General features: G+C 38.7%; 51 protein-coding genes and 1 tRNA gene (1 of these 52 running past the window's edge). 35 read left to right on the forward strand and 17 right to left on the reverse strand.

What is annotated here, in order from left to right:
• From AC1M9F_RS12445 to AC1M9F_RS12475, 7 genes are all read left to right on the forward strand, one after another.
• Positions 1–515, forward strand: a 515-nt coding sequence (locus AC1M9F_RS12445) for a DUF2345 domain-containing protein (RefSeq protein WP_481597918.1), incomplete at its 5' end; no start/stop codon positions are given.
• Positions 512–1468 carry a hypothetical protein gene (locus AC1M9F_RS12450; protein WP_481597919.1) on the forward strand — a complete coding sequence of 319 codons (957 nt, stop codon included), beginning with the start codon at positions 512–514 and terminating at the stop codon, positions 1466–1468. The genes AC1M9F_RS12445 and AC1M9F_RS12450, both read left to right, overlap by 4 nt.
• Entirely contained in the window at positions 1461–4217 is a 2757-nt protein-coding gene (locus AC1M9F_RS12455; protein WP_481597920.1) for a T6SS effector BTH_I2691 family protein, read from the forward strand. Before AC1M9F_RS12450 ends, AC1M9F_RS12455 begins: the two co-directional genes overlap by 8 nt.
• Before the next feature lie 6 nt (positions 4218–4223).
• On the forward strand, positions 4224–4919 hold the full coding sequence (locus AC1M9F_RS12460; RefSeq protein WP_481597921.1) for a hypothetical protein: 696 nt from the start codon (positions 4224–4226) through the stop codon (positions 4917–4919).
• A 312-nt stretch (positions 4920–5231) separates the two neighbouring features.
• Positions 5232–5798, forward strand: a complete 567-nt coding sequence (locus AC1M9F_RS12465; RefSeq protein ID WP_481597922.1) for a tetratricopeptide repeat protein — start codon at positions 5232–5234, stop codon at positions 5796–5798.
• A gap of 119 nt (positions 5799–5917) precedes the next feature.
• On the forward strand, positions 5918–6265 hold the full coding sequence (locus AC1M9F_RS12470) for a tetratricopeptide repeat protein (protein ID WP_481597923.1): 348 nt from the start codon (positions 5918–5920) through the stop codon (positions 6263–6265).
• Between the two features lie 3 nt (positions 6266–6268).
• Positions 6269–6691, forward strand: coding sequence for a tetratricopeptide repeat protein (locus AC1M9F_RS12475; protein ID WP_481597951.1), 423 nt, complete (start codon positions 6269–6271; stop codon positions 6689–6691).
• A gap of 89 nt (positions 6692–6780) precedes the next feature.
• Here the strand turns inward: AC1M9F_RS12475 and AC1M9F_RS12480 are convergent, their stop codons facing one another.
• The 7 genes from AC1M9F_RS12480 to AC1M9F_RS12510 form a co-directional block, all read right to left on the reverse strand.
• Complete coding sequence (locus AC1M9F_RS12480) at positions 6781–8196, reverse strand: efflux transporter outer membrane subunit (RefSeq protein WP_481597924.1); 1416 nt, start codon at positions 8194–8196, stop codon at positions 6781–6783.
• Between the two features lie 12 nt (positions 8197–8208).
• The gene (locus tag AC1M9F_RS12485) at positions 8209–10185 is read right to left on the reverse strand and encodes a MacB family efflux pump subunit (RefSeq protein WP_481597925.1); all 1977 of its coding nucleotides are present in this window, start codon (positions 10183–10185) and stop codon (positions 8209–8211) included.
• A gap of 2 nt (positions 10186–10187) precedes the next feature.
• Positions 10188–11540 carry a MacA family efflux pump subunit gene (locus tag AC1M9F_RS12490; RefSeq protein WP_481597926.1) on the reverse strand — a complete coding sequence of 451 codons (1353 nt, stop codon included), beginning with the start codon at positions 11538–11540 and terminating at the stop codon, positions 10188–10190.
• Between the two features lie 123 nt (positions 11541–11663).
• Entirely contained in the window at positions 11664–12650 is a 987-nt protein-coding gene (gene holA, locus AC1M9F_RS12495) for a DNA polymerase III subunit delta (protein WP_481597927.1), read from the reverse strand.
• 6 nt (positions 12651–12656) lie between these two features.
• Complete coding sequence (locus AC1M9F_RS12500) at positions 12657–13220, reverse strand: LPS-assembly lipoprotein LptE (RefSeq protein ID WP_035270158.1); 564 nt, start codon at positions 13218–13220, stop codon at positions 12657–12659.
• A 243-nt stretch (positions 13221–13463) separates the two neighbouring features.
• Complete coding sequence (gene leuS / locus AC1M9F_RS12505; protein ID WP_481597928.1) at positions 13464–16085, reverse strand: leucine--tRNA ligase; 2622 nt, start codon at positions 16083–16085, stop codon at positions 13464–13466.
• 122 nt (positions 16086–16207) lie between these two features.
• Entirely contained in the window at positions 16208–16567 is a 360-nt protein-coding gene (locus AC1M9F_RS12510; protein ID WP_481597929.1) for a DUF4124 domain-containing protein, read from the reverse strand.
• Positions 16568–17121: 554 nt separating this feature from the next.
• Here AC1M9F_RS12510 and AC1M9F_RS12515 point away from each other — a divergent pair.
• The 19 genes from AC1M9F_RS12515 to AC1M9F_RS12605 all read left to right on the forward strand — a co-directional run bounded on the left by AC1M9F_RS12515 (position 17122) and on the right by AC1M9F_RS12605 (position 36631).
• On the forward strand, positions 17122–18849 hold the full coding sequence (locus tag AC1M9F_RS12515; RefSeq protein ID WP_035265632.1) for an acetolactate synthase 3 large subunit: 1728 nt from the start codon (positions 17122–17124) through the stop codon (positions 18847–18849).
• Positions 18846–19337 carry an acetolactate synthase small subunit gene (gene ilvN / locus AC1M9F_RS12520; RefSeq protein WP_035265631.1) on the forward strand — a complete coding sequence of 164 codons (492 nt, stop codon included), beginning with the start codon at positions 18846–18848 and terminating at the stop codon, positions 19335–19337. Before AC1M9F_RS12515 ends, ilvN begins: the two co-directional genes overlap by 4 nt.
• Before the next feature lie 104 nt (positions 19338–19441).
• On the forward strand, positions 19442–20458 hold the full coding sequence (gene ilvC / locus AC1M9F_RS12525; RefSeq protein WP_035265630.1) for a ketol-acid reductoisomerase: 1017 nt from the start codon (positions 19442–19444) through the stop codon (positions 20456–20458).
• Between the two features lie 254 nt (positions 20459–20712).
• Positions 20713–21567: a DUF2971 domain-containing protein gene (locus AC1M9F_RS12530; RefSeq protein ID WP_481597930.1), complete on the forward strand. Its 855-nt coding sequence runs from the start codon at positions 20713–20715 to the stop codon at positions 21565–21567.
• A gap of 177 nt (positions 21568–21744) precedes the next feature.
• The gene (locus AC1M9F_RS12535) at positions 21745–22743 is read left to right on the forward strand and encodes an XAC2610-related protein (protein ID WP_481597931.1); all 999 of its coding nucleotides are present in this window, start codon (positions 21745–21747) and stop codon (positions 22741–22743) included.
• A 106-nt stretch (positions 22744–22849) separates the two neighbouring features.
• Positions 22850–24130, forward strand: a complete 1281-nt coding sequence (locus AC1M9F_RS12540) for a glycosyltransferase family 4 protein (RefSeq protein WP_481597932.1) — start codon at positions 22850–22852, stop codon at positions 24128–24130.
• A 155-nt stretch (positions 24131–24285) separates the two neighbouring features.
• A complete protein-coding gene (locus AC1M9F_RS12545) occupies positions 24286–25557 on the forward strand; it encodes a glycosyltransferase family 4 protein (protein WP_481597933.1) in 1272 nt (423 codons plus the stop codon).
• A 19-nt stretch (positions 25558–25576) separates the two neighbouring features.
• On the forward strand, positions 25577–26128 hold the full coding sequence (locus AC1M9F_RS12550; RefSeq protein ID WP_481589259.1) for a phosphatase PAP2 family protein: 552 nt from the start codon (positions 25577–25579) through the stop codon (positions 26126–26128).
• Positions 26129–26239: 111 nt separating this feature from the next.
• Complete coding sequence (gene iscX / locus AC1M9F_RS12555) at positions 26240–26440, forward strand: Fe-S cluster assembly protein IscX (protein ID WP_035265625.1); 201 nt, start codon at positions 26240–26242, stop codon at positions 26438–26440.
• Positions 26441–26549: 109 nt separating this feature from the next.
• Entirely contained in the window at positions 26550–26981 is a 432-nt protein-coding gene (gene ndk / locus AC1M9F_RS12560) for a nucleoside-diphosphate kinase (protein ID WP_035265623.1), read from the forward strand.
• A 122-nt stretch (positions 26982–27103) separates the two neighbouring features.
• Positions 27104–28339 (forward strand): dual-specificity RNA methyltransferase RlmN, encoded by a 1236-nt coding sequence (rlmN, locus tag AC1M9F_RS12565; RefSeq protein WP_481597934.1) that lies wholly within the window; start codon positions 27104–27106, stop codon positions 28337–28339.
• A gap of 56 nt (positions 28340–28395) precedes the next feature.
• Positions 28396–29196 carry a type IV pilus biogenesis/stability protein PilW gene (pilW, locus tag AC1M9F_RS12570; protein WP_179998933.1) on the forward strand — a complete coding sequence of 267 codons (801 nt, stop codon included), beginning with the start codon at positions 28396–28398 and terminating at the stop codon, positions 29194–29196.
• Positions 29187–29987, forward strand: a complete 801-nt coding sequence (locus tag AC1M9F_RS12575; RefSeq protein WP_481589257.1) for a RodZ domain-containing protein — start codon at positions 29187–29189, stop codon at positions 29985–29987. Before pilW ends, AC1M9F_RS12575 begins: the two co-directional genes overlap by 10 nt.
• 18 nt (positions 29988–30005) lie before the next feature.
• Positions 30006–31127, forward strand: coding sequence for a flavodoxin-dependent (E)-4-hydroxy-3-methylbut-2-enyl-diphosphate synthase (ispG, locus tag AC1M9F_RS12580; RefSeq protein WP_092767631.1), 1122 nt, complete (start codon positions 30006–30008; stop codon positions 31125–31127).
• 3 nt (positions 31128–31130) lie between these two features.
• Positions 31131–32426 carry a histidine--tRNA ligase gene (gene hisS / locus AC1M9F_RS12585; RefSeq protein ID WP_481597935.1) on the forward strand — a complete coding sequence of 432 codons (1296 nt, stop codon included), beginning with the start codon at positions 31131–31133 and terminating at the stop codon, positions 32424–32426.
• A gap of 29 nt (positions 32427–32455) precedes the next feature.
• On the forward strand, positions 32456–33157 hold the full coding sequence (locus AC1M9F_RS12590) for a YfgM family protein (protein ID WP_481597936.1): 702 nt from the start codon (positions 32456–32458) through the stop codon (positions 33155–33157).
• A complete protein-coding gene (gene bamB / locus AC1M9F_RS12595; RefSeq protein ID WP_481597937.1) occupies positions 33157–34305 on the forward strand; it encodes an outer membrane protein assembly factor BamB in 1149 nt (382 codons plus the stop codon). Before AC1M9F_RS12590 ends, bamB begins: the two co-directional genes overlap by 1 nt.
• Before the next feature lie 170 nt (positions 34306–34475).
• Positions 34476–35888, forward strand: a complete 1413-nt coding sequence (der, locus tag AC1M9F_RS12600) for a ribosome biogenesis GTPase Der (RefSeq protein WP_035265604.1) — start codon at positions 34476–34478, stop codon at positions 35886–35888.
• Positions 35889–35986: 98 nt separating this feature from the next.
• Positions 35987–36631: a 4'-phosphopantetheinyl transferase family protein gene (locus tag AC1M9F_RS12605; RefSeq protein WP_481597938.1), complete on the forward strand. Its 645-nt coding sequence runs from the start codon at positions 35987–35989 to the stop codon at positions 36629–36631.
• 38 nt (positions 36632–36669) lie between these two features.
• On the opposite strand, the gene secF is transcribed toward AC1M9F_RS12605, so the two are convergent.
• The 7 genes from secF to queA all read right to left on the reverse strand — a co-directional run bounded on the left by secF (position 36670) and on the right by queA (position 44135).
• Complete coding sequence (gene secF, locus AC1M9F_RS12610) at positions 36670–37644, reverse strand: protein translocase subunit SecF (protein WP_481597939.1); 975 nt, start codon at positions 37642–37644, stop codon at positions 36670–36672.
• A 10-nt stretch (positions 37645–37654) separates the two neighbouring features.
• The gene (gene secD / locus AC1M9F_RS12615) at positions 37655–39556 is read right to left on the reverse strand and encodes a protein translocase subunit SecD (RefSeq protein WP_035265600.1); all 1902 of its coding nucleotides are present in this window, start codon (positions 39554–39556) and stop codon (positions 37655–37657) included.
• 53 nt (positions 39557–39609) lie between these two features.
• Entirely contained in the window at positions 39610–39939 is a 330-nt protein-coding gene (yajC, locus tag AC1M9F_RS12620) for a preprotein translocase subunit YajC (protein WP_035265599.1), read from the reverse strand.
• 97 nt (positions 39940–40036) lie between these two features.
• Entirely contained in the window at positions 40037–41167 is a 1131-nt protein-coding gene (gene tgt, locus AC1M9F_RS12625; RefSeq protein WP_035265598.1) for a tRNA guanosine(34) transglycosylase Tgt, read from the reverse strand.
• 291 nt (positions 41168–41458) lie between these two features.
• Positions 41459–42028 carry a LemA family protein gene (locus tag AC1M9F_RS12630; RefSeq protein ID WP_481597940.1) on the reverse strand — a complete coding sequence of 190 codons (570 nt, stop codon included), beginning with the start codon at positions 42026–42028 and terminating at the stop codon, positions 41459–41461.
• 24 nt (positions 42029–42052) lie between these two features.
• Entirely contained in the window at positions 42053–43087 is a 1035-nt protein-coding gene (locus AC1M9F_RS12635; protein WP_481597941.1) for a hypothetical protein, read from the reverse strand.
• 10 nt (positions 43088–43097) lie between these two features.
• Positions 43098–44135 carry a tRNA preQ1(34) S-adenosylmethionine ribosyltransferase-isomerase QueA gene (gene queA / locus AC1M9F_RS12640; protein WP_481597942.1) on the reverse strand — a complete coding sequence of 346 codons (1038 nt, stop codon included), beginning with the start codon at positions 44133–44135 and terminating at the stop codon, positions 43098–43100.
• A 182-nt stretch (positions 44136–44317) separates the two neighbouring features.
• On the opposite strand from queA, the gene AC1M9F_RS12645 reads away from it, so the two are divergent.
• From AC1M9F_RS12645 to AC1M9F_RS12660, 4 genes are all read left to right on the forward strand, one after another.
• Positions 44318–44404: transfer RNA gene (locus tag AC1M9F_RS12645), tRNA-Leu, on the forward strand.
• 358 nt (positions 44405–44762) lie between these two features.
• The gene (locus AC1M9F_RS12650) at positions 44763–46043 is read left to right on the forward strand and encodes a sensor histidine kinase (RefSeq protein WP_180028869.1); all 1281 of its coding nucleotides are present in this window, start codon (positions 44763–44765) and stop codon (positions 46041–46043) included.
• A gap of 65 nt (positions 46044–46108) precedes the next feature.
• Positions 46109–48850 carry a bifunctional [glutamate--ammonia ligase]-adenylyl-L-tyrosine phosphorylase/[glutamate--ammonia-ligase] adenylyltransferase gene (glnE, locus tag AC1M9F_RS12655; protein WP_180028868.1) on the forward strand — a complete coding sequence of 914 codons (2742 nt, stop codon included), beginning with the start codon at positions 46109–46111 and terminating at the stop codon, positions 48848–48850.
• Between the two features lie 34 nt (positions 48851–48884).
• Positions 48885–49811, forward strand: a complete 927-nt coding sequence (locus AC1M9F_RS12660) for a branched-chain amino acid transaminase (protein ID WP_035265589.1) — start codon at positions 48885–48887, stop codon at positions 49809–49811.
• 37 nt (positions 49812–49848) lie between these two features.
• On the opposite strand, the gene AC1M9F_RS12665 is transcribed toward AC1M9F_RS12660, so the two are convergent.
• Positions 49849–51018 carry a nucleotide sugar dehydrogenase gene (locus AC1M9F_RS12665; protein WP_481597943.1) on the reverse strand — a complete coding sequence of 390 codons (1170 nt, stop codon included), beginning with the start codon at positions 51016–51018 and terminating at the stop codon, positions 49849–49851.
• A 168-nt stretch (positions 51019–51186) separates the two neighbouring features.
• On the opposite strand from AC1M9F_RS12665, the gene AC1M9F_RS12670 reads away from it, so the two are divergent.
• The 5 genes from AC1M9F_RS12670 to AC1M9F_RS12690 are packed head-to-tail and all read left to right on the forward strand — an operon-like array spanning position 51187 to position 55585.
• Complete coding sequence (locus AC1M9F_RS12670) at positions 51187–51957, forward strand: hypothetical protein (RefSeq protein WP_035265587.1); 771 nt, start codon at positions 51187–51189, stop codon at positions 51955–51957.
• Between the two features lie 26 nt (positions 51958–51983).
• Complete coding sequence (locus AC1M9F_RS12675) at positions 51984–52727, forward strand: hypothetical protein (protein WP_481597944.1); 744 nt, start codon at positions 51984–51986, stop codon at positions 52725–52727.
• A 3-nt stretch (positions 52728–52730) separates the two neighbouring features.
• Positions 52731–53534 (forward strand): glycosyltransferase family 25 protein, encoded by an 804-nt coding sequence (locus AC1M9F_RS12680; RefSeq protein ID WP_481597945.1) that lies wholly within the window; start codon positions 52731–52733, stop codon positions 53532–53534.
• A gap of 19 nt (positions 53535–53553) precedes the next feature.
• On the forward strand, positions 53554–54627 hold the full coding sequence (locus AC1M9F_RS12685; protein WP_481597946.1) for a glycosyltransferase: 1074 nt from the start codon (positions 53554–53556) through the stop codon (positions 54625–54627).
• On the forward strand, positions 54614–55585 hold the full coding sequence (locus AC1M9F_RS12690; protein ID WP_481597947.1) for a glycosyltransferase family 2 protein: 972 nt from the start codon (positions 54614–54616) through the stop codon (positions 55583–55585). The genes AC1M9F_RS12685 and AC1M9F_RS12690 overlap by 14 nt, the downstream gene beginning before the upstream one ends.
• Positions 55586–55612: 27 nt before the next feature.
• Here AC1M9F_RS12690 and AC1M9F_RS12695 read toward each other — a convergent pair whose 3' ends face one another.
• Positions 55613–55831, reverse strand: a complete 219-nt coding sequence (locus tag AC1M9F_RS12695; RefSeq protein WP_481593534.1) for a hypothetical protein — start codon at positions 55829–55831, stop codon at positions 55613–55615.
• Between the two features lie 106 nt (positions 55832–55937).
• On the reverse strand, positions 55938–57671 hold the 3' portion of the coding sequence (gene aspS, locus AC1M9F_RS12700; protein ID WP_035265578.1) for an aspartate--tRNA ligase. 51 nt of this gene lie beyond the right edge of the window; only the last 1734 of its 1785 coding nucleotides appear in the window; the start codon falls outside the window, past its right edge — the gene reads right to left on this strand; it ends in the stop codon at positions 55938–55940.

Raw genomic sequence — 57671 nt, forward strand, 5'->3', positions numbered from 1 at the left:
AACAAGCGATCATGCTCTTGGCTTCACCAAGTTCAATTGCCGTAGAAAGTAACGAAGACATCCACCTCAGTGCAGATGGGCAGATCAACCAAATTGCACAAGGAAGCATTAACACCAGTACGCAAGACAGCATCATCGGACATGCCAGCAAAAAGATCAGTTTATTTGCAGCGCAAGAAGGGGCACGACTGTATGCAGGCAAAGGCAAGATCGAGATTCAAGCCCAAGGGGATGGTGCTGACCTGATTGCAAGAAAGGGTGTGCAGATTATTTCCACGGAAGATACGATTTATATCACCAGTCCGAAAGAAATTAACTTAACTGCAGGTGGTTCGCAGATTAAGTTAAATGGTTCAGGGATATTCCCAACTACAGGTGGGAAGTTTGAAGCTAAGGCTGGACAGCATAAGTTTACTTCACCCGCATCAGTAAATCCTCCAGCTTTAAATTTACCTGATTGCTCAGCAAAGCAAGGACAAGCTGCAGAGTCAGGTTCAGCTAAGGTGATTTTATGAGTGGTTTTTATTTAGCAAATAAGAATAAAAAATGTTCTACAGTTAAAGTCTTTGAAGGTATGAGCGCTCTTTTTGATAGAACTGGTCGATTATTGATTTTAGTTGATGAAACTTTAGAAGCTGATAGTTTTAGTGAGATAAAAAGCTGCTTAAAAGAAGAGAATATTATTTATTTACCTTTAGCTCAGGGGAATAATCCAAAAAATACTAATTTATTTTTTTTGGAAATAAACAAGAAAGATGTACTAGAAAAAGTTGGGAAAGAAATCGCTGAAAAAATTTCCAATAATTTTGAAGTTCAAAATGATAAATATTTAGTACATGGATTTGGGACAAGTATACTTGATAATAATAAAATAAATGAAAAATTCAAAAGTAGTGTGGTCGTTCAAGATCTAAATTCAAAAATTTTATTCCGTTGGTATGATCCTAGAGTTTTGATTTATTTAGATCAAATATTCAAGGAAAATGAGTTTAATAGTTTATTAGATATATTTGAGAGTTGGAATTTTGTACATCCAATGGGGTATTTTAGTTGGTCTAAAAATCATAATAATGGATTGATCTCAAAAAAAATTCATAAGCTATCTCGAGAGCAATCTATAGCATTGGATCTTATTGAAATTAGTAATCTAGTGTACGTTGAAGCGCACAAGAACCATTCTATAGATAGGAAGAATATAAACTCTAAAAATATATTTTTGAATTTATTCACAGCACATGAAGAGCATGAAATTCATAAATATGCTGATTTGTATAGTTATGGTTTGTATGCAGAAATTTTAGGAAGATATTTTTTTCACCATCCATTAGTTAAAAAAGTTTTAGATCAATATTGGATGAAAGATTCAAATGACTATGATTTTAATGAAGCGATGAGTTTAATTGATCAAGATGACTGGATTTCAATAAGAGAAGATGTAAATAATTTAGAGAGAAGCATCCATGGGTAATGAAAAAAGAATTAATACAGTTAGTTTAGAAAATCCTTTAGAACGTGCTAAGGGCGTTAAAGTAGATGCAACAGCTTTAGAAAAATGGATAAAAACAACACAGACAAATCAAAAAGTCATATTAGATCCAAAGCAAACGAAGACTAATTTAGAAAAGGCTGCGCAGAAGAATAAACCATCGCTTGGACCTATACCCAATAATAAAGCAACAGCTGTAGCGAAGGAGAATGCGAAGGAGTGTTCTAACTTTTGTAGGAGTAGTGGATTTAATATCTTGCCCTTACGTTATGCAGTAACAATAGATAAAAAGAAACCATTACCAACTAACCTTGGTCAAAATGTTAAAGATATTAAGATTGGTAAGTTTGGCTATACCACCAAAATTTTAAGCGAAGGATATATTTATTGTTTAACTAAAAGAGCAAAATCTGGATTTAAAGGAAATTGGGCTGGGTATAAAATTACACCACAAGGTTATTTATCGTATTTTGTTGTTGAAAATGGTAAAAACGCACCAGTTAATGTTCCTGAGTTTGCCTGTAACAATCCAAAACACAAGTTTGCTGCATCCCTTATAACAATTGAGTCTAGACCGAGTGATCCTGCAACTAAAGCCTATATTATTTATTCGCATGCTCCTATTAGTGATGCTAAACGAGCCGAATACGAAAAAAATGCGGATACTTTTGTTTCTCAGGGAAAATGGCAAAGCGTCAAGATTGGTGGAAGTGATCAACCACATTGTTTTGGTCTTGCTAATATAGATAAATCAATTTATAACCTTTCTAGTTTAGGCGAAGCTCGAATTAAAAAAATGAAAGAGTTATTTAATACTTATAAAAATGCTTTTACATGTATAGGTTTATACGATGCTATAGGTATTACAAGAGATTTAAATAATTCTAGAAATGAGTTATCTTTTAAAAGTATTAAAACATTTTTGGATTATAAAGATCCTAAAACTAAAATAACTAATGAACATAAGCTTTATACCATGACAACAATCGATGGTTTAGAGCAAGCCCTTCAAAGAAACTTTGTCAGTGTAAAGTTAAAAGCATCAGAATCAATGGATAAAATAAATGATTCAGGTGTAGCTTTGCTCGAACAAGAGTTAGCTCAAGCACAAAAAAATGGAAATTATGTAAAAGTTGAGTATTTAAAAAATAAGATTAAAGAAAAAGAAAAGATTTGGGCGCAAAACAAAGAGAAGTTTGACAATTATTATACTGGCTTAGGTATTCAGAAAGGGACAGATCAGTGGAATAACAAATACAGTAAATTGCTAGATCTTCCAGCTTATAATAACTTTAAAGAAGAATTCACTAATAAATCTGAAAGTTATGAAGCTATAGCATCTAGTTATGCAAATGATCATATTGCATGGTTAGGTTCAAAGTCACTTAGGGATGCTCTCTATGTATTTGATACGAAAATATTGGTGCCGTTTGGATTTTACTATCATGTTCTTGTTAGTGACTTGATGAAAGGAATGAGTGGAAATAGAGTTAGCTATGATTTTTTAACTAAGTGGTTAGTCAAAGATAAAATTGATCAAGAAAATTTATATCTAAAAGCATATTGTTTCAATATAAAAGATATCGAAAATAAATTTGATACGGCAATGAATGAAGGAAAATTGTCTGACTGGGAAAACTCACTTTCTATAGGTAAAGGGTTGGTGGGGGCGTTTACTGCAGCTGATGCCGCATGGGATAATTGGGTCAATAATAAACAGTTACAAGATTCAATGCCGTCACTGCAAAAAACTACGACGGGTTTTGCTTTTCATTGGTTATCTGAGTCAATGAAATATGTCATCGATCGAACTCCGAAAGTTGGGATTAGTGGAAAATATCCAACAGAGTTTGCACGTTGGTTATTTATTTTAAGAGCGAAGACAGGCGCTCTAGCAGATAAATTTGGTATGAATTCTTATTTTTATGGAATTGATTATAAAATTTGGAAAGCTAGTCGCGATGCTAATATAAGTTCTAAAGGTCAAACGACAGCAAAAAAATGGTTTGATTACAGGTTACAAGAAGCAATTGATGATGTCACATCTAGAGCAAATTCAAGTTCAAATCGTGTGGCAGCAATTGTTACGTTTTTTGAGTTCCTTAACTTTATGTTGCAAAGAGAAAAAGCAAATGAGGAAGGTAAAAAAGATTTTGAATTTGTTTCTCAATATAATGCAGCAACGATGAGCTTGTTAGGAGCCTCCTTAGATATGACAGGTTCTTGGTTTCAAGACAGTCGGTGGAATGTCACAGGTGGTCTAAAAGCAGCAGGTGCAATTTTTGCCACAATAGGTGGAGCAATGGGAGCTTGGTTAGATGCAAAATCTTACTCTAAAGAAAATATTTTAGTGTTTAGAGTTATTTTAGCAATTAAAGTTTTATCAGGGTTAGCTACAACATTGGCTGGTACATATATTGCTTTTAGTTATTCTCTAAAAGTAATAAGTAAATATGTAGTATCGAACTCATTAAAAAATTTCTCAGAAAAAATAGCTCGTGGTAGATTATTTCAATTCGCATTATCAGCTGTTGGAAAGTTTAACCTATTAGGTTTAGGGGTTACTGTTGCTGAAATTTTTATTAGAAGATTCTTTTTTGATAATTCTTTGGAGAAGTGGTGTAAGCAGTGCGCTTTTCGTGAAACAGAAAATAACTCAGAAACTTTATTTAAAGATGTTATAGCGGAAAGTAAGGCATTTGAAGAAGCTATACATTCTAATTTAGGATAATTTTAAATGAGAATTATTGAAGGTCAAATTAATAAACTTTTTGTTAGTAAAACAAAATATGATTTTATAAAAAATAGTGGTAAACAAGCAACTATTTCTGCTGCCCTTGGAGCGGCTGTTGGAAGTGCTACATTAGCCTCACAAGCTGTTTTAGTTGCAAATAGTCAATGGGATGTTAAAGAGTGTAGTTTTGAGTTGAATGGAGAAAAATATCAAGGTGTTTTTGAAGATATTTACTTCAATGAAGGGGCTAAATTGATATGTTTAGTACAGGATAATGTCGCTTTAGTTTTAATTGACCCAAAAGATAATAAAATGTATATCCCTGTTGGCACGGGTGAAACTATTAAACAATTGAAAAAAAAATATAGTTTAATAAATCTTTGCTTTTTTATTGTTACTTTTTTTGTAGTATTTTTTTTAAGTGAAGGGTTTATTTATAATATAATTACTATAGTTATATGTATTGCTCTTATATATTTTTTTGTGAGTTTACCAATGTACAAAGCCGAAGAAGGAAAAGGGTATCTTACTGAAAAAATATTAGAATTATTGGGTGTAAATAATATAGATGAGATTAATTTAACTAAAAATTCTTTTGTTGATAAAAATGAACATATGACAAAGTCTTGGGTCATTGAGTATCAAGATGCATTTAAGGAAAATAATCCATATCCAAACGACTATTTTGAGAAAAAATGAAAAATCTTTTTTATTTTTAATTTTAAGCACTCTAATAATTGGTTGTAATAATGACTCTAATGCAAAGAAAACTGCAGAAAATGAGAGTCAGGATATCAATACGCTTATAAAATTAGAAAATTCTTCTGAGATTTTAAATTAGCAACGACCTACGCATCTAATGGTGGCAAGGAAAATTTAAAGAAAGCTTATGAACTTTATAACATGGCAGCAGAACTAGGATCCACAGATGCTATGTTGCAATTGGGTTTATTGCTTAGAGAGGGAAATGAAGTTGTATGAAGAAATGATAAAGCTTCTACGCAATGGTTTATGAAACTAGCTGATAAAGGTGAGGCAGCTGGATTACACAACGTTGGAGTAGCTTACTATAAGGGGCTCGGGGTTGAGCTGGATAAAAAGAAAGCATATCATTATTTTCTACAATCTGCGGAAAAAGGCTTGTTACAGTCTCAAGTGTTAGTTTCAGGTCTATTATATAATGTTGATGGTGTTAACAAGGATTTAGCTGCTTCATTTGAATGGGCGTTAAAAGCTGCAGAGCAAGGTGATTTAGACTCTCAGAATAATGTTGGGTTAGCCTACGAAAGCGGTGACGGGGTGGATAAAGACCCTAAAAAATCTTTTTTATGGTTTAAAAAGGCTGCAGATAATGGACAGGTATTTGCGAATTATAATGTTGCACTAAAATATTATACTGGTAATGGTGTAAATCAAAATCTAGATGAAGCAATAAAATATGCAAAAGTTGCTTTTAAACAAGGTGATGAAGGCGCTTATGAATTACTTTCTGAAATTTATGGTGATGAAGCAAGCTTGAAATATAATCCAGCTAAAGCAGCGCACTTAAAAAAACAATACGAAGAATTAAAGCGTTAAGTTGTATGAGTATTTAGTGGGTTTATAAGTATTTTATAGATTACTTAGAACACTTATTTAATCTCTATTAAATTCTATAAATTCATTGATTTTAAGATCTCATAAGTAGAAGTGGAAATATGAAATCCTATTTTTTCCTCATTTTAAGTATAGTTATTTGGGGGTTATTAGCTTGTGAAAATAGTTCAAAGTCTACAACTCAAAGTACTATTGAATCAATGAAAACTGAAGATTTATATTTAGAGGGCGAGAATTATTATTTAGGTATTAATGGTAAGAATAAAGACTATAAGAAAGCATTTGAAATTTTAAAAAAAGCTGCTCAGAGAGGACATACTAAAGCTCAAATTGATTTGGCACAAATGTACTATGATGGTGTTGGTACAACTGTAGACTATGAACAAGCTTTTTTTTGGCTGCAAAAAGCAGCAAAATCTGGGGAGCCAGCAGCATTGTATAATTTATGAGTAATTTATAAGGAAGGAAAATATGTAAAGCAAGACAATACCCAAGCTTTAAAATATTTTGAGGAATCAACGCAAAAAGGATTCTCGGAGGCTCAATTTGCTCTAGGAACGATGTATTATCAGGGTGATGGGGTGGAAGAGGATGAAGAAAAAGGTATTGGTTTGTATATGGAAGCAGCTAGACAAGGTCATCAACGTGCCAAATTTAATTTAGGTAATTATTATTTGAAGCATCAAGATATTTCCCAAGCACAAAAAATATATGAAGAGTTGGCTAATGAGAATTATGGTATGGCTCAATATAATCTAGGATACATTTATTTAAGTCATTTCAATGATGAAGAAAAAGCGAAACATTGGTTTAAACTTGCAAATTTCAATGGCGTAAAAGAAGCTAAATTAGCGCTGGAAGAGTTAGAAAAATAATTAGACCATATCAATCATCTTTTATTTTCTCATATGGATAGTTTGAAAATAATGAAATTGTAAAAAAAGCCCGAAAGGGCTTTTTTTATTTAAGGTAACTGTTTAATCGGACTTCCACCCAAAGCCTGTAATAATGTCACATAAGCATTGTACTGAGTCTGTTTGGCTTGAACCAAACTCAAACGTGCTTCACGAGTAGTACGCTGGGCATCTATCAAATTCTTCAGCGCAATCGCACCATTCTTATAACGCACTTGCGTGAGTTGTTCCGTTTTCTCAGCAAGCTGAACATTACGTTCTTGTAAAGCGACTTGTTTGTCTATTTCATTGCGTGCAGATAACGCATTTTCAACATCGGCAAAAGCTTTGTATAAGGTCTGACGGTATTGAATAATTGACTTTTCATAATCCAATTCGTTAACACGCAAATCACGTTTCATATCATTCCATTGCAAGAAAGGTAGTGTAAGACCCGCACCCAATATTGCAGCAGGATTAGACAGCACATTACTCAGCGAAGTGCTTGAGCCTCCAGTAGTTATACTACCTGTTAAATTAATCGAAGGGTAATAACTTGCTTTATTGGCATCTTTATTGGCAAGTGCTTTGCGTAAACGTAACTCGGCTGCTTGCAAATCAGGACGGCGCGATAAAAGCTCAGCTGGTAAGCCTGATTGAATTTGCGGTAGGGCAGAAAGTGGTAAGCGCTGTGGCTCCGAGATATTCAACTGTTGCACAGGTTGATTGAGCAATACCGCAAGAGCAGTTCGAGTTTCAACTTTTTGCTGTTCGATCTGGCTTAACGTAGCTTTTTGACTTTGAACAGCTTGTTCAGCTGACGTTAAATCAAGACCTGATACCGCCCCAGCTCGATACTGTGTTTGCACTAATTCATAAGTTTTCTGCGTACTCGCCAAATTTTGTTGAGCCACAGATAGGCGTTCATTAAGATATCCCAATTGCCAATACAATTGTGCAGTTGTTGCAATCAGGCTTTGTGCAGTGGCTTGTAAATCTTGCTCAGTCGCAAGCGCTTCCCATCGAGATGCTTCAGTTTGATTGGCCAATTTACCGAATAAATCCAGCTCATAGCTTAAGCCAGGATAGTTCAGTGAAATACCATTTGAAGAATCACCATCACCATCTAAACTAAAACGATGACCGACCGATGCACCTGCATTGCCAATACGCACACCTTGCTGACTTTCAGATTGCTTGGCTTGAAGGCGTGCTTGTTGCAAATTAATCCCAGCAACAGCTAAATCAGTATTACGGGCAATCACTTGTTCAACCAATTGGTTGAGCTGTGCATCACCAAATAATGTCCACCATTGATCATGAAAAGCCTGTTGGTGGATATTTTGGCTGTGTTGTTGGCTGTTTTGAAAGCCCTGTGGAATATCGACTGCAGGAGCTTGATAAGGCGTTTTCACTACAGCCGCACAACCGACTAAAGAGCCTGTCAATGCTAAGGTCATGAACAGTTTATGAAGTTGATTACGCATAGTTGTACCCTATTATTCTCTTGACAGTGCATCGACAGGATTTAAACGAGCAGCATTTCGTGCTGGGATAAAACCGAATACGATCCCGATTAAACTTGAACAAACGAATGCGGCTATTATTGATGTGGTTGAATACGCCATTTGGAACGTGCCACCAGCAAAGTGTGTAATCAGCTGACCAATTCCCAGTGACAACAACACCCCAAGGATACCGCCTAAAATACAGACCAATACGGCTTCAATCAGGAATTGTTGCAAAATATCGCTTTGTCGAGCACCCACGGCCATTCGTACACCAATTTCTTGCGTTCGTTCAGTGACAGACACCAACATAATGTTCATGACACCGATACCACCAACGACCAAAGAAATCACAGCAATCGCAGAAATGAGTAAAGTCATTGTAGCGGTAGTTTGCTGGATGGTTTCACGAATACTGTCCGCATTTTGTGTGAAGACATCTTGAGTACCATGACGTTGAACTAATAAATTCAAGATTGCATTTTCAGCAGCTGTGCTTGAATATTCATCTTTTACACGAACGATGATGCTTCTCACATTCGACTGTCCAAGCATTCGACTCATGACGGTTGAGTAAGGGAGATAGACATTAAGACTATCTGAATTACCCATTGCACCTTGTTGAGCATCTACGATACCAATAATACGACTAGGTACACTGCCCAATAGAATTACTTGACCAATAGGATCCGTACCATCGCTAAAGAATGTCTTTTGGGTATTGGTATCAATCACAACATCTTGGGCTTGTTCAGTAACACTATGTTTGTCAAATGGTTGACCTGATTTAAACGTTAAACCACGCACATAGAAAAAGTCTTCACTCACGCCATTGACTGTCGTGGATGCCTCTACATCTTTATATCTTCCCGTGACAGAACTATTGACTGAAGGACTTACACCATCTACGTAAGGCTGTTCCGCTAATGCATCAGCATCAGCAGGGATTAAGGTCTTGGCCTGAGAAGATCGGGAGTTATCACCAAAACCACGTCCTTGGTAGACCGTAATGGTATTGGTCCCCAAACTACTAATATTTTCTAAAATTTGTTTTTGTGATCCATTACCAAGTGCGACAACCGAAACGACAGATGCGATCCCGATAATGATTCCGAGCATAGTCAAAAAAGTACGCATTCGATGAGCATTCATGGCCAGAAGCGCCATGCGGAAAGCTTCACCTAAACGGTCTAAAGCTGAACGCCAAGACGATGTTTTCTTTTGCTCAGCACGAATCAATCCTTCACGTTCAAAGCCATCATCAATCTCAGGAACATTGGGTTCATCTGAAATAATATTACCGTCTGAAATCTCAATAATACGAGTCGCATTTTTGGCAACATTGTGATCATGAGTAACGAGAATGATGGTATGACCTTTGGCATTCAGTTCGCGTAAAATACGCATCACTTCAATACCGCTTTTTTTATCTAATGCACCTGTAGGCTCATCGGCGAGAATAACATCACCGCCATTCATCAACGCGCGAGCAATCGAAACACGCTGTTGCTGACCACCTGAAAGTTGACTTGGGCGGTTTTGGGTTTTTTCACCTAGACCTAAATCGGACAAAAGTTGAACCGCACGATCATGGCGTTCAGAAGCATCAGCGCCGGCATAGATCGCAGGGACTTCGACATTACCAGCTGCATTTAAGTCACCAAGTAAATGGTAGCGCTGGAAGATGAATCCGAAATATTCACGGCGTAATTGAGCAAGTTCATCAGGTTCTAGCTCACGTGTTTCGCGGCCCTTAACCTTGTAGCTACCATTGGTCGGTTTATCTAAACATCCTAAGATGTTCATCAGTGTTGATTTTCCTGAGCCTGACTGACCTACAATGGCAACCAATTCTCCAGGATAAATCTCAAGATTTACCCCTTTTAGAATTTGCACAGTAGATTCACCAGCAGGGAATTCACGGGTCAGGTTTTTGACCTCGAGTAGAGGTGTTCTGGTCTGACTCATAATTACATTCTCATTGGACCAGCGCCACCACGTGCGCCACGTTTAGCTGAGTCATTTGATGAGTCAGAGCCATCAGCGATCACCACCTTATCGCCTAATTTTAAACCGCGTAAAACTTGCGCTGTTGCACGGTTATTTAGACCGATAAGAACAGGGGTCGGTTTGGCTGTGCCATCTGATTGAAGTACGCGTACCATAGCCATGGAAGCTTTACCTTGATCGACTAATGCCTTTTCCTCAGCGGTTAATTCTAAACGCTTAGGACGATCAGCTGATGAACGTTCGGCACGCCCTTCACCACGAGCTTGTTCATTACGTTCTTGGGCATTTGAACCCGCATTTGCACCACGCTGGCGAGCAGGACGATTAGAGCTTTGAACAGCAGAAGATGGAATAGTCAGTGCATTCTTTACTTCATCTAACACGATATAAACTTGTGCAGTCATATCAATACGCAATTTTCCATCTTCATTAGGAACATCGAATAGAGCGTTGTAATACACAGCTGTACTTGATGAAGATGAATTTGAGTTGTTGGTTTCTGTATTGATTGAGTTAGGTGCAGGTTCAACTTGACGCAGTGTTGCGTAATGCTTTTTCTCGCTATTACCTAAAGTAGTGAAATAAACAGTTTGACCTTCCTCAACACGCATAACATCTGCTTCAGAAATTTCAGCCTTAACCGTCATGGTGTCAAGTTTTGCTAATTTCACGATGGTTGGCGCGCTTTGATTCGCGTTCACTGTTTGACCTTCTTCAGTCACAATTGCCACAATTGTGCCATCCATCGGAGCAACGATACGGGTATAGCCTAAATCTTCTTTAGTCGTAGCCAGTGATAAACGAGATTGCTCGATTTGAGCATTCATCGCGACGATATCGGCTTGAGCAGTTTTATAACTTGCTAATGCGGACTCATATTCGGCACGAGAAGTTGCATCTTGGGCATACATGGCTTTTTGGCGATTATATTCCGCCTCAACTTTAGTCAGATTTGCTTGTTTGACTGCCAATTGAGCCAACTGATTTTTAATGCTGGCTTCAGCTGTTTTTAGATCATTTTCCTGACGAACGGAATCGATTTGAGCAATCAGTTGACCTTGTTTGACTTGATCACCCAGTTGTACATACATTTTTTTCACCTGACCTGAAACCTGTGCACCAACGCTAACCATTTTGGTCGCTTCTAATACACCTGTTGCAAGGACAGAGTTTTCAATATCACCACGTGTCACTTCAGCGGTAATCAACTGAGGTTGCTCATCTTTAGGTTTAAAGAAATACCAAGCTAGAGCGATAGCTGCAATCGTAATGATCGCGATGATAATCAATTTCGTTGGTTTTATTTTTTGCATGGCGATATTGAAAAATGACGGAAATTAAAAGAATTATAATGATGAAATAAGGATAAAAAGTGTATTTTTCTTAAATAAAATCAATAATCATTTTTATAGTTATAAATAGACCTTGCTCGTTAACTAAGCAAACAAGGTTTTTCCACATAATTCAGCAATGGCTTGTTGCATGAGGTGTTCTGGATTTTCATTATTTTTGCCTTTGATGGCAGCATCGATTCTTAATAGCAATTGTGGCCATGTGAGAAATTGCTTGGGATTAAGACGTCTCAAGGCTTGTTGATAAAGACTGACTTTGGTTTTCCAGATGCCGAGTTGTAATGCATTTTGTGGTTGCTCAAAAAGTTGCATCAGTAAGCGCATTTCTTTGCTTACCGTCCATAATACTAAACTGTGTGGTTCGCCAGCTTCGACTAAATATTGGTATATTTTGATCGCTTGACTTAGGTTGCCTGAAATTAATGCATCGCTTAAGTCAAAAGTGGTATAGCGTGATTGATCTTGTAAGCATTCGAGCAAATGTTGCATTTCAAGATGCTGTACATCGGGGAACGTGTCTGCCAGACGCATTAAGCTGTTTTTAGCAGCCAATAAATTATGTTCGTGGTGGACTTCGAGCCATTGCCATGCATCTTGGCTCAGTTGAATCCCAATTTTATCAGCTTCTATGCTGAGTATACGCTGACGATCTTGCACATAAGTTGCTGTAAGAGGAACCAAGACGCCATTGGCTTCAATCGTTTGAAAAAACGCCGACTTTAAGCTACTGCTATCTTGCTTAGGCATAATGATCAACAACAAGTTGTGTTCATTATGCTGGATATAATGCTTGAGTAACTTTAACGCATTGGCATCTGGCTTAATGTTACCATGGACCTCTACTGCGAGATTTTGTGAAAAAAGAGAAAGGCTGTTGAGTGCATTAAATACATTTTTCCAATCAGCAACGCTTTGGATGTCATAGCGTTCTCTTTCCACGTGATTGATGATCCAACTTTGACGGAAAGCATCTAAAAGATTTTGCTCAAGTAAAGGTTCTTGACCATGTAATACCCATGCACCACGTGCTTCATTTACACGTTTTAATGCTTGTAGATAATCTAACTTCATTCTGAGTTACGGATTTTCAGAGGCAGTAGGTTCAAAAGTTTGTTGCACAGGTAACAGTACATTTGCTTCTGCTTTTGGCAGACGGTTTGCAGCAATTTGACGAGAGATCTGTTGAGCGACATCGTCAATTAAGATTTCACTGAGATATTTATTTTGTTGATCATCTGTGTTCACGGTTGCAACATTATATTGATATGTACGTGTCGCAGTTAAAGTTCGAGGTTTTGTCACCAAGTTACCTTGACGATCTTCGATTTGGAAAGTCACAGAAAGTCTGAGTAGAACTTCAATGAGTTTGCCGTTGAGCTCATGGCGAATTGGCTTATAGTCAATGATACGCAATACATATGCATCGTTAGAGTTACTTAGTTGCACACCTGCAGCAGTGAGATAAACACTGAGTTTACGCTCTAAATCAGAAGTATTGGCAGGGAGTGCTAATTCAAGCTTTGTATAAGCCAGTGGCGTTGAAGTTGGATTGGTCCCTTTTAGATGAAATCCACAGCCGACCATAGTTGCGCTTAAGCCTAAAGTTAGAACAGCAATAGCTAAACGTTTGCTCAAATGCATTGTAGATCCTCTGTGTATTTCCTGAGACGCAGGATAAATTTTGAATATTCTGATTGTATGTGCAAAGCCCGTTGACTGGCAACGGGCTTTGTTTGGGAATTGTGAAATCCTTATATTCCCCTCCTTTTAAAAGAGGTGAGAAGCAATGCTTCGCAAGGGAGATTAAATCCCTCCAAACCTCCCTTTCTTGCGCTTTGATCTAAAGCTGTGCTTTATATCTTACTCAGGGAGGCTTTAAGGTTCTTAAACCACCAAATTCACTAATTTATTCGGAACAACGATTTCTTTCTTGGTTGGACCTGTTAAGAATTGTTGTACTTCAGGCAATGCTTTTGCTTGCGCCAGAATGTCATCTTTCGATGCATCGACAGGCACTTCAAGTTTGCCACGAAGCTTACCGTTCACTTGAACCACAATGGTTTGTGTATTACGTGTTAATGCAGATTCATCCACTTGAGGGAATAATGTTGCATTTAACTCGATACCAAACTGCGCCAATAACGTTTCACTTAAATGCGGTGCAAATGGAGCAAGTAAAGTTAGAAGCGTTGTAATAGACTCACGTGCTACAGCAACATCGTTATCATCTTTCGCTTCAAACTTATTGTTTGCATTCAGAAGTTCCATCATCGCTGCAATCGCAGTATTAAATGCATGACGACGTTCAATGTCATCACCCACTTTTTGGATGGTTTCGTGAGTCTTACGACGTAAGTCTTGCGCAGCAGTTGAAAGCGCAGCTTTATCAATCTCTGATGCAGTATTACCTTGTTCAAGGAAACCAGTTGCCAAGCGCCATACACGTTTTAAGAAACGGTTAGCACCTTCCACACCTGCATCAGACCATTCAAGTGATTGATCAGGTGGTGCAGCAAACATCATGAATACACGTGCAGTATCTGCGCCGTATTGGTCAATAATCGCTTGTGGGTCGATACCGTTATTTTTCGATTTCGACATTTTTTCTTGACCGCCAACGATAACGTCTTGACCATCTTCTTTATATTTCGCAGAAGTGATACGACCTTTTTCGTCTTTCTCTAACTCGATGTCAGCAGGATTGAACCACGTTTTCTTACCTGATTCAGATTCACGGTAATAGGTATCAGCAAGTACCATACCTTGCGTTAACAAGTTGGTGAATGGTTCGTTACCTTGTACTACACCTTCATCACGCATCAATTTGTGGAAGAAACGTGCATATAACAAATGCAGAATCGCGTGTTCAACACCACCGATGTATTGGTTTACAGGAAGCCAAGTTTGACCCGCTTCAGGTTTAACCATACCACCAGTAAAGTCAGGAGATGCATATCGCGCATAGTACCAAGATGATTCTACGAATGTATCAAGTGTATCTGTTTCACGACGTGCGTCGCCGTTACAGCTTGGACATTTCGTTTCATAGAATTCAGGCATCTTGTTGAGAGGGTTACCTGAACCATCTGGTACAACGTCAGTTGGAAGTACAACAGGAAGTTGATCTTCAGGTACTGGCACTTGACCACAAGTTGGGCAGTTAATCATTGGAATTGGACAACCCCAATAACGCTGACGAGAAACACCCCAGTCACGTAAACGGAATTGAACTTTTACATTCGCAAGACCTTGTGGTTCTAATTTTGCTAAGAATGCATCAAATGCACCTTGGAAGTCTAAACCGTCAAATTCGCCTGAATTGACCAATTTACCTTCTTTTGAGCCGTACCATTCTTGCCATTCTGTCGCAGAGAATTCAGCATCATCAGCGCCTTTGGCATCAATGACTTGCTTAATAGTTAAGCCATACTTATTGGCAAATTCGAAGTCACGTTCATCGTGTGATGGAACCGCCATCACCGCACCTGAACCGTATGACATCAATACATAGTTTGCGATCCAAACAGGAACTTCTTCGCCTGTGACAGGGTGCTTCACAGAAAGACCTGTTGCCATGCCTTTCTTCTCAGCAGTGGCAAGATCTGCTTCTGCCACTGAACCCATACGGCATTCTTCGATAAATGCAGCCAATTCAGGGTTAGTTTCAGCAGCTTTAAGCGCCATAGGGTGTTCTGCTGCAACAGCAACATACGTCACGCCCATTAAGGTATCGGCACGCGTGGTAAAGACTGTTAAGCCATCTGCATAAATTTCAGGATTTGCTGAAGGGAAGGTAATTTCCATACCCTGTGAGCGACCAATCCAGTTACGTTGCATCGTAAGGACTTGTTGTGGCCAACCGTCTTTGAGTGTGTCTAAATCGTCAAGTAATTCTTGCGCATAGTCAGTGATGCGGAAGTAGTACATTGGAATATCACGTTTTTCAACCAAGGCACCTGAACGCCAACCACGACCATTTTCTACTTGTTCATTTGCAAGTACAGTTTGGTCTACAGGGTCCCAATTTACCGTTGAAAGCTTACGGTAGATTAAGCCTTTTTTATAAAGCTGAACGAATAACCATTGTTCCCAGCGATAATATTCTGGTGTACACGTTGCAAATTCACGATCCCAATCAACCGCAAGACCTAATTTTTTAAGCTGATTACGCATGTAATCGATATTTTCAAAGGTCCATTTTGCAGGTGCAACTTGGTGTGCAATCGCAGCATTTTCAGCAGGTAAACCAAACGCATCCCAACCCATAGGTTGTAATACAGTTTCACCTTTTAAACGGTGGAAGCGGCTGATCACATCACCAATCGTGTAGTTACGTACATGACCCATATGCAGTTTGCCACTTGGGTAAGGGAACATCGAGAGGATATATCGACGTGGACCTTCTACAGTGTCGGCAACTTTAAAGGCTTTGCGAGATTCCCAGTCCTGTTGAACTTGGGGCTCAATCGCACTGGCTTGGTATTCAGAGTCAATGTGAGTAGTCATATACGTAATACAAGAGAACGGTTAAAAAATTTAGCGCACAGCATAGCGCAAAACGCACCTAAAAGTGAATTTTACAGACTGAAAATGGATGCAAAACTTAAATTAAGATCAAAAAGACAATTTCACTCATTTGAAACTTGAGTTTCGCTTAATGGAGCAGCATTTGTGTTTTGTGACTCAGTATTTGAAGCACCGTTTGTGTGCTGTTGCGTTGGTATCGTTTGAGTCTGTGAGGTTTGAGGAGCTTCGCTCGGGTTTGTATTGGTATTGACTGAGGTTGTTGGTGCTTTCCAACCATACGTTTCAACTTTACCTTTCTTTTTTGCTGATTTTGGTGGCGGGGTAGTGGTGTAGTGGGTTGAACCATTTTGATCGACCCATTTGTAATATTCTTTTGCCTGCACCATAGATGAATAAATAGAAACGAAAACAACCGTTGATGCTAAACAAGAAAGTTTTAAAGATGATGCTAGTGAATTCATGACTTCACCTATAAAGAAATATGAGGGGAGTGAGTTCTTTTACACGTTTATATCGCAGCATTTTGCAGGATACTGATGAAGATTAATTGGTTTTATTTTAATCAAAAAAATCATTTTGCGTATAAATTGTTTTATATAAATATTAAAAATAAGTGTTTGAAATTTTTTTTATAAATCATCCAACCAAAAGTTATCGTTTGAAAAATAATCGGTTGGTAAATAAACAATAAAAAGGTTTCGGCAAACCTTGACTTTGGTCGTGAAAAAACTAAAAATGCTGCTCTAGTTTTATATGTTTTGTTCGATCACCCTTCGAATAAATATCATAGCTTGCAATAACGTTGTCTCTAAGCCGAGACAATGAAATAGCAGAAATATGTTTATCCCAACATGTTGAATATGCAGTCGCAACTCAAACGGTTGTGATCGAAAAATTTTATTATTGCAGCAAAAACGATGAAATATGTGTGCTATAACAGTGCATACAAACGAATGAATGAAACACGACTTATGTCTCCCATAACCGTCGTGGAAATAAGATTAGGGTGAATACGTTGGAACTTTTATCTGGTGGTGAAATGCTTGTTCGCGCATTGGCGGACGAAGGCGTTGAACATGTTTTTGGATATCCAGGCGGCGCAGTTTTACACATTTACGACGCGCTATTCAAACAAGACAAAATTAATCATTACCTCGTGCGTCATGAGCAAGCTGCTGGTCATATGGCAGATGCATACTCGCGCGTAACAGGTAAGACAGGTGTTGTACTGGTGACTTCGGGTCCAGGTGCGACTAACACTGTGACACCAATTGCGACAGCTTACATGGACTCAATCCCAATGGTGATTTTGTCTGGTCAGGTTGCAAGCCATTTGATTGGTGAAGATGCATTCCAAGAAACGGATATGGTGGGTATTTCTCGTCCAATCGTGAAACACAGTTTCCAAGTGCGTCATGCGAGTGAAATTCCAGCGGTTATTAAAAAAGCTTTCTATATCGCGTCATCAGGTCGTCCAGGTCCTGTGGTTGTTGATATTCCAAAAGATGCAACAAACCCTGCTGAAAAATTTGCATACGAATACCCTGAAAAAGTAAAAATGCGCTCTTACCAGCCGCCACACCGTGGTCATACTGGTCAGATCCGCAAAGCTATTGATGAATTGATCAATGCTAAACGTCCTATTATTTATACGGGCGGTGGTGTTGTTCAAGGCAATGCATCACATTTATTGACTGAATTAGCACATCTATTGGGTTATCCAGTAACCAATACATTGATGGGGCTAGGTGCATTCCCTGGTAATGATCCTCAATTTATTGGTATGTTGGGTATGCATGGGACATATGAAGCGAACATGACCATGGGTCACGCTGATGTGATTCTATGTGTTGGTGCGCGTTTCGATGACCGTGTAACCAATAATCCTGCAAAATTCTGTCCAAATGCGAAAGTGATTCACATTGATATCGATCCTGCGACGATTTCAAAAACAATCATGGCGCATATCCCAATCGTGGGTGCGGTAGAGCCAGTTCTTCAAGAAATGTTAGCGCAATTAAAACAGCTGAATATTTCTAAGCCGAACCCTGAAGCTATTGCGGATTGGTGGAAACAAATCAATGAGTGGCGTCAGGTTCATGGTTTGAAATATGAAAAACCAACTGACGGTACGATGAAACCTCAACAAGTTGTTCAAGCTTTAGATAAAGTAACGAACAGCCAAGCAATCATCACTTCTGACGTTGGTCAACATCAGATGTTTGGTGCGTTGTATTACAAATACACACGTCCACGTCAATGGATTAACTCAGGTGGCTTAGGCACGATGGGTGTTGGTCTTCCATATGCGATGGCGGCTAAGCTTGCATTCCCTGACCAACAAGTTGTTTGTATTACAGGTGAAGCATCCATTCAGATGTGTATCCAAGAGCTCTCAACATGTAAGCAATATGGACTAAATGTTAAAATCTTGTGCTTAAACAACCGTGCTTTAGGTATGGTGAAACAATGGCAAGATATGAATTATGAAGGTCGTCACTCAAGTTCATATGTTGAGTCATTGCCTGACTTTGCGAAGTTGATGGAAGCTTACGGACATGTAGGTATTCAAATTGATCATGCGGATGAGCTTGAATCGAAGCTTGCAGAAGCAATGGCGATTAATGATAAATGTGTATTCATCAACGTGATGGTTGACCGTACTGAGCATGTTTATCCGATGTTAATCGCGGGTCAATCTATGACAGATATGTGGTTATCTAAAGGGGAGCGCACAGCATGAGACATATCATCTCTGTTCTCATTGAGAACGAATCTGGCGCGCTTTCACGTTTAGTGGGTTTGTTCTCACAACGTGGTTATAACATTGAAACTTTGAACGTTGCGCCAACAGAAGACCCAACAATGTCTCGTTTGACATTGACGACTTATGGTGATGATCACAAGATTGAGCAAATCACAAAACAACTCAACAAACTTGTTGAAGTGGTTAAAGTGGTTGACCTTTCTGAAGGTTCACACATTGAACGTGAATTGATGTTAATCAAAGTAAAAGCTTTGGGTTCTGCGCGTGCTGAAATTAAACGCACAGCAGATATCTTCCGCGGACAAATCGTGGATGTAACACCAACGACTTACACGATTCAAATCGCGGGTACAACTGAGAAAATTGATGGTTTTATTGATGCTTTGGCAGAGAATACCATTCTTGAAGTTGTACGTTCAGGTGTGTCTGGTATCGCACGTGGCGAAAAAGTTTTAACAATCTAATTTTTTATTAACAAATTCTTCCCTCCTCCGAGAGGAGGGGGTTGGCGAACCACATTAACATTCGCTAATCAAACGGAAGCCAAAGCATTTTAGCGGAGACAGCAATGCAAATTTTTTATGATAAAGACTGCGACTTATCTATCATCCAATCTAAGAAAGTAGCAATCATTGGTTACGGTTCACAAGGTCACGCTCACGCGCTTAACCTTAAAGATTCTGGCGTTGACGTAACTGTTGGTTTACGTGCTGGTTCTGCTTCTTGGAAAAAAGCTGAAAATTCTGGTCTTAAAGTTGCTGAAGTTCCTGCTGCTGTAGCTCAAGCTGACGTAGTAATGATCTTGACTCCAGATGAATTCCAAGCTCAACTTTACCGTGATGTAATTGAGCCAAACATCAAGCAAGGTGCTACTCTTGCATTTGCTCATGGTTTCTCTGTTCTTTATAACCAAGTTGTTCCACGTGCTGACTTAGACGTAATCATGGTTGCTCCAAAAGCACCTGGTCACACTGTACGTTCTGAATACCAACGTGGTTCAGGTGTTCCTGATCTTATCGCGATTCACCAAGATGCTTCTGGTAATGCACGTAACCTTGCGCTTTCTTACGCTTCAGGTGTTGGTGGCGGTCGTACAGGTATTATCGAAACTTCTTTCCGTGAAGAAACTGAAACTGACCTTTTCGGTGAGCAAGCAGTTCTTTGTGGTGGTGCTGTTGAATTGGTTAAAATGGGCTTCGAAACTCTTGTTGAAGCTGGTTATGCGCCAGAAATGGCTTACTTCGAATGTCTACACGAACTTAAATTGATCGTTGACTTAATGTTCGAAGGCGGTATCGCGGACATGAACTACTCTGTATCTAACAATGCTGAGTACGGTGAATATGTAACTGGCGTTGAAGTAATCAATGAACAGTCTCGTGAAGCGATGCGTAATGCGCTTAAACGTATTCAATCTGGTGAATATGCGAAGATGTTCATCCAAGAAGGTGCGTTGAACTACCCATCTATGACTGCTCGTCGTCGTCAAAACGCTGCTCACGGTATCGAAGTAACTGGTGCTAAATTGCGTGCGATGATGCCTTGGATTCAAGCAAACAAAATCGTTGATAAAGAGAAAAACTAATTTCTCGAATCATTTGATTTGAATGCGAAAGCCCACTCAAAATGAGTGGGCTTTTTGTGTCCTGCAAAATGGTTCATATTGTTAGTTAAAATTGTGCACCTCAAAGTAAGGCAAAGCAGTGCTTTACCTTATTTTTCATGCTTTAGATTTAAGCGAACAAAATCGTAGATAAAAAGAAAAAATAATTTTCTTATCTGGCTGATTTTTATGCTATAAAGCCCTGAGAAAGCGGGGGATTTATTGGATAAGAAAAAATGATTTTATATAAATATGTGAGTTTTGATTCTGGGTTAAGAATTTTAGAAAATAATACGATAGGGTTTACTCACCTTAATGATTTTAATGATCCTTTTGAAAGTACTGCATTTGGTTTTAAAGATAGAGATGGTTTTCTCAGTAAAGGAGGGCAAAACAGTGGTTTTCGTAATAATTTTTCAAAAAAATATGCCTCGCTTAGTCTTACAATGAATCCATTAGACCGACTTATGTGGGCGCATTATGGCGTCTCTCATACTGGATTGGCTATTGGATTTGATGTTGATGAAGCCGGTTTTAATGATGATGGTTTTATCATTAAAGCTCATCAAGGAAAAATGGAATATTTTGAACAAGAGCCTGAGAGTCATTATATTCCGACTGAAGATGACTTACGAAATATTGGTAATGATGATTATTACTCACTTGATAAAAGTTGTGGCCATCTATTAAAAAGAGCTTTTTTACATAAGCAAATTTGTTGGCAGTATGAGCGGGAACTAAGAATAGTTAAGAATTTACATAGAGCCGATTTAATAAGCTATGCAGGAAAAGAATATAAAAATGAGAAAGATTTTAGTCGGCAGGAATGGTCTTGTATTATTTATGACTTAAGACCTTTATATTTATTTCATTTTCCATCATCAGCCATCAAAGAAATTTATATTGGTGAAAAGACTCTTTCTAGACTAAAAAGGAGTGATGATGTATTCAACTCAAGACAAGAAAATATGTTTAATTCACCAAGAGACTCTTTTAGTGGATTAGTTGGAAATTGTAGATTAAGAGGAATCAAAATAAAAAGAGCTACTGTTGACTATGAATTATGGGATTTAAAGAAAAGTGATATTTAGTTTTTAATAGCAAATTTATGGTTCATCTAATAAAAAAATAGAAGTTTGATTTGCAAAATAGTCATTAAAAAGTAACTCAATGACAGGTAGATTGAGTTGCAGTCGACAGAGGCTTAGCTAAACACAATAATTAGTATCTAACAAGAATACTTAATAACTCAAGGATTGAGGTTGGGAATGAAAATAACGTTTGTATGTTACTTATTGGTGATCTTGCCAATCTGCGGATGGGCGCAACAAACAACTGATATTGAGCAAAAAACGCCAAATAGTGATGCTGAGCTTGTCTTGGATAATGTTCGCATATCAATGCAACGATTATTGAGGTCAACAGACAACGAATATTTTTTGAGTCTTTATATGGATGTGCTTCATCCAAATGCAACGCTTACTTACCTTAAAGACAACGTCACTATCCAATTTAAAGGGGAGCAAAAAGGCGATCAAGTTTTTTTTAAAGCAGAACTACCGAGTGATGATTCAAATGCAATTCAAGAGTTGAAAGGACAGCTTAACTATAAAACGAATGTATTTAAATCTACATTGGTCAATCATGCGGGTGTGATTCGAACAAAGAAATTCGAGCCTGCTTTTAAAGTAAAAAATATTTCTGATGTGAGTTTTAATTTCTATGGCATATCTAAAGCTGACCATCCTTTCAAACGATTAATGACACGTATCGAGGTGTTTGACAAAGCCAATCAAAAAAGCTTGCAAATACTTGAAGGCTTTCAAGCGTTTCCCAATAGTATTGGTTATATGGATGTGAATTTTGATGGTTACTATGATGTAGTGCTCTCTGATTTGTCAGAGGATAAAACGCTTCAAGATCGTCATTTTATTTACTGGATTTATGATTCTGTTCAACAAAAATTTAACCGTGCAGAGCATTACGAGCAAATCGTTGGATTTCCACTGTTACATGGTGATAAACAGCACATCGATTTTTCTAATGGACAGGTTTATGTAATTGTTGAAGGCATTTTGAAACCAGTTGCAGTTAATGCTGAACAAGAAACTAAACAATTAGAAGATCGGACATCATCAGAATCCTCTGTAGCACTTCAAGGGGGAAACTTGGAAAAACGGATTGAAGAACCACCAGTTAACTCTGGTCAAGAGCAAGAGAATGAGCTAGGCAGTGATGTAGATCGTGTTCAAGAGCAAGAGCCTTAAAAATGTGAAAATCTGAATGAGCCTTATGACAAGGCTGTCATGAAACCATCATCATATTGAAATTATGTTCTTTTAAATTTTAGGTATAACATTAATAAAAGGTGTGATGATGGCACTCCTAAACATGCAAGTAATAAAACAAAAAAAATTCTTTGAATTATTGAACATCAAAAAAAATACGTCATTTGAGGATTTTATTCTTCTTCCTGATGCTGATCAGCCTAAACGACATCCTCAATTAAAAATTGCCATTGTGACTGAGACATGGTCACCAGAGATTAATGGTGTTGCAAACTCACTGATGAATTTATGTCTGGGTTTGCAGAAGCGAGGTCATCAAATTTTGTTGATACGTCCTCAACCCAAAGTGAAATGTAAACGGTTTAAACCTGATGCAGAGTGTTGGGTACATGCTCAGGCGATTCCGAAATATCCTACCTTACAGTTCGGTTGGCCACAGTTTTCAAAAATCTCAAAAGCGGTTGACGTATTTCAGCCAGATGTTGTGCATATTGTGACAGAGGGACCATTGGGATTTGCGAGTCTAATGGTAGCTAAGTCCCAGAATATTCCTGTTTCAAGTGGTTTTCACTCTGCCTTTCAAGAGTTTAGTCGATACTTTGAGTTTCCTTTTCTCGTTAAACCTATCTCAAAATATTTAACATGGTTTCACAATAAGACAGACGTGACTTGTGTGCCAAGTTTAGATACACAGCATGCTTTAAAACAAATGGGAGTAAGCGGTGAGTTAAGGGTGGTGGGGAGAGGTGTTGATACCCAATTATTTAATCCGAATAAAAGATCGGAGTTGCTCAGAGAGCAATGGAATGCAAATGAGCATACACGAGTGCTGATTTCCGTTGGTCGGTTGTCACCTGAAAAAGAAGTAGACCAGATTATTCGGACTTTTTTGAAAAAGAAAGGTGAGTTTGATCATTATACTAAATTGGTCATTGTCGGAGATGGACCAGATCGAGTAAGGCTTGAAGCTCTTGCGAATCATCACCCTGATATTATTTTTATGGGAAGTTTGACTGGTGATGATTTGGCATGTGCATATGCCAGTGCAGATGTGTTTATCTTTCCAAGTCAAGTTGAAACCTTTGGAAATGTCGCCCTTGAAGCATTGGCAAGTGGCTTGCCTGTGGTGGCTTATGATTATGCATGTGCCAAACTGCATGTTGTGCACAATGAAACGGGATGGCTGATCCCTCTTGGTGATCTAGATATGTTCGAACGAGCAATGACAGCAACATTGAATCAACCTGATTTAAAAATAATGGGTGAGAAAGCGCATCTTGCAGTTGCTGCAACAGGATGGTTGAAACCTGTTATTGATTTTGAGCAAACGTTATTTTTTGCTGTGCATCGTACTTTATTTCACTAAGTTATCTTGAATTCGTAGATTCTTGTCGCGTGTTTGAGGGTAGTCGGTGAATCAGTCATCTATTCTAATTATGACAAGTATTTAATGAAATCATCATCATAATGAAATGATCCATCTCTAAAGTAAAAGTATGAAAAAAATACAAAAGAGGTGTGATGATGGGAATCATGGACACTGTATTGCCTAGATCGACAACGCAATATGATCACCAGAGGCTAAAATTTAAAAATCAAAACTCCGATCGTGATGTATCGGTGCTTGAGCAATTGGGGCGATCTAGATTAAAAATAGCTGTCGTTACGGAGACATGGCCGCCAGAACTGAATGGTGTTTCATTGTCTTTACTACAGATTTGCAAAGGTCTACAGAAACTTGGTCACAAAATTCTATTGGTACGACCTTCACAAAAACAAATATGTTCGGAATTTTCACCGAACCGTGAGTGTTTGGTGAATGGTCAAACCATTCCGAAGTATGCCCATATGCAATTTGGCTGGCCACAGTATGGCAAAGTGGCTAAAGCTTTTGATGAATTTCAACCAGATTTGGTGCATATCGTGACGGAAGGACCATTAGGTTTAGCGGTACTTCAGCTCTCAAAAAACAAAAAGATTCCTGTGAGTAGTGGTTTTCATTCTGCTTTTCATGACTTTAGTCGTTTTTATGATCTTGCATTTATGGTCAAGCCGATTCAGCACTATCTCAAATGGTTTCATAACAATACGCAATTGACCTGTGTACCAAGTCAGGACTCTGCTGATGCGATACGTAACTTTGGTGTTACATGTCAAGTTGAAGTGATTAAGACTGGGGTGGATGTTGAAAAGTTTTCACCTACTTTTCGAAGTGTGCAACTCAGACGGCAATGGGATGCTTGTGAGAATACAACTGTCCTGCTTTATGTTGGTCGTGTTTCACCTGAAAAGGAAATTCAGGTGTTAATTGATGCCTATTTAAAACTTAAAACACAAACAACGCGCAGATTTAAGTTGGTCATCGTGGGGGATGGACCCGATTATTCGCGTTTGGTTCGTCAAAGCAAACATACCGATATCATCTTTACTGGAAGCTTAAGTGGTACAAATCTTGCTGAATCATTTGCAAGCGCAGATGTATTTGTTTTTGCCAGTCAAGTAGAGACTTTTGGCAATGTCGTCCTTGAAGCAATGGCGAGTGCGTTGCCTGTGGTTGCTTATGATTATGCTTGTGCTAAACAATATTTAGATGCAGAAACAGCATGGTTAGCGCCATTGGGTGAGCCTGCAATCTTGGTTCAATATATTGTTAATCTGCCCCAAAACAAACGCTTGCATGCAATGGGGATGAAGGCAATGAAAAAAGTACAACAAGTCGGATGGCAACATCCAGTTCAACAACTCGAACATGCATTTTATCGTGTCGTGCAGCAGAAAACGCTTACGGCCTGAACGATAGGAGTAGAGTGTAATGAATTTTAAAAATACCAAAATAAAAATACTCGATCTTGATCTAAGAGGATGTCTCTATTTCAATAATCTATCGCATACACAAAGTATTGCACTCATATTTAAAATTATTAGTCGGCTCGGAGATGGAGTTTTTTGGTACATGATGGTGGCGTTGGTGTGGCTACTGCAAGGACCGCAATACACTATTCAAATTTTATATATTGTTGTTGCTGCTTCGTTAGGTACGCTGATTTATAAAATTTTAAAAACAAAAACAGTACGTCCACGACCATACCAAGTTCACCAAGTTATTCATATCGGCGAAAGACCACTAGATCATTTTAGTTTTCCATCTGGTCATACATTGCATGCAGTAATGGCAACAATTGTATTGGGTTATGTAGAGCCTGTCTTGCTGATTATGATGATGCCATTTACCATTTTGGTTGCGTTGTCGCGCATGGTATTGGGATTGCATTACCCAACTGATGTTTTAGTTGGTGCCTTAATTGGGGCGACGGTTGCGAGTGGTATTATCTTGGCTGCTCCAGTATTGAATATCATATTGTGAGGGTAAGTTGATTGCATGGTAAGGCGTACAAAAGCAATATAATTGTACGTCTTGATTTGCTTTTTGCTAAAATTAAGCCATGAATTTACCAAAGATGATTTAGGAATAAGTATGGGTTTACGTTGGACAGACACCCTTGATATCGCAATTGAACTGTATGAAGCCCATCCAGATGTAGATCCACAATGGATCCGTTTTACTGATCTTCATGCATGGGTTTGTGCGCTTCCAGAGTTCGAAGATGATCCAAACAAATCAACAGAAGGATTGTTAGAAGCAATTCAAATGGCTTGGATTGACGAAGCTCGATAATTCATCGATCGAAAAAAACCATTTTTTTACACGCGAAAAGCAGATAATCGCGCATTATTCGGTATAATGCGCCAAAATTTTCATGTCAATTTGACTAAAGGAGCCAATCATGGCTATTGAACGTACTTTATCTATCGTTAAACCAGATGCAGTTGCTAAAAACCACATCGGTGACATCTTTGCTCGTTTCGAAAAAGCTGGTCTTAAAATCGTTGCGACTAAAATGAAACATTTAACTCAAGCTGAAGCTGAAGGCTTCTATGCTGAGCACAAAGAACGTGGTTTCTTTGCTGACCTCGTTGCGTTCATGACTTCTGGTCCAGTTGTTGTATCAGTTCTTGAAGGTGAAAACGCAGTTCTTGCTCACCGTGACATCCTTGGCGCTACTAACCCTAAAGAAGCTGCTCCAGGTACAATCCGCGCTGACTTCGCTGTAAGCATCGACGAAAATGCTGCTCACGGTTCTGACTCTGTAGCATCTGCTGATCGTGAAGTTAACTACTTCTTCGCTCAAACTGAGATCGCTCCACGTACTCGTTAATTCGCAGTATTCAAACCAGATAAGTGCTATACTGCTTATCTGGTTTTTTTATTTCTGAAAGATTTTATTGCTTGAAAATTGAGCATGTTCTTTTATCCCACATTATGGTTTAGGTAATACTCATGAATTCTGAAGTTGTCGCTTCATCCGTCAATTTAGATGAACAACAGCCCACTACTGTTCAAGTACAGCAGGCTGATACTGTACAGAAAGTGAATTTACTTGGCCTGTCACGTCCGCAAATGGAAAAATTCTTTGAGGATATGGGTGAGAAAAAGTTCCGGGCGGGTCAGGTGATGAAATGGATTCATCAGTTCTTCGTTACTGATTTTGCTGAAATGACTAATATTTCAGGGAAATTACGTGAAAAACTTGAAAAGATTTGTGAAATTAAAGCACCAGAAGTCGTGCTTAAAAACTATTCTAAAGATGGAACACGTAAGTGGGTATTTCGTGTAGGTGATGGTGCAGGTTCTTTGGTTGAAACAGTATTGATTCCTGCTGAGGATAAAACGGGTTCGCGTAAAACCTTATGTATTTCATCACAAGTCGGTTGTGCTTTGGACTGTTCGTTCTGTTCAACAGGAAAACAAGGTTTCCAACGCGATTTAACACAGGCTGAAATTATTGGTCAGTTGTGGATGGCGAACTATTCCTATATGGAAGATGTGCCAGTTGCTGAGCGTGAGCGCTCTGTGACCAACGTGGTAATGATGGGTATGGGCGAACCATTATTGAACTATGACGCTGTGCTTAATTCAATGCGTATCATGCTTGATGATTTCGCCTATGGAATGTCTAAACGCCGTGTCACATTGTCAACGTCAGGGGTTGTGCCGAAGATAGATCAATTGGCTCAAGACATTGATGTTGCTCTTGCAATTTCATTGCATGCAACCAATGATGAGTTACGTAACGAATTAGTACCAATTAATAAAAAATATCCGTTAGACCAACTCATTGCAGCGTGTCAGCGTTACATCACTAAAGATGGTAATGAAAGTGCACGTAAGCATGTCACAATTGAGTATGTCATGTTAGACGGGGTCAACGATCATCCTGAACATGCACAGCAGATGATTAAGTTGTTGAAAAATTTACCAAGTAAAATTAACTTGATTCCATTTAATCCATTCCCACATGCACCATACGGGCGTTCGAGCCGAAATCGCATCATTTCTTTCCAAAAAACTTTGTCTGATGCTGGTTTTGTGTGTACGATTCGTCAGACACGTGGGGATGATATTGACGCAGCTTGTGGTCAATTGGTAGGTCAAGTGGCTGACCGTACTCGTCGTGCAGAACAATGGAAGAAAAAAGTGCTAGAACGTAATGAAATTATGCGTTCACAAGGCTAGTTGTATCATTTAGATGTGAATGATTAAGAAGAGGGAGGCATCATTTGAGCAAGCCGATGTATAAAAAAATAGTCATGACGATGACAGTCGCTTTATCTGGATTGCTTTTCTTTGGATGCCAAACTACCAGTGGCGATACGAGCAAAAAGGATCCTGAGAAATCAGTGAAAGTTCGTACCCAAATGGCGGCTGAATATATTCGGAATGGGAATTTAGATGCTGCCAAACGTGTGCTTGATCAGGCATTAGAGGTTAATTCGCGCGATTCAACTGCAAATATGATGATGGGGGTGTTGCTTCAGCAAGAAGGAAGTGACATCAACATGCAACGTGCAGATCATTATTTTTCTCGTGCTATTTCAATTGATCCTAAAAATGCGCAAGCACGTAACAACTATGGTACGTATTTGTATCAAGTGAAACGATATAATGATGCTGTTAAACAGCTTTCAATTGCAGGCGCAACGCTTGGATATGACCAACGTCATCGTGCATTAGAAAACCTTGGACGGATTTATCTCATTCTAGGGGATATACCGAATGCTGAAAAAACGTTCAAACAAGCACTGCAAGTCAATCGTGACTCGACTGTTTCAATGATAGAGTTAGCAGAGATATTTTATCTGCAAAAGAATAATATTGCCGCGCGTCAGCTATATGAGCAATTTGTACTCAAAGTTGGCCAGCAAAATCAAGGTGCGCGAGCACTCTGGATTGGTTTACGTATCGCACGTGCCAATGGTGATAGAACGGGAATGTATGTGCTGGTGAATCAGTTGCGTACTTTATTTCCAAATAGTCAAGAATTTCAACGTTATTTGCAATTACAGTTCAATACTGAGGCCGTATGGAAGTAAATCCTAATTCACAGCAACCTACTGGTTCAAACGTAGCACCTAATGCTTTAGGAAATATTCAACGCCCTGGCGAGTATTTGCGTCAAATCCGTATTTCTCAACAACGTGATCTGGTCAAAGTTGCTGGTGATTTGAAAATGCCAGTAAAAACGCTTGAAGCGTTAGAGCAAGACGAATACAAATCGTTGCCAGAAGCGACTTTCATTAAGGGATATTATCGTTCGTATGCGAAGTATCTCAAAGTTGATGCCTCTGCTTTGATTCAACGTTTTGATGAAATCTATCAAAATGATACAGGTTTACTGCCAAATCATGCTTTGAACAATTCTCCAATTAAAATTATGGGGAAACTTCCTGGCTCGAAAAGCGTACGTAATCGCAAGTGGATTAAACGCATCGTGATTGCGTTAATTATTTTGGGCGTGGCTTGGCTATTAATCTCCGCAATCCAAAAATGGGCTGCTAAAGGTGATTCGTTAAACACTGATACGAATCAATCCAACAATGTCCAAATTCTGACCTTAAACAATGGTACAGGCACGACTGAAGCAGTATCAGGCGATACGATGAATCTCAGTTTTAGCCGCCCTACATCAGTACACATTGTGGACAGTACGGGTAAAGTTTTAGCAACTGGACGCCAATCAACTGCGATTAGTTTGAATGGACAGTCTCCATTCCAAATTCGATTAGATGATGCTCAAGCCGTTTCATTAAGTTTAAATAATGAAAATATTTCATTGTCACCATATACCGTAAACGGAAAAGCTGAATTCCGTTTATCACGTTAATGGGTTAAAGGTAAAACGATGATCGAGAATCCGATTCGACGCAAACCAACACGTAAAATTCGCGTAGGTTCTGTGTATGTGGGTGGCGATGCGCCAATCAGTATTCAAAGCATGACCAATACTGAAACTTGTGATGTAGCTGCAACAGTTGCACAAATTCAACGTTGTGTGGATGCTGGCGCAGATATTATGCGTGTGTCTGTACCGAGTATGGAAGCCGCTGCTGCTTTTGGAGAAATCCGTAAACAAGTGCAAGTTCCACTCGTTGCCGATATCCATTTTGACTATAAAATTGCTTTGGCTGTTGCAGATTTGGGTGCAGATTGTCTGCGTATCAACCCAGGGAATATCGGTTCAGAAGCAAAAATTCGCGAAGTGGTTGCTGCGGCTCGTCACAACGATATTTCAATGCGAATTGGTGTCAATGCAGGCTCTCTCGAAAAAGATATTCAAAAGAAATATGGTGAGCCAACAGGTCAAGCTTTGCTTGAGTCAGCAATGCGTCATATTGATATTTTAGATCGTTTGGATTTCCAAGAGTTTAAAGTGTCAGTGAAAGCATCGAATGTCTTTTTGACGATGGATGCTTATCGTTTGTTGTCACAACAAATTGACAATCCTTTACATTTAGGGGTGACTGAAGCTGGAATTTACCGTACTGGTTCGGTGAAGTCGGCAATTGCACTGGGCGGATTGTTAATGGAAGGCATTGGCGACACCATGCGAATTTCATTAGCAGCGGAACCTGAGGAAGAAATCAAAATTGGTTTTGATATTCTTAAATCTTTGGGCTTGCGTTCAAATGGTATTAACTTTATTGCATGCCCAAGTTGTTCACGTCAAGAATTCAATGTCATCAAAGTGATGCAAATGCTTGAAGAGCGTTTGGAAGATGTACGTACTCCAATGGATGTTTCTGTCATCGGGTGTAAAGTCAACGGTCCTGGTGAAGCTAAAGAAGCTGATATTGGTGTAGTGGGTGCAAGTCCACGTTCACTGGTGTATCGTAATGGTGAAAAGAGTCATTTAATTGACACAAATCAATTGGTTGATGAAATCGAAAATATGGTTCGTCAACGTGTTAACGAGCTTGAAAAAGCTAAATCAAAAGAGATTATTCGCACAGGTTTTTCTGAGTAGATCATGAGTTCAATCGTCGCAATCAAAGGTTTTAATGACATTCTCCCAACGCAAACCCCAGCTTGGAGACGTCTTGAACAGCATCTGTCTGGTTTGATGGATGCCTATGGCTATCAACAAATTCGTTTGCCGATGGTTGAACAGACAAACTTGTTCAAGCGTTCTATTGGTGATGCAACGGATATTGTTGAAAAAGAGATGTATACGTTCTTAGATAAAGGTAATCCTCCTGAGTCTTTGACCTTACGTCCTGAAGGTACTGCGGGTTGTGTACGTGCTATGCTCGAACATAATTTGCTTCGTGGTGCGACACCGCGTGTTTGGTATATTGGACCGATGTTCCGTTATGAAAAACCGCAAAAAGGTCGTTACCGTCAATTCCATCAATTTGGTGTGGAAACGTTTGGTGTTGCAACTCCTGATCAAGATGCTGAACTGATTTTGATGACTGCGCGTCTGTGGAAACGGATGGGTGTTGCGGACAAAGTTCAATTAGAGCTCAATACTTTAGGTGAGTCAGATGAGCGTGCAGCTTATCGCGCAGCCTTGGTTGAGTTTTTAGAATCACATAAGTCAGATTTAGATGAAGATTCGCAGCGTCGTTTAACGACGAATCCACTGCGTATTTTGGACTCTAAAGATGCAAAAACTCAAAGCATTTTAGAAAATGCGCCTAAACTTCATGACTTTATGGGTGAAGAGACGCTGGCACATTTCCAACAATTACAGCAATATCTAACCGATGCAGGTATTTCATTTGTCATTAACCAAAAGTTAGTTCGTGGCTTGGATTACTATAATAAAACTGTATTTGAATGGACGACGACACATCTCGGTTCACAGGGTACGGTTTGTGCTGGTGGTCGTTATGATGGTTTAGTGGGTCAGTTAAAAGGTAAACCAGATCAATCGGTTCCTGCGGTTGGTTTTGCAATGGGTATTGAGCGTTTATTGCTTCTTTTAGAACAAGTAGAAGACAATACACCAGTACGTGATTGTGAAGTATTTTTACTTGCAGATCCTGCGACGCAAGGTAAAGCTTTAGTTTTGGCTGAGCAAATTCGAGATCAACTTGAAGCTGCAAGCAGTTCAATACGTCTGAAAGTTGGCTCTCAAGGCTCGATGAAAAGTCAAATGAAAAAAGCGGATCAGTCCGGTGCAATTTATGCCTTAATCTTTGGTGAGCGTGAAGCTGAGGCGCAACAACTTTCAGTCAAAGAGTTGGCTACAGCAGAGCAGACACAAGTAGCGGTCAATGACATTGTGCCGTTCATCATTGATAAACTATCTTCAAAATAAATTTAAGAACATAAGGAAAGGGCGATCATATGAGCGCAATGACTGACGAAGAACAACTGCATACAGCAAAGTCGTTTTTTAAGAAATATGGATCGGCGTTGATTACGCTGATTCTTCTTGCCCTGATCGCCTTTTTTGGATGGGAATATTGGAAGAAAAAAAACGTAGCAGAAGATCAAATACAGACTGCTAAAGTACAGCTCTTAGTTGATGAAGCGAAAGCTGCAACAACTGATCCTAAAGTAGCGACTGCTTTGGATGGAACTGCTGAAAAAATTGTAAAAGAAAATCCTGATTCGATTCATGCGGTTCAAACGCAATTTGTAATGGCAAAATTGGCTTATGACCAAGAGAATTATGCTAAAGCTGAACGTGAATTGAAAAAAATTGAAAATGCTCAAATCAAAGATGAAGGTTTACAACACATCATTAAGCTTCGTTTAGCAGATGCTCAACTGGCACAAAAAAAATATGATGAGGCTTTAAAAACACTGTCTGGGTTAAATTTGCCCGCTTTCAAAACAACTGTAGATGAAGCACGTGGCGATATTTATATTGCTAAGAATGATATTGAAAATGCGAAAAAAGCTTATCAGAGCGCATGGGATAACTTAATTGCAACTAAACAAGAACGCCAAATCTTACAAATTAAACTCGAAAGTGTTGGCATATTAGTAGATGATCCTGAAATTGAGCGCCCAATTTTAGATATACAAACGGATGAGTCTTAATGGATAGAAAGTATAAAATTTCTTTTGTTCTAGCGACATTGTCGTGTGCACTAATGGCGTGTACAAGCAATACGGTGAAAGAAGAAAAGGTGAAACCTAATCCGTTGCCTAAAATTCAGCAATCGGTGAGCTTAGCACCTATTTTTTCACATAACGTTTCAGCGACTGATGCTGCTGATCCATTGCGTTTGAGAATGGCGAATGATCAAGGTGTTTTATACTTTTTAGATCCTAAGGGACAGGTTTCTGCATATCAAGGTAAGCAGCGTGTCTGGGAAAAACAAGTTACAAAGCTTGGTTTAAGTTCAGGTGTTGAAGCGGCCAATGGGTTAGTGATCGTCGGCAACAAGAAAGGTCAACTGTTTGCTCTCGATCAAAAAACGGGTGATATCCGTTGGACGGCGCAATTAAGTGGTGCAATTTTGAGTGCGGCGCTTATTCAGACTGGTCGAGTGATCGTTGTTGCAAATGATGGTACGGTGTTTGGTCTGGATGAAAAAACAGGTCAACAAGTGTGGACCTATCGTATGCCAAACGAACAATTGAGCTTACGCGGTCAAGCTTCACCTGTGCGCTTAGACCCACGAACAGTGTTAGTGGCATCGTCAAATGCATACGTGTACGCAATTGATAGTCTCACTGGAACTTTGCGTATGCAAAGACGTGTGGCAGTCAGCGATGGTCGTTCTGATATACAGCGTTTAGTTGATGTGGATGCAGATCCAATCGTTGCAGGACAATTGGTTGTAACCACTAGCTATCAAGGCCAAGTCACTGTACTAGATCTAGTTTCGCAACGTGTGATTTGGAGTGAAGATGCAAGCAGTATTAATCGTGCTGAAGTTGCAGGTCGCCAAGTCTTCGTCACGCAAACAGATGGTAAAATTGTATCGTTTGATCTGGTGACGGGTCAGCCGTTATGGACTAATGATCAATTGCTTAACCGTCAATTAAGCAACCCCGTAATGTTAGGTCAGTATTTAGTGGTAGGTGATTATGAGGGGGTACTCCACCTTGTAGATCCTAAAAATGGTCAACTTATTGGTCGTGAAAAAACGCGTGGTGAAGTACGTTCGTTACGTATAGTAAACAATCAGCTTTACTCAGTGACACGTACAGGCGCACTTACAATTTGGCAGAATCGTTAATTTTTTCTCTGCTTATGGTAAACTAGTCGCTGAATACATATTTTAAGTTCGGGGTGTTGAATTTTCAGACCCCGACATTTTTATTTTTAAGTAGATGATTCGTCTAACTTCTTCCACAGTTTCTGATGTTCAGGCCAATTGAGTTGGCTGATCTTGTTAAAGGTTAATCTATGAAACCCGTTATTGCGCTCATTGGTCGTCCGAACGTCGGAAAATCAACGCTGTTTAACCAGATTACCAAAAGTCGTGACGCGCTTGTTGCAGACTTTGCCGGTCTTACTCGTGACCGTAAATATGGTGATGCAGTTTATCAAAATAAATCATTTATCGTTGTAGATACTGGCGGTATCGGTGAAAACGAAGGTGGGATCGACTCTTACATGGCAGAGCAGTCTAAAACTGCGATTCATGAAGCAGATATGATTATCTTTGTTGTCGATGCGCGTGCAGGTCTTCTAGCTTCTGATGAACAGATTGCGCGTGAGTTACGTACACTCGGTAAAAAAGTATTTTTAGTTGCCAACAAAGTCGATGGTGTCCATGCAGAGGCAGCATTGGTTGAGTTTTTTAAGTTGGGTATGGGTGAACCGATGCAAGTGGCTGCAAGCCATGGGCGTGGTGTTCAACAAATGCTCGAAGAAGTGCTTGAAGATGTGCCAGAAGATGACCTAAGTGAACAGCGTGATGAAGATACTGGGCTTCGTCTAGCGATTATCGGTCGTCCGAACGTAGGTAAGTCAACATTAGTTAATCGCCTGTTAGGTGAAGAACGTGTCGTTGCTTTTGACCAGCCTGGTACTACACGTGACTCAATTTACATCCCATTTGAGCGTGATGGTCGAAAATATACGCTCATTGACACTGCCGGTGTTCGTCGTAAAGGTAAAGTGGATGAAATGATTGAGAAATTCTCAATCGTAAAGACTTTACAAGCAATGAAAGATGCCAACGTTGTCGTTGTTGTTGTTGATGCGCGTGAAGGTATTGTTGAGCAAGACTTGCATTTGATAGGATATGCGATTGAAGCTGGTCGTGCGATGGTGATTGCGATCAATAAATGGGACAATATGTCAGAATATGATCGCAAACAATGTAAATTGGATGTTGAGCGTCGTTTTGACTTTATTCCATGGGCAAAAATCCATTTAATTTCTGCTTTGCATGGTACAGGTGTAGGTGAGCTTTATCCTTCAATCCACCGTGCATATGAATCTTCACGTTTGAAAGTATCTCCAGCGAAAATCACTGAGATCTTAAAAGATGCAACAGACGCGCATCATCCACCTAAAGTTCAAGGCCGTGCAATTAAAATGCGTTATGCGCATATCGGTGGTCAAAACCCGCCTACGATTGTGATTCACGGTAATAAAGTTGATAAAACCCCAGCTGACTATCGTCGTTACTTAGAAAACGTGTTCCGTAAAGTGTATAAACTAGAGGGTACACCTGTAAAAATTGAATTTAAAACTTCAGAGAACCCATTTGAAGGTCGTAAATCTCAAATTGACGAGCGTACTGCGGCACGTAAACGTCGTTATGTACAGAAGTTTAAGAAAGCCGAGAAGAAGTTCAAACGCGGTTAATCAATTGTAAATTTAGTCCAGAAAGCCCAAATGTGAAGTTTGGGCTTTTTTTATCATGCGAATAAATTAAGATAAATGGAATCACTGAGAACGTTATTATGACCCGTCATATTCAAATTGATATTTCTAAAATTTCTTCTTTTTTTCAAGTTCCTGAAAATCTAACACGTACTGAAGAAATCAGTCTTAGAAAAAAAATGATTCACCAATATCGTAACTGCTTACTAGGAAGTAAATTAAATAAAACAATAATAAATGAGGATATTGGCCAAACGAAAGATGGAAAACCTTTTTTGAAAAAAATCTCAAACTTTGAGTTTAACCATAGTCATAGTCAACATTATTATGCTTTAGTTACATCACATCATATTCGAGATTTGGGTGTGGATATTGAGGAGCTGAATCGATCAATTCGATTCGAAGCTTTAGCCAAACATGCATTTCATCCACTGGAATATGCGATATGGGCAGAATTGGATTTTGATTCTCGCTATTGGTTTAAAGTCTGGACCATTAAGGAAGCAATTTTGAAGGCACATGGGATGGGAATCCGTATGAGCTTAAATGAGTTGAATACCAATGCCCATACCACACACATGGGTGGGGTTTGTGAGCATCCAGTCTTAGGGGTATTTGCTTATCAGAATTTTGAAATCATGGATTGTATGCTGACAGTCGCATGGCGAAGTGAATACTCTTGCCGTGGTTTTGCAATTCCTCAAATTCAAATCACTCAACATTAAAAAAGCCCATCATTTGATGGGCTTTTTGTATTGAATGTTTATTGAGGAATTTCTTCTTCCTCTTCAAATTCAGGTTTTACTTGAACAATAAAGTCTTGGCGGTTCAGACCACGCCACAATGCAAATGCAGTACCGATATAAATCGAAGAATATGTTCCGACAAAAACACCGACAAACATTGCAATCGAGAACCATTTCAAACCATCGCCGCCCATGATCATCATAGCAACGACCACAAGCAATAGCGTCATCGAAGTGTGGATGGTACGACGTAAGGTTTCAGTCAATGCAATATTGATGATCTCAAGAGGTTCTGCCCCACGAATTTTACGGAAGTTCTCACGAATACGATCCGAGACAACAATATTATCGTTTAATGAGAAACCAATAATCGCTAGAAGAGCAGCTAAAACGGTTAGGTCAAATGGCCACTGCATCAATGCAAAAATACCAAGAGTCACGATAATATCGTGAAATAGCGATAGAACTGCACCCATTGCCAACTTGAATTCGAAGCGAATCGTCACATAAATCAGCATGATAATCAGAGCCAAAGCCACAGCACCTGCTGATTTAATGTAAAGTTCGTTTCCGACTTGACCACCAACAACATCTACCTTGGGTACAGTCACGGTATTATTGTCTAATTGAACTGCGGTGGTAATTGCTTTGGTTAGATCTTCCGCTTCAATATCTTCTTGTACGGGCATACGAACCATTAAATCTCGTTCAGAACCTAAGGTTTGAACAACAGCATCATTAAAACCCGCATCACTTAATGCTTGCGTCACTTCAGAGGGTTTTACAGGATTGGCATAATTCAATTCAGCTGCAACACCGCCAGTAAAGTCTAATCCTAAATTCAGACCTTTAGTCGCGATAAAGAAGATACTTGCAATAGTCAGGATGATTGAAAGCCAAGCTGCTGGCTTTGCAATCTTCATGAAAGGAATTACGCGTTCGTTGTCTGGACGGCCGTATTGTTTTGATTCGAGTTGAGTATTTTCATTCATGATAGATCTCCTAAATGCTCAACTTTTTCAAGTTACGTTTTTTACCGTAAATGATCTGTACAATTGCACGGGTTACTGTAATCGCAGTAAACATCGAGCAAACAATACCAATCATGAGTGTCACGGCAAATCCTTTGATCGGACCAGTACCAATGGCAAAGAGGATAAATGCAACAAGGAATGTGGTTAAGTTCGAGTCAAAGATGGTGTTATAAGCTCGATCATAACCTGCAACAATCGCCTGTTTAGGCGATGCTCCCCATTTGATTTCCTCGCGTATTCGCTCGCAAATTAGAACGTTTGCATCCACCGCCATACCGATGGTAATAACGATACCTGCAATACCTGGCAGCGTTAATGAAGCACCGATCCAAGACATAACCGTCAAGATCATTGCTAAGTTGAATACTAGAGCGAAGTTCGCAATGACACCGAATAAGCGGAAGAATACCACCATCCAAATTGCGACCAAGATGAATCCAATTTGAGTGGATAGTACACCCTTATCGATGTTTTCTTGACCTAAGCTTGGACCGATAACACGCTCTTCAACAAAGTACATTGGCGCAGCGAGCGCACCTGCACGAAGCATTAAAGCTAGCTCAGCTGCTTCTTGAGGTGAATCTAAACCAGTAATACGGAACTGTGAACCCAGTACTGCTTGAATATTTGCTGCATTAATGACGACAGATTCAGTATATGGTGTGCGTACTTCAGTTTGTGCACCTGTTTCAGGATCTTCAACGTAACTGATACGTTGTTTATTCTCAATGAACAGTACCGCCATACGCTTACCAACAGCGCTACGAGTCGCATCTGACATTAACTTACCACCTGCATTATCAAGGGTAATGTTAACTTCTGCTGTACCACTATCTTGTCCAAAGCCTGAAGAAGCATTTTGTACACGCTCACCCGTCAGAATACGATTACGGTTAAGTAAAAGTTCACGACCACTGTCTAAAGACTCATAGGCGAATACTTCTGTCCCTGGAGGTAAGGGTTGACCATTATATTTCCCTGAATAAGGATCAATATATTGATCATTTAGATCAGACACCAAACGGAATTCTAAGTTTGCTGTACGACCTAAGATACGTTTTGCTTCAGCTGTGTCTTGGACACCTGGTAATTCAACCACAATACGGTTGCTACCTTGGGTTTGAACCAATGCTTCTGCAACACCAAGTTCATTAATACGATTACGAAGTGTTGTTAAGTTTTGATCTAACGCATACGACTGAATTTCTTGCTTTGTGGTATCTGTATAGGTTAAACGAAGACTGGCACCATTTTCAGTTGCAAGTGCTTGTTGAGTATATTTATTACCGTTACGACGAAGTTGATCCATCGCTGCTGCACGATCTTCATTGTTAGCAAATTGAACAGTGATCGCATTGTTATTTAATGAAAGACTATTGAATTTGATCTTGTTCTCACGGAATTCGCGTCGCAAATCAGCAGCCGATGTTTCCATGCGCTGCGCAATCGCTTTGTCCATATCCACCTCAAGGAGGAAGTGGACACCACCACGCAAATCAAGACCAAGTTTCATTGGTCGTGCACCGATTTTCTGTAACCATTCAGGTGTTGTTGGTGCGAGGTTTAATGCAACAACATAGTTTTCACCCAGACCTTCACGTAGGATATCTTTTGCTTTTAATTGGGCTTCAGAACTGTCTAAACGTAGAAGGGCAGCATTTTGAGTAAAGCTGTTATTGTGGGATTGGATATTGTTGCTTTTTAATAGTTGCTCTGCTTTTTGAATCACTGTGTCATCAATGACAGAACCAGCTTTTGCACCAGAAATTTGGACAGCTGGTTCATCAGGATACAAACTTGGCAGGGCATATAATGTACTCACGACTAGTACAACTAGAATGAGTAAATATTTCCATGCTGGGTAACGCATTCGCTTTCTTCTTAAAATGAAAAAAGTCGTGCAGCTGCACGACTATTTTATAATTAAAGGTTATTTAGAGTGCCTTCAGGTAATACTGAAATCACACTTGCACGCTGAATTTTAACTTCGTTGCCACGGTTTAATTCAACCACAGCGAAATCACCTTCGAGTTTAGTAATACGGCCCATTAAACCGCCTGCAAAAACGATTTCGCTGCCAACGCCTAAGCTCTCAACCAAAGTGCGATGTTCTTTCGCACGTTTTGCTTGAGGACGCCAAATTAAGAAGTAGAAAATTGCAATGAATACTGCAATCATCAATAAGTTAGCAACTAAGCTTGGTTGTTGTGCAGCTTCACCAGCTGCGTGTGCAGTCGAAATAAAAAGGCTCATTTCATTTTCCTAAACTAAAAATATCAAAAAAGATGATAAAAAATCGGCTTGTTCAGCAATTTACATTGTCTTTTTGCTCAGCGCAAATACTGATGTATTAATCTTGCGGACAAGGTGGTACTTCAAGCCCACGGCGTGCATAAAAATCGTGAACAAAATCATCAAATGTTCCGTTATCTAATGCATCACGCATCATTTCTGCTAAACGCAAGTAATAACGGAGGTTATGGATTGTGCCAAGCATTGATGCAAGCATCTCACCACATTTTTCTAAATGGTATAGATACGAACGGGTAAAGTTGGTACAAGTGTAACAATCACAATGCGGATCAAGTGGGCTTTGATCATGGCGGTATTTCGCATTTCGTATACGCACTAAACCGTCCGTAACAAAATAATGTCCATTACGTGCGTTACGAGTTGGCATTACACAGTCAAACATGTCTACACCACGACGAACAGCTTCAACGATGTCTTCTGGTTTGCCTACACCCATTAAATAACGTGGTTTATCCGCAGGCATTTGCTCTGGAAGATAATCAAGGACTTTGATCATCTCTTCTTTTGGCTCGCCTACAGAAAGACCGCCAATCGCGTAACCATCAAAACCGATTTCTTTTAATCCATTTAGTGATTCTTGGCGGAGGTCTTCATACATGCCGCCTTGAATAATACCAAACAGGGCATTGCGGTTTTTTAACACATCATGATGTTGAGTCTTACAACGCTTTGCCCAACGCAATGAAAGTTGTAGCGATTTCTGAGCTTCTTCGTGAGTCGCTGGATAAGGTGTACATTCATCAAAAATCATCACGATATCTGAATTCAATGTATGTTGAATATCCATCGAAATTTCAGGAGAAAGGAAGACTTTAGAGCCATCAATTGGAGAGCGGAATGTTACGCCGTCTTCTTTGATACTACGCATTGCGCCTAAGCTAAATACTTGGAAGCCACCAGAGTCAGTCAAAATTGGTTTATTCCATTTCATAAAACCATGTAGACCACCGTGCTCACGAATGACATCTAGACCAGGGCGTAGATATAAATGAAAGGTATTTCCTAAAATGACCTGTGATTTAATTTCTTCAATATCACGTGGGAGCATGCCTTTAACAGTACCGTAAGTTCCGACAGGCATAAACATCGGTGTTTCAACGACACCATGTTCCAAGGTTAAGCGTCCGCGTCGAGCGCGACCAGACTGACCTAATTTTTCAAACTTCATAAATTGTCCAAATCGAGGCGAAAAAACAGTTCGCTGATTGATAGCGATAAAGCGCTCTATTTTCCTAGATTCGTGCAGTTTATGCTAGAAAAATTACATTATTCTTAACGACTTGGATTTTTGTTTATGAAAAATTACAAGAGATTCATGATCTTGCTAAACAATGAAGAAACCTGCTTATTCTTTGCTCAGATTTACAGTTTTTGCTGTACCCTAAACCCTAATATGATAAATCGTAATGGATAAACAATGTGATTCTCTAAAATATTGCCACTTTTTAAGGTGGAATCCTTATTTGAAATTAGGGCGATAATCAAAATTTTGTTGCGCTTTATGATCGGTAAATGGGCGAATAGGTTTCTTTGCGAGGCTGATACTGTTGATTAAGTTATTCGGAAAAACTTGAATCAAGTTATTAAACTCTTCGACATTTCGATTGAATATTGAAATTGCAGCACTGACATTTTCATTTTGCTCTTGAATGTCATGCATCATTTGGTTGTAAAGCTGATCAGCTTTGAGATCTGGATAATTCTCAACAACCACATTTAAACTTTTCATTAACGACTGACTTAGCGCTTCAATATACTGAAGCTGAGCTATATCAGATGATTGTGTATTGAGATTTAGGATTTGTTGGCGTAAGGCTGTGATATTTTCTAGTGTTGATTTTTCAAACTCAGTGTATTGAGATAAATTTTGCTCAAGATGCTCTAATGTTTTAATTTTCTGACGTTCAAAATTTGCGACATCTGACCAAGCACGCTGAGAAGCATTGAAATATCGAACGATATTATTTCGAACCCATATTCCCCAAACAATAATCAAAACAAAGATGGAAAGAAAAATGAATAAGCCCACACGCATTACCTAATATGATCGTTATTATGCAACTAAGTTTAGCATGCTCTGTTTGAGTTGTTGATAATTTGGCATGGTTAATGTTCTTAAATAACCGCGCAAAGCGGATATATTTTTAATGTCTTTGATTTCAAGCTTGTGCGTGACTTCAAATAAATCGCGCTCTCCCAAATAGCACATGATTTGGTCATGAGGGTGGAAAATTAAGTCGCCGTGGTGCAGTCGATAAAATTCAATCAGTTTGAGTGTGGTTGATGGCGTCATGATCTTTGCGAGTTGTAAACGATCTGTACCGTAAATCTGAACTTTTTTACGTAGCTCTAAATCACTGCTCTCCCAGCGCTCTGTATATGGTGTGGTGAACCCTTTCTTTCTACTGGTCGTCGCTAATCCTAGTGGTGATATATCAAATACAAATACGCCCCAACGATGACGTTCAATTTTTTTTAATTTTTGTGGTGTTTTGTTTTGCTCAGGCAGATTGACTTCATCAATAAATCGGTAATGAAAAATCATAACAGGGAAATCTTGGTTTTGAGCGTTTTTCCACGTGGTAGAGGCAAATTTTAAAATGTCATTGGCATGGTTGCCTTGGTTAAACAAAGGAAATTTTTGCCTTAGCTGACTTATGATCAAGGTGTTATGTCTATTTGTTCCAAGGTGTGATGGCGTTGAATAAGCTTCTATACCGAATTTAAAACCAATCATTCGCTCTTCAAGAAATGAAATCACTTCATGAATAGGTTTATTTGGTTCATAAATGATATATGCAATCAGGATAAGTATCGCCGCTGAGCTATATGCCATCCATTTTAATGTGTCAAAAATAGGAAAGAGCGAAAAAACAATGAATATGATGGCAAGCGTAACTAAAAATTTAGGTATGCCATTGTGAAAAAAGAGTTGGGTATTCGAACCCCATGGATGTAATCCTTGCAGGATGTCATCAGAATGTTGAGCAGAACGTCCAAGAGCCCAAAGCCGATCAACACTGGCCATAATTTGCTTGTTCTTTCGGGTGCGAAGGTGAAGCAGTTGCTGAACAGAATCAATCGGCATAGATCAGATCCTAATCTTTTACTTGGTCAATCAACATTGCGTCACCATAACTAAAGAAACGATAGCGTTCTTTTACAGCATGTTCATACGCATTCAAAATATAATCACGATTGGACAGGGCTGAGACAAGCATTAATAATGTTGATTCTGGAAGGTGGAAGTTAGTAATTAAGCGATCTACTACTTTAAATTCATAACCAGGATAAATAAAAATCTGAGTATCACCAGTCCAGCCCTTCAGTTGGCCATCATTGGCTTGAGCCGCACTTTCAGTTGCCCGTGTTGCAGTCGTTCCGACGGCAATCACTTTATTGCCTCGATCTTTAGTCGCCTTAATCAACGCCATAGCTTCATCGCTGACTTGGCACCATTCACTGTGCATGATGTGATTTTCGATATCAGTGGTGCGTACTGGTAAGAAGGTACCTGCACCCACATGTAAGGTGACAAATGTCTTGTTTACACCTTTATCTTCAAGTTTTTTTAATAGTTGTTCATCAAAATGTAGAGACGCCGTTGGAGCTGCAACGCTGGCAATTTTTGTAGGATCATTAAATACGGTTTGATAACGTACAGTATCAATATCTTCTGCTTCTCGGTTGAAGTAAGGTGGAATAGGCAATGCACCATACTGATCCAATACATCTAAGATTGGTTTGGAAAATTCCACCACATAGAGATTTTCATGGCGCCCTTGAACCGTAACTTTAACCTCATCTGATCCGACAAAAAGCTCAGCACCTGGTTTTGGTGAGTTACTTGCTTTGATATGGCAATGAGCAATAAATTGATCAAGCATTCTTTCAACCAGAACCTCAATCGCACCACCTGAAGCACGCTTACCTTTCAAGCGAGCTTTCATTACCTTAGTATCATTGAGAACTAATAGATCACCTTCATTAAACAGGTCTAAAATATCGGTAAATTGGTGATCATCATACTGACCATCCGCCTTAAGATGAAGCAGGCGAGAAGCACTTCGTTCTTCAAGAGGGTAACGGGCAATAAGTTCGTCTGGGAGTTCAAAGTTAAAATCAGAAAGTTGCATAAGAATATAAAAATGGAATCAGCAAAAATTTTGGCATTAGTATATGCTTTTTTTCCCCAGTTCGAGTTGAGTTTGGTGGTTAAAAAAGCATAATGCATACTATTGATTTAAAAATAGGCGCTTGAGTCAGGTTTTGCATTGACAAAGAAAAGAAAAACGATATTATACCGAACACAACCTTTCCCGAGGTGGTGAAATTGGTAGACGCGGCGGACTCAAAATCCGCTGTCAGAGATGACGTGTCGGTTCGAGTCCGACCCTCGGGACCAAATACTTAAAGGCCTTCAAGCATATTCAGACTTGAGGGCCTTTTTATTTGTTTTAAATAAATAAAGGAATTTTAAAATTTCAAATGAAGATTTGATGAATAATATAAGATAAGGATTGAGTAAATTTTATTTTAATAATAAATAGTTATGGTTTATTCAATCGATCTTCACTAGACGCTTACGTTTTATAAAGTACGACTCATGCTTTAGCTAGATATTCAGTCCTCAAAAATGCACTTTCTTAATATTTGAGAATGTATTAGTCTTGATGAAATAAGGTTTCATTTCTTTACTGTGAAATGAAAAAATAAAATGTAATCGATCATTATTCCCCTTTACTCCATGGCAGGATGTAGACATGAAAATAGAATTTATAGATGTCGATCAAGCTGATCAGCTCAGTGCCTGCAAAATGTCTCTTTTACTCGGTGTATCAACGCCAAAAAATCAACTTGAGAGTTTTTTAAGATTTGCGCGTGGCATTTTAAATGCGGAGTCAGCAATCTTAGCTTTTCATGATGAACCATATGTGTGGCATTCTTCTCCAAATGGATTTAAAGCTTTTAATGCCAATAAAAAAGCAAAATTATTACCATATTTCGCGGGTCAAACTTCGATCAGTCGTGATCATCCTAATTATTCATCTTTTTCAGCACATATTCATCAACTCGGAGTTGATCACGAGCGAATTATAGCCATTGATTTAAAAGTGAATGATGATTTTTCAATTGGTCAAGTGATTTTATTTGATAATCAGCACCAACCTTTTGATGATCAAAATTTAGAACTGGTTTATGATTTTTCAATGAGCTTAATTCGTATATTAGAGCTTCATTCGGATTATGCGGAACTCAAAGAATTATATGAACAACAATCGGCGCTTAATTTCAGTAAAACAAAATTCTTTCAAATCATTGCACACGATTTACGCGCACCATTTCATGGCTTATTAGGTTTTTCTGATGTATTGGCCAATGAACGTGAAAGTTTGGATGAGGACAGTGTACAGAATATCGCTGAGTATCTACATGATACCGCTCAATCGACTTATAACTTATTGGAAAGCCTATTAAATTGGGCAATGGCTGAAGGCGGGAGATTTGTCTATCACCCTATTCAGTTTGAGCTTAAACAGGTGACAAAAATCGTTTTTGATGTTTTAAACACGTTGGCTGTGAAAAAAAATATTCAATTAATTGAAAGTGTGCCGCAAGAGTTAAAAGTCTTTGCCGACATTAATATGATCACATCAGTGATTCAAAACTTGGTATCCAATGCTTTGAAGTTTACTCATGTGGATGGAACTGGAAAAGTTTATATCGAAGCATCAAAATGCGATCAAGGTGTCGAAATTGCCATTCGCGATACAGGTTTAGGTATGACATCACAGCAAATTGAGAAGCTTTTTCAACCGGATTTGAAGGTATCTATTCGTGGTACATCTGGTGAAAAAGGTGCTGGTTTAGGTTTGGTGTTATGTAAAAGATTTGTTGATTTGAATCATGGTGAAATTTGTGTCAGTTCTCAACAAGGTCAAGGTACGACTTTTAAAGTCATATTACCTGAAGCAGACACTCATGCAGCGTTACCTGCCACCCCAAATACGAGTAATCAAACATCTTTGGAAAAAGTGAACTAAATAGTCCACAAAATGCGTAAGGACTGATATAAAAGAGTTTTAGATTTATTCAGGCTTTTTTTCAAATGAATGCTGATCAGTTGCAAAAAACTCTTAGAGCCAGTCAATACGCGGAACAAGTTTATAATTTACATCAAACATTATTAGAACAAGATTATTCATCTGATCAATTTAATAAATTTTTAAGTACTGAACAAATCTATCACATTGTACAAAAAGAACTTGCTGACATTCAGGATGAAAAAGAATGGATGCAAAAAATTCGAATTTTGCGAGCACGTTTAATGTTTCGGTGGATTTGGCAGGATGCGAACCGCCTCATTTCAGTTATTACATTGACTCGTGAGCTTTCAGACTTTGCCGATGCCAGTATTGATGCAGCCAAAAGCTTCGCTTATCGTCCATTGCAAGCCAAACATGGAGAGCCGATCGGCTATAACGGTAAGCTTCAAGACCTTATCGTGATTGCAATGGGTAAATTGGGGGCTCAGGAACTTAATTTATCCAGTGATATTGATCTTATATTTGCCTTCGATGAGCAAGGTGAAACCAATGGTCGTAAATGTATTGATGTTCAGCAATTTTGCATCCTTTGGGGGCAAAAAATTATTTATTTGTTGGAACATATCACCGCAGATGGATTTGTATTCCGAGTGGATATGCGATTACGACCATGGGGTGATGGTTCAGCACTTGCAATCAGTCATGCGGCACTCGAAAAGTATCTCAGTCAACATGGGCGTGAGTGGGAGCGTTATGCATGGATAAAGGCGCGTATTGTTACAGGAGGAAAGGAAGGGGATGAGCTTCTGGAAATGACTCGACCTTTTGTATTCCGCCGTTATGTGGACTACACTGCTTTTGCAGCGATGCGTGAAATGAAAGCGATGATTGAGCGTGAAGTTCAACGTAGAAATATTGAAGATGATATTAAACTTGGTGCAGGTGGTATTCGTGAAGTCGAGTTTATCGTTCAAGTTTTCCAGTTGATTTATGGTGGTTCAAAACTTGAGCTACAAGACCGTCAATGTTTAGTGAGTCTACATCATTTGGGGGTTGTTGGATTACTTGAACCTGAAGTGGTAGATGAGCTTGAAAATGCTTATTTATTCTTGCGTCGTGTGGAACATGCTATTCAAGCCTTAAATGACCAACAAACGCAATCACTGCCTACTGAGGTTGACCAAAGAAATCGCATCGTAGAAACACTTGGATTTGAAAGTTGGGATGCGTTCTTAGATGTTCTCAATGAGAAGCGCGCTATAGTAACTTATCAGTTTGAGCATTTAATTAAAGAAAAAGAAGTAGATCCATTGGTTGAAAGCTTTAGCCAAATAGAGCAGCAATTGAATGAAGTTTTAGATGAGTCTGCTAAAAATTTGGTTCGTGAATTTTGGTATGGACATGCCATCAAAAAATTACCCGCTAAAGCAGTTAATCGTTTAAAAGAGTTTTGGCCTCATCTGATTCAAGCTGTTCTTGAATCGGATAATCCACAAGTCGCTTTGGTAAGGCTGATGCCACTGGTTGAATCTGTGATGCGGCGAACAGTCTATTTGGTAATGTTAATTGAAAGTAAAGGAGCATTACAGCGACTCGTTAAAATGGCGACTGTAAGCCCATGGATTTGTGAAGAGTTAACTCATTATCCAGTTTTACTCGATGAGTTTTTATCGATGGATTTTGAGTTACCTAAACGCCAAGATTTGGAGGATTCACTCAGACAGCAGCTGCTGCGTATTGAAATTGATCAAGTGGAAGATCAAATGCGCGTATTGCGCTTATTTAAAAAATCGAATGTTTTGACTGTAGCAGCAAGTGATGTATTGGCTGAAAGTCCACTGATGCGTGTGTCTGATGCGCTCACCGATATTGCTGAGGTTTCAGTTCAAGCAACTTTGAATTTAGCATATCAAATTACAGCAAAAAAACATGGTTACCCAGTAGATGCAGATGGTCAGCGTTGTTCAAAAAATCATATGGCATTCAGTGTCATTGGGTATGGGAAATTAGGCGGTATTGAACTTGGGTATGGTTCAGACCTTGATTTAGTCTTTATCCACTATATGGATGAGCAGGCAGATACAGATGGCTTGAAACCAATTAGTGGTTTTGAATTTGCGATGCGTGTTGGGCAAAAGCTCATGTCGCTGATGACAACCCAAACTTTAGATGGTCGTGTGTATGAGATTGATACACGATTGCGTCCTTCAGGAGAAGCTGGGCTTCTCGTCACAAGCCTTAAGGCTTTTGAGCAATACCAACTTAAAAATGCATGGCTTTGGGAGCATCAAGCGATTGTTCGTGCGCGTAGTATAGCGGGTGAGCAAAGCTTAAGAGAAAAGTTTGAGGAATTACGCTGTCGTATTTTAACTTTGCCTCGAAATGAAGAAACGGTGAGAGCAGAAGTGCTAAAAATGCGTCAAAAAATGAAAGACCATTTAGGCTCATCAAATGAGCAAAAAAAAGATGGAATTTTTCATTTAAAACAGGATGCAGGTGGTATCGTTGATATCGAATTTATGGCACAGTATGCAGTATTAGCATGGAGTGGGACGAATCCTGATCTCGCCCATTACTCCGACAATGTACGAATCCTTGAGGATGCCGCAAAAACTGGCTGCTTATCCAGCGCCGATGCGACAGCATTGATTCAAGCTTATCTCCGTGAACGTGCCGAGAGTCATCGTTTAGCCCTTGCAAATCAATCCATGCAAGTGAGTGCTGCGAATTGGCTCGATACCCGTAAGGTCGTTTGCAAGCTATGGCAAAGATTAATAGATCCAACTGCATCAGTAGTTGGATAGAAATGACTGTGTATAAAAATTTGGAGTTTAGGTCATGAATTTGGCTGATCGTGATGGTTTTATTTGGCAAGATGGACAATTAGTTGATTGGCGTGAAGCAAAAACTCACGTCTTAACACACACTTTACACTACAGTATGGGTGTGTTTGAGGGTGTCCGTGCCTACGAAACTCCGAATGGAACGGCAATTTTCCGTTTAAAAGAACACACTAAACGTCTTTTAAACTCTGCCAAAATTTATCAAATGAAAGTTCCGTTTGATCAGGCGGCATTAGAACAAGCTCAAATTGATGTGGTGCGTGAAAATAAATTAGCTTCTTGCTATTTACGTCCAATTATCTTTATTGGTTCGGAAAAGCTAGGTATTGCAGCGACGGATAATACAATTCATGCAGTGGTTGCTGCGTGGAGCTGGGGCGCTTACCTTGGTGAAGAAGCAATGGCGAAGGGTATTCGTGTAAAAACTTCTTCTTTTACACACCATCACCCTAACGTGACGATGTGTAAGGCGAAAGCATCAGGAAACTATACGCTGTCTATTTTGGCACACCAAGAAGTAGCGCACTCAGGTTATGACGAAGCAATGTTGCTTGATCCACAAGGTTATGTGTGTCAAGGTTCAGGTGAAAACGTATTCTTAGTGCGTGATGGCGTGATTCATACCCCTGATATCGCTGGTGGTGCTCTTGATGGTATTACTCGTCAAACCATTATTACGATTGCGAAAGACCTTGGATATGACGTTGTAGAGCGCCGTATCACACGTGATGAATTCTATATCGCTGATGAGGCATTTTTTACAGGTACAGCGGCAGAAGTAACGCCAATCCGTGAATATGATGATCGTCAAATCGGTGAGGGTGTTCGTGGTCCAATCACAACACAAATCCAAAAAGCATACTTCGATGCCGTACAAGGTAAAGACCCTAAATATGCTCACTGGTTAACATATGTGAAGTAATTAATGCTTTGAAAAAAGGACTCAATTGAGTCCTTTTTTAATCATCTTTACCAAAAATATCTCTGGTATACACTTTATCTGCAACATCATTTAGTTTATCGCAATGACGATTACTAATAATTAAATCTGCTCTTTTTTTAAATTCTTCCAGTGTTTTGATGATTTTTGAGTTTTGAAAATTTTTCTCTGAAAGTGTGTGTTCGTAAATAATGATCTTGATTCCTTGTGCTTTGAGACGACGCATAACACCTTGTATTGCTGACGATCGAAAATTGTCTGAACCACTTTTCATGACCAAACGATATATCCCAACAACGCTAGGGCATCTCTCCAAAATAGACTGTGCAATAAAATCTTTGCGAGTAATATTCGCATCTACAATGGCTTGAATTAAATTGCTTGGAACTTGGTCGTAGTTGGCGAGTAATTGTTTAGTATCTTTAGGAAGACAATATCCGCCGTAACCGAATGATGGATTGTTATAAAATTTACCAATTCGAGGATCTAAACAAACACCCTCGATCATTTGGCGAGTGTCCAATCGGTATATTTGAGCGTAAGTATCTAGTTCATTGAAGAATGCAACGCGCATAGCTAAATAGGTGTTTGCAAAAAGTTTGATTGCTTCTGCCTCGGTGGAGTCAGTGAACAAGACTGGACAATCTTTTTTATAAGCACCCTCTATGAGCATGTTTGCAAATTGATGTGCTCGTTCAGAATTTTCACCCATTATAATTCTTGAAGGATATAAGTTATCCAGCAATGCTTTTCCTTCTCTGAGAAACTCAGGTGAAAATATAATATTCTGTGTTTCAAATTTACTTTTTAGTTGTTGGGTGTAACCTACAGGAACTGTCGATTTGATAATGATCGTCGCTAATGGATTGATACTTAAAATCTCAGTGATCACAGATTCAACACTTGAAGTGTCAAAATAATTGGTTGTAGGGTCATAATCAGTTGGTGTCGCAATAAGAATATAGTCTGCCTGAAAATATGCATCCACAGCATTAGTTGTTGCTTTAAAGTTTAATAGTTTATTACTTAGAAAATCAGTGATTTCTGTGTCTTGTATAGGTGAGATTTTCTTGTTCAATAAATTTACTTTATTTTGATCAATGTCTAAGGCGGTGACTTCATGATGTTGCGCTAAAATCATCGCATTTGAGAGACCGACGTACCCAGTGCCGACAATAGTAATTTTCATTATTTTAGTTCAAGCCAGATTAAATTTAATTTGACAAAATAGGGTTTCTAAGACGTGACAATTTAATGAAGATTTGATTTCAATTTTGACGAGTTTGAATTCTTATCGTTCAAGAATATTTTAACTCTGTGGTATGATGCAGCTATTGATTAGGTGGAATAAAACGGCATGTCAATACATGAAAACAATGTCTTATTAGAAGAAGAGATTGCACAAGAACAGAACATTGTTTTGTGTATGAAGTGGGGAACCAAATATGGTTCTGAGTATGTGAATCGTCTTTACAATATGGTGAAACGACACACGACTGTTGATTTCCAGATGGTTTGTCTCACTGACCGTACAGAAGGAATTGATCCAAATGTTAAATGCTTTCCTATTCCACCGTTAGCATTGCCTGAAGGCGCGCCTGAGCGTGGTTGGAACAAACTTTCAACTTTTGAGCCTGACTTATATGGCTTAAAGGGAAACGCGCTATTTTTAGATTTGGATGTTGTTATCGTTGATAACATGGATGATTTTTTCACTTATCCAGGTGATTTTTTAATTATTCACGACTGGAAACGACCATGGCGAATCACAGGTAATAGCTCAGTATATCGTTTTAAATTGGGCGCTTTCCCTGGATTATTACCATATTTTCGTGAGAACTTTGATGAGATCCGAAAAAAATTCCGTAATGAACAAGCCTATTTGTCATGGTATGTAGATAAACATGCGAAGCAAACCTATTGGCCAGATAGCTGGTGTAAAAGTTATAAATATCACTGTTTACAAAAAATCCCAATGGCGTTTTTTAAGCCACCAGTAAAACCTGAAGGTGCTAAAATTATTATTTTCCATGGTGAGATTAATCCACCTGATGCTGTGAATGGTGGCGGTGGTAAATGGTACCGCTATGTGTTGCCAAGTCAATGGATTAAGGATGCTTGGCAATAATAGTTGCCTTTTAATGGTGGTTTATAATGCCTGTTAGAAAAAAAAGTAAATTCGAACAATGGTTCTCCTTTAGTCGGCATCAACGTCGTTTTGGTGCAGATGAGGTCTATGCTCAATTTGAAGGTATAGATATTAATGCGTTGAAAGAAAACTTGATTGAAGGTGATGAAACACGCTATACCCATGGATCAGCGAAAGATTTGAAGCAGCATATAGAGCAGCTCAAAGATGAGTTCGTAGGTCAACCTGCGTTGAATCATTATCATGCTAGTCTAATTGTATTGATGCGCCGAGATGTTGATACGACAGATAACTATCTAAAATTTAAATCTTTATGGCTTAAAGAGCGAGATTTTTTACTGAAATCCTTAAATATACGATGGTTAATTTCAGCGTGTGATACTTTCATTGATCATGATGAAGATTCTCTTCTGAAAGCAATTTTGATGAATGCTGTGGTTCTTATTAATACTTTAAAGCTTCAGGAAACGGAACGCTATTTATGTGATCATCAGATGGAAGAAAATCTAGAGTGTCTAAATCATTTACAGTCACAACGTTATGCTCTATTTGATGGTACATCTGCTTTTGCAGTGGGTACTGATGATACATTGAGAAATATGCGTTGGCGTTTAGACCAGATATGTACTGATCATCCATTAGGTCAATTGGTTATTGAAATTTTTGAGCGGATTAATCAAGACGTTAATGATACTGTCTATGTGCGTTTTAAAAAAAGACATACGCGTGAAAAAACACGTTGGTGGTAATCCATGCAGATCTTGATTATAAATCTTGAGCGTTCAAAAGAGCGTTTGGCTTTTCAGACTCAACAGTTTGATGATCTGGGTTTATCTTTTCAGCGTTTAGCTGCTGTATCAGTTGATGATATCGATGATTCACAATATCAATTATTAGGGTTTGGTTGGCAAAGACCTTTGCGTAAGGTGGAGGTAGCATGTTTTTTGAGTCATCAGAAAGCTTGGGAAACTGTTATTAAAACTAATGAACCAGCATTGATATTAGAGGATGATGCAGTCTTATCATGTCATATTCCTCAGTTACTTGAAGAAATACAAAATTATAATTTTAAAGATATAGATTTAATTAATTTTGAAGTACGTAGTCGTAAAAAAATTATTTCTAAAAAACCAGAATATCAATTAGTCGCTGGACAAACTGCGCTATATACTCTATATCAAGACCGAACAGGTGCAGCAGGATATTTACTCTATCCATCGGGCGCAAAGAAGTTATTACAACGTTTAGCAGAAACCTCACCTGCAATTGCTGATGGTTTTATTTTTAGCCATTATGGATTGAAGAGTTTACAAGCTGAGCCTGCCGCAATTATTCAAGAAGATCAAATGGTAGCTTATGGTCTTGTACCTGCTGAGCAGTTTGAATCAGTGATCGGACGTTCAGAACATCACAAGCCAATTTATTCTTCTGCTATGGAAAAAAGAGTATTTAGAAAGAGACGGATCATCGGTCAGTTGGCTATGGGATGTCGCTATATGCAAGTCATATTTAAAGCGCAAAAGCGATTTATTCGTCTTGATAAGGCACATTTTTAACAATATTGAATATCGAATTATGAAGAAAAAAAAGGTTGTACTTGCTATTTTTACTTTACAAGGTAACGGTGCTGAACGTTTCGCATTAACTTTAGCCAAAGGTATAAATAATGCAGGACATGAAGCACATATTGTTTATTTCAAAGATATTATAGATTTACCTATTCCTGATGGAGTAGAGACACACTTCTTTAATTATCAAAAATTTCGTGGCATACCTAAATTTATGCGCCAAAGTATCGCTGCCAAAGCCTTTGATCGCTTTGTGCGTCAACAGATTGGTGAGCCAAATTTGGTACTGTCCAACTTATATCCAGTCGATTTTATTTTAAGTCGTAGTCAGTTGCCTAATGTACATTTGGTAATTCATAACACCACTAGTTTGGAGTATGGACAACGTCTGACTAAGGCCTTTAAAAAGCAGTTGGCCAAAGTGTATTTAGCCAAGCCTTGTGTAGCGGTTAGCAAAGGGGTGGAAGCTGATTTTAAAGATATTTTTGGTGCTGATAGCAGGGTTCAGACAATCTACAATCCAATTGATGTCGATGCTGTTCGACACGCTGCATCAGAATTTATTCCTGATCTACCTCAGCCTTATTTGGTCAATGTTGGTAAATTTAAGCAGCAAAAACGTCATGATGTGTTGATTCGTGCGTATGCACAAGCACAGCTGGATCTGCCTTTGGTCTTGGTGGGTACAGGCGAGCTGATGGCTGACAATCAGCGTTTATGTCAAGAACTAGGGGTATCGGATAAAGTTCACTTTATCGGCTTTCAAAATAATCCGTATCCGTTTATTCAACGTGCACAAGCGATGGTCGTATCCTCAGACTTTGAGGGATTTAGTATTGCAATTTTAGAAGCATTAGCTTTAAATACGCCGGTTTTAAGTACGGATTGTCCATCTGGTCCTAGTGAAATTTTAGATAAAAATTTTTTAGTTCCAGTTGGTAATATTGATAAGTTAGCTAGTAAGATGTCTGAAATTTCATCATGCGATAAAATCTATAATCCTAGTTTATCTCGAAAATTTAAAGTTCAAACGGCTGTTGATGAATATTTAAGCCTTGGTGATTGTAGTGTACAAAGTTGAAGAAAAAATCAAGTTATCTGTCATTATTCCTGTTTATGGTGTAGAAGACTATATTGAAGACTGTATATCATCACTTTATAGTCAATTAACTAAGGAGGTGGAATGTATTTTTATTAATGATGGTTCAAAAGATAGATCTATTGATATTTTAAAGAATTTTTTAAATAAACAATCCTTTAAAAAAAATATTAGGATTATTGATCAGGATAATCAAGGGCTAAGTATGGCACGTAATAATGGTGTTGATTTAGCTGAAGGAGATTATGTATCTTTTATTGATTCTGATGATTATGTCCTAAATGATTATATAGAAGAAATAATTAATGTGATTGATCATAACAAGAATGTTGATCTTATACATTTTAATGCGATCGAGGAAAACAAATTTTTAACTCAAAAACCACTTGTATTAGCTGATCAAATACAGTTAGTTAATAATGTAAATGAAGAGTACTTAAAGAGAATTTTTAAAAAAAACAAGTGGTATGCATGGTTGAGGGTTTATAAAAAAGACTTATTAAAAAACATTAGATTTCCTAAAGGTTATTATTTTGAAGATATGCTTGCTGTGCCGTTTTTATATAATGAAAATATAAAAATTTATGAATTAAATAAAACACTAATTTTTTATAGGTATAGACCATCTAGTATAAGTAATTGTAGTGTTAATGAAAAACACTTAGAGAGTTTATTTTATGGGGTGGATTTGTTTAGAGACAATCGTGATAAGTGTCATTTTAAACAAGTGTATATTCATTTAATATTAGGATTATTTAATAATTATATAAAAATGAATTTTAAAAAGTATTGTCGTTTTATCAACTCAATTAAGTCTAAAGATTTGAATTATATTAAAAATAATTCAAATGAGTTGCATTGGAAAGTAAGGTGGATGTTGAAAACCCCTAAATTTTTTTACCTATACAAAAATTGGCTAGGTCTTAGAAAACATAAATAAATATAATAGGGTATTTACAGTGTTCTATTATTTATTATCCGCATTTCCTTTAATCACCATATAAATAAGTGCGGCGATTGAACCAAAAGCTGCAATAAAACTACTCGTACTAAAGAACACGATACGCTGATAAGTGGTGAGGTTAAATAATTGTTCATTCAAGATATAACGCATAAATGCCCATTGCACGATGCAAAATACAATAATAATGATTGTATGACGACGAACATCAGGACGCATAGCCATATGAATGAACTCTTAAATATTTTCTGAGATTATGCCATTTTTGAGCGTTTATCTCAATGAAATAAAAACCCTGCAGTTGCAGGGTTTTTATTTAGATCAACAAACGTTATTCTTGTGATTCAGCTTTTGGTTTTTCACGTAAGCGAATACCAAGATCACGAAGTTGAGTTGATTCAACTGGTGCAGGAGCTTGTGTTAAAGGACATTCCGCAGTTTTCGTTTTCGGGAATGCAATCACATCACGAATAGAAGAACCACCTGTCATTAACATCACAAGACGATCTAAACCGAATGCTAAACCACCGTGTGGAGGTGCACCATAACGTAAAGCGTTCAATAAGAAGCTGAATTTCTCTTCTGCCTCTTCTTCACCAATACCTAATGCTTCAAAAATTGCTTTTTGCATTTCTAAGTTATGAATACGAAGCGAACCACCACCGATTTCAGTACCGTTAAGTACCATATCGTAAGCAACAGACAATGCAGCACCTGGGTTATTCTTCACTTCTTCAACGCTAGATTTTGGCAATGTGAATGGGTGGTGAACAGAGGTCCATTTACCATCATCAGTTTCTTCAAACATTGGGAAATCAACAACCCAAAGTGGTGCCCACTCGCAAGTTGCCATCTTCATGTCATGACCGACTTTGATACGTAAAGCACCCATTGCATCGTTTACAACTTTCGCTTTATCTGCACCGAAGAATACGATATCGCCATTTTCAGCACCCACACGTTTTAATAGATCAAGCACGATTGGCTCGATGAATTTCACGATAGGAGATTGTAAGCCTTCGATACCTTTTTCAAGTTCGTTAACTTTGATATACGCCAAACCTTTTGCACCGTAGATACCTACAAACTTAGTGTACTCGTCGATTTGGCTACGTGGAAGAGAGCCTGCACCCGGTACGCGAAGCGCAACAATACGACCTTTAGGGTCTTTAGCAGGACCTGCGAATACTTTGAACTCTACGTCTTGCATTAAATCTGCAACGTCAACGAGTTTAAGTGGAATACGTAAGTCAGGCTTGTCAGACGCATAGTCGCGCATTGCATCTGCATAGGTCATACGTGGGAACTTATCAAATTGAACATTAAGAAGTTCTTTAAACATCTTAACTGTTAAACGTTCCATTAAATCCATAATGTCATCGTCACTCATGAACGATGTTTCAACGTCGATTTGTGTGAATTCAGGCTGACGGTCAGCACGTAAGTCTTCGTCACGGAAACATTTAGCAATTTGGTAATAACGATCAATACCACCCACCATTAACAATTGTTTAAACAACTGTGGTGATTGCGGAAGAGCGTAGAAACTACCATTTGATACACGGCTTGGAACTAAATAGTCACGCGCACCCTCAGGAGTCGCACGTGTCAAAATAGGTGTTTCAACGTCTAAAAATCCATTTTCTTCGAAATAGTTACGAATAAGGTTTGTTAATTTAGAGCGGAAACGTAAACGCTCTAACATTTCTGGACGACGAATGTCCAAGAAACGATACTTCAAACGAATTTCTTCTGAAATATTAGTATTATCATCATTTAATGGAAATGGTGGAGTTTCAGACGCTGCTAGAACTTCAATTTCTTTACCTAATACTTCGATTTGACCACTCACCATGTTGGCATTTTCAGTACCAGCATAACGACGGCGAACACGACCAGTAATTTTTAATACAAATTCAGAACGAGCTTTATCAGCTGTTTCGAAAGCTTCTGGTGTATCAGGATCAATAACCACTTGAACTAGACCATCACGGTCACGCATATCAAGGAAAATTACACCACCATGGTCACGGCGACGGTGTACCCATCCGCAAAGTGTAACGGT

Source organism: Acinetobacter sp. ANC_7504 (assembly GCF_056779995.1).

Coding starts and splice junctions, on each gene's coding strand:
- AC1M9F_RS12635 (WP_481597941.1), bottom strand. CDS start 43,087: ATGCCGATTGATTCTGTTCAGCAACTGCTTCACCTTCGCACCCGAAAG.
- AC1M9F_RS12480 (WP_481597924.1), bottom strand. CDS start 8,196: ATGCGTAATCAACTTCATAAACTGTTCATGACCTTAGCATTGACAGGC.
- leuS (WP_481597928.1), bottom strand. CDS start 16,085: ATGACTACTCACATTGACTCTGAATACCAAGCCAGTGCGATTGAGCCC.
- AC1M9F_RS12455 (WP_481597920.1), top strand. CDS start 1,461: ATGGGTAATGAAAAAAGAATTAATACAGTTAGTTTAGAAAATCCTTTA.
- AC1M9F_RS12685 (WP_481597946.1), top strand. CDS start 53,554: ATGAAGAAAAAAAAGGTTGTACTTGCTATTTTTACTTTACAAGGTAAC.
- AC1M9F_RS12485 (WP_481597925.1), bottom strand. CDS start 10,185: ATGAGTCAGACCAGAACACCTCTACTCGAGGTCAAAAACCTGACCCGT.
- bamB (WP_481597937.1), top strand. CDS start 33,157: ATGGATAGAAAGTATAAAATTTCTTTTGTTCTAGCGACATTGTCGTGT.
- AC1M9F_RS12670 (WP_035265587.1), top strand. CDS start 51,187: ATGTCAATACATGAAAACAATGTCTTATTAGAAGAAGAGATTGCACAA.
- secD (WP_035265600.1), bottom strand. CDS start 39,556: ATGCGTTACCCAGCATGGAAATATTTACTCATTCTAGTTGTACTAGTC.
- AC1M9F_RS12460 (WP_481597921.1), top strand. CDS start 4,224: ATGAGAATTATTGAAGGTCAAATTAATAAACTTTTTGTTAGTAAAACA.
- AC1M9F_RS12540 (WP_481597932.1), top strand. CDS start 22,850: ATGATGGCACTCCTAAACATGCAAGTAATAAAACAAAAAAAATTCTTT.
- AC1M9F_RS12680 (WP_481597945.1), top strand. CDS start 52,731: ATGCAGATCTTGATTATAAATCTTGAGCGTTCAAAAGAGCGTTTGGCT.
- der (WP_035265604.1), top strand. CDS start 34,476: ATGAAACCCGTTATTGCGCTCATTGGTCGTCCGAACGTCGGAAAATCA.
- hisS (WP_481597935.1), top strand. CDS start 31,131: ATGAGTTCAATCGTCGCAATCAAAGGTTTTAATGACATTCTCCCAACG.
- AC1M9F_RS12490 (WP_481597926.1), bottom strand. CDS start 11,540: ATGCAAAAAATAAAACCAACGAAATTGATTATCATCGCGATCATTACG.
- holA (WP_481597927.1), bottom strand. CDS start 12,650: ATGAAGTTAGATTATCTACAAGCATTAAAACGTGTAAATGAAGCACGT.
- AC1M9F_RS12575 (WP_481589257.1), top strand. CDS start 29,187: ATGGAAGTAAATCCTAATTCACAGCAACCTACTGGTTCAAACGTAGCA.
- AC1M9F_RS12590 (WP_481597936.1), top strand. CDS start 32,456: ATGAGCGCAATGACTGACGAAGAACAACTGCATACAGCAAAGTCGTTT.
- rlmN (WP_481597934.1), top strand. CDS start 27,104: ATGAATTCTGAAGTTGTCGCTTCATCCGTCAATTTAGATGAACAACAG.
- yajC (WP_035265599.1), bottom strand. CDS start 39,939: ATGAGCCTTTTTATTTCGACTGCACACGCAGCTGGTGAAGCTGCACAA.
- AC1M9F_RS12530 (WP_481597930.1), top strand. CDS start 20,713: ATGATTTTATATAAATATGTGAGTTTTGATTCTGGGTTAAGAATTTTA.
- AC1M9F_RS12550 (WP_481589259.1), top strand. CDS start 25,577: ATGAATTTTAAAAATACCAAAATAAAAATACTCGATCTTGATCTAAGA.
- iscX (WP_035265625.1), top strand. CDS start 26,240: ATGGGTTTACGTTGGACAGACACCCTTGATATCGCAATTGAACTGTAT.
- AC1M9F_RS12660 (WP_035265589.1), top strand. CDS start 48,885: ATGAATTTGGCTGATCGTGATGGTTTTATTTGGCAAGATGGACAATTA.
- ilvN (WP_035265631.1), top strand. CDS start 18,846: ATGAGACATATCATCTCTGTTCTCATTGAGAACGAATCTGGCGCGCTT.
- AC1M9F_RS12535 (WP_481597931.1), top strand. CDS start 21,745: ATGAAAATAACGTTTGTATGTTACTTATTGGTGATCTTGCCAATCTGC.
- AC1M9F_RS12665 (WP_481597943.1), bottom strand. CDS start 51,018: ATGAAAATTACTATTGTCGGCACTGGGTACGTCGGTCTCTCAAATGCG.
- AC1M9F_RS12605 (WP_481597938.1), top strand. CDS start 35,987: ATGACCCGTCATATTCAAATTGATATTTCTAAAATTTCTTCTTTTTTT.
- glnE (WP_180028868.1), top strand. CDS start 46,109: ATGAATGCTGATCAGTTGCAAAAAACTCTTAGAGCCAGTCAATACGCG.
- AC1M9F_RS12450 (WP_481597919.1), top strand. CDS start 512: ATGAGTGGTTTTTATTTAGCAAATAAGAATAAAAAATGTTCTACAGTT.
- ilvC (WP_035265630.1), top strand. CDS start 19,442: ATGCAAATTTTTTATGATAAAGACTGCGACTTATCTATCATCCAATCT.
- AC1M9F_RS12465 (WP_481597922.1), top strand. CDS start 5,232: ATGAAACTAGCTGATAAAGGTGAGGCAGCTGGATTACACAACGTTGGA.
- AC1M9F_RS12500 (WP_035270158.1), bottom strand. CDS start 13,220: ATGCATTTGAGCAAACGTTTAGCTATTGCTGTTCTAACTTTAGGCTTA.
- AC1M9F_RS12545 (WP_481597933.1), top strand. CDS start 24,286: ATGATGGGAATCATGGACACTGTATTGCCTAGATCGACAACGCAATAT.
- AC1M9F_RS12650 (WP_180028869.1), top strand. CDS start 44,763: ATGAAAATAGAATTTATAGATGTCGATCAAGCTGATCAGCTCAGTGCC.
- ispG (WP_092767631.1), top strand. CDS start 30,006: ATGATCGAGAATCCGATTCGACGCAAACCAACACGTAAAATTCGCGTA.
- queA (WP_481597942.1), bottom strand. CDS start 44,135: ATGCAACTTTCTGATTTTAACTTTGAACTCCCAGACGAACTTATTGCC.
- ndk (WP_035265623.1), top strand. CDS start 26,550: ATGGCTATTGAACGTACTTTATCTATCGTTAAACCAGATGCAGTTGCT.
- pilW (WP_179998933.1), top strand. CDS start 28,396: ATGTATAAAAAAATAGTCATGACGATGACAGTCGCTTTATCTGGATTG.
- tgt (WP_035265598.1), bottom strand. CDS start 41,167: ATGAAGTTTGAAAAATTAGGTCAGTCTGGTCGCGCTCGACGCGGACGC.
- AC1M9F_RS12470 (WP_481597923.1), top strand. CDS start 5,918: ATGAAATCCTATTTTTTCCTCATTTTAAGTATAGTTATTTGGGGGTTA.
- AC1M9F_RS12695 (WP_481593534.1), bottom strand. CDS start 55,831: ATGGCTATGCGTCCTGATGTTCGTCGTCATACAATCATTATTATTGTA.
- AC1M9F_RS12675 (WP_481597944.1), top strand. CDS start 51,984: ATGCCTGTTAGAAAAAAAAGTAAATTCGAACAATGGTTCTCCTTTAGT.
- AC1M9F_RS12510 (WP_481597929.1), bottom strand. CDS start 16,567: ATGAATTCACTAGCATCATCTTTAAAACTTTCTTGTTTAGCATCAACG.
- secF (WP_481597939.1), bottom strand. CDS start 37,644: ATGAATGAAAATACTCAACTCGAATCAAAACAATACGGCCGTCCAGAC.